Origin of the sequence: Butyricimonas hominis (genome assembly GCF_014287455.1) — a bacterium.
Lineage (GTDB): Bacteria > Bacteroidota > Bacteroidia > Bacteroidales > Marinifilaceae > Butyricimonas > Butyricimonas muris.
In genome coordinates this window covers 634387-692057 of record NZ_JACOOH010000001.1, presented here as the reverse complement: position 1 = coordinate 692057, position 57671 = coordinate 634387, and the positions used below count along the sequence as shown (strand labels likewise).

Here is a 57671-nt window from a genome sequence, read left to right as displayed (position 1 = left end):
TGCGGGCTTATCTCGGAAGCGGGGGCAGGCGGAATTACAAGAATTTGCTGAATTACGTGCGGAAGAATATTGATAGAAAGGTGATGATTGCTGTCGAGGAACCGGGGGAGCCGATCGAGCGGGCATCGGATATCCTGTACCACGCGGATTTGGACAAGCCGGGGGAGGAATTGGACTTTCTGTCTGTCGGGGAGTACGAGAAATATTTGAAAGATAAGAAATTATACAGGGATGGGGCGAAAAAAATCGTGGTGACGGGACAGATGGCCGATGCCACGGGGTTAATCGACACGCTGGAACGGGTAGGGTATAATGTTTACCCGGTGTTGTCGTTGCGGCGTTTGCTTGATTTTATCCGGGAGATAGCCCCGGATGCGATAATCAATATGGCGCACGGCCGTTTGGGCAATGACATGGTACATTATTTGAAAGAACGTAATATTCTGTTGTTTGCGCCGCTGACGGTGAATAATCTGGTGGAGGAATGGGAACGCGATCCCATGGGAATGTCCGGCGGGTTTATGTCCCAGAGTATTGTTACGCCCGAAATAGACGGGGCTATCCGCACGTCGGCTTTGTTCGCCCAGTATAAGGACAAGGAGGGATTACGCCATTCCTACGCGGAGCCTTCCCGTTTGAGAACATACGTGGAGAATATACAGAAAACGCTTGCCTTGAGGGATAAGCCGAATAGCGAGAAACGGGTGGTGATTTATTACTATAAAGGACCGGGACAGAGTGCCATGAGCGCGGCGGGAATGGAAGTGGTTCCCTCGTTGTACAATCTTTTGAAGAAGATGAGAGAGGAGGGCTACCGGGTGGACGGCCTTCCGGCAAATCACAAGGAACTGGAGAAAATGATCATGGCGGAAGGTGCCGTGTTCGGGACTTATGCCGACGGCGTGGTAGATCGTTTCTTGAAAGAGAGTCACCCTTTGTTGATTTCGAGGGAGGAGTACGAGAGTTGGGTGAAACAAGCCCTGCGCCCGGAGAAATATGCCGAGGTGGTTGCCGCTTTCGGGGAATTTCCCGGGGAATACATGAGTCCCGCTGACGGGATACTAGGAATATCCCGGATACAGTTCGGGAACGTGGTGATAATGCCGCAACCCGCTGCCGGGGGCGGGGATAACGCTTTCCAGATCGTGCATGGGACGGATGCGGCTCCCCCTCATTCTTATATCGCGGCTTACTTGTGGATGCAATACGGGTTCAAGGCGGATGCCATGGTACATTTCGGGACGCATGGCAGTCTGGAGTTTACGCCCAAGAAGCAGGCAGCCCTGTGCGATTTGGATTGGCCGGACAGACTCGTGGGCAGTGTGCCTCACTTGTATATTTATTCCATTGGCGACGTGGGCGAGGGGATGATTGCCAAACGTCGGGGATACGGGGTGTTGCAATCCTATCTGACACCCCCGTTTATGGAGAGTAACGTGCGGGGTATTTACCGGAGTCTGACGGAAAAGATAAAGATATACAACCAGAAATTGTACCCGGAGAAGGGTACCGCCAACGCGAAGGACGTGGAGCAGGCTTCCTTGGCGGTGAAAGAGTTGGCGGTTTCCTTGGGTATGCACCGGGAGTTGGGGTTGGATAGCGTGTTGACGGTTCCCTATACCGAGGAAGAGGTTTTGAAGATTGAAAACTTCGCGGATGAACTGGCGGCGGAGAAGGTGACCGGACAGTTGTACTCTATGGGAGTGCCTTACGAGGCTGCCCGGATAGAGTCTTCCGTTTATTCTATGGCGACCGACCCGATTGCTTACGGGTTGTACGCATTGGATAAGTTGCGGGGAAAGGCGGATGCCGGAGTATTGAAGCGGAAGGCTATTTTTACCGAACGTTATCTGGAGCCGGCGAAGAAGTTGGTCGGGAGGTTGTTGAACGGGAGAGAGAACGTGAACGACGACTTTATTTGCCGCGTGGCAGGAATCACGAGCGGGGAGTTGGCTCAAGCCCGGGAGATTGATGCGGACCGGAACGCGCCCAAGGGGATGATGGCGATGATGATGGCGGCGACGGCAAAGCAACCGACCGTGAAAGATGAAAAGAAGGAAGAGGGGATGTCCGGGATGATGAAGGAGATGATGAAACAGATGGGCAAGGACAAGACTCCCGAGGAGCGATTGGCTATGGCGGAGAAGATGGGAGCGCCGAAAGAGGCGATGGAGAAGATGAAGGCGGCAATGACGAAGCCGAAAGAGGATAAGCCCGATATGAGTGCCATGATGAAAGCGATGATGGGCAAGAAAGCGAAAGAGTACTCGAAAGAGGAGGTGAACAAGGCTTTGGCGATCATGGAAGTGGAGCGGACATTGAAGAACGTGAATAATTATAAACGGGCATTGGCGGAAAGTCCGGCAGTCGAATTGCAGTCGTTGATGAACGCTTTGAATGGCGGGTACACGGCTCCTTCGCCCGGCGGGGATCCTATCGTGAACCCGAACACGTTGCCGACGGGGCGCAATCTTTTTGCCATTAACGCGGAGGAAACTCCCACGGAGTCCGCTTGGGAGAAAGGGATGCAGTTGGCAAAGAGTACTATCGAGATGTACCGGAAACGGCATGACGGGGAGTTCCCGAAGAAGGTGAGCTACACGCTTTGGTCCGGCGAGTTTATCGAAACGGGAGGAGCCACGATAGCCCAAGTGTTGTATATGCTCGGCGTGGAGCCCGTGCGGGATGCTTTCGGGCGGGTGAGCGATTTGAAGCTGATTCCTTCTGCCGAGTTGGGACGTCCCCGGGTAGACGTGGTGGTACAGACTTCCGGGCAGTTGCGGGATATTGCGGCTTCCCGTCTTTTCCTCGTGAATAGAGCCGTGGAAATGGCAGCGGCTGCCAAAGATGATAAATACGAGAATCAAGTGGCTGCCGGAGTGCTGGAAGCGGAGAGGACATTGATTGATAAGGGAATTTCCCCGAAGGATGCCCGTGAGATTTCGACATTCCGGGTGTTCGGGGGTGCGAATGGCGGTTACGGAACCGGAATCACGGGGATGGTAGAGGCGGGAGATCGCTGGGAGAGTGAATCGGAAATTGCGGCGACTTACTTGAATAACATGGGGGCTTACTACGGTAGCGAGAAGAATTGGGAGAAATTCAGGCAATTCGCTTTCGAGGCAGCGCTAACCCGCACGGACGTGGTGGTACAACCCCGGCAGAGTAACACGTGGGGAGCGTTGAGCCTTGATCACGTGTACGAGTTCATGGGCGGAATGAATCTTGCCGTGCGTAACGTGACGGGGAAAGACCCGGATGCTTACCTGAGTGATTACCGGAACCGGAATAATAACAAGATGCAGGAGGTGAAGGAGGCGATCGGGGTGGAATCCAGAACGACGATATTCAATCCCTCGTATATTAAAGAAAAAATGAAAGGAGAGGCAACCTCCGCATCCGGTTTTACTGAAATTATCCGTAATACTTACGGGTGGAACGTGATGAAACCTTCGGTGATTGACAACGAGATGTGGGACGAGATTTATAACGTGTACGTGAAGGATAAATTTGACCTCGGGGTGCAGGATTTCTTCGAGAAAGTGAGTCCTGCCGCGTTGCAGGAGATCACTGCCATTATGATGGAAACCGCGCGTAAGGGGATGTGGAAGGCTACCGGGCAGCAGTTGGCGGATTTGTCGGAGTTACACACGGATTTGATTAAGAAGTATAAACCGGCATGTTCCGGATTTGTGTGTGATAATGCCAAATTGCGTGATTTTATCGCTTCCAAAGCGACTCCCGAAGCGGCGAAAGAGTACCGGAACAGTATTCAGCAGGTGAGGGAGGTTGCGGCAGACCGGTCCAAAGGGGTGGTGATGAAGAAAGACGAGATAGCCTCGGAAACACAGAAGCGCACGAATCGGGTGAGTACGCCGTGGATAGCGGCAGGGGTGATTGTGGTGTTGATCGGTTTGGCGGTCTTGATGAGGAAAAGACGTAAAAGCAGTATGTAATCATGGATACGATAGTTTGGATTCTGATTCTATTGACGGCATTTAATTTTTTGTTGAAGCAGACCTTTTGGAAACCGGTAGCGACGCTTGTCGCTACCGGTATTGCCGCGGTTTTCGTGTTGCTGGTATGGCCTTACGCTATCGAGCAATCGAAGACGCAGATCGCGGATTGGTTGTCCGACAATCAGTTGATGCTGGATACATCGGTGATTCTGACACTGGAACTGTCCCTGCAAATGGCTTTTTGCCTGTTGTCGGTTCACGTGGCGAATTTCTCTCCCGTGAAGCGGCGTATGATGTGGGCTTACCGGGTGTTGTACCGGTTCCCGGGGGTGTTGATATTGCCGGTATTGTTTTTCGGGCTCACGCAAACGATATTTACATTCCCGGGTGTGTCGTTTGAATTAATCGCTTGGTTGTTTGCCTTGTTTATCGCAGTAGTTGTTCCCTTGGGACGTTGGTTTATCAAGTGGTTGTTGCCGGAGGCGGAATTGCGGTTGGAATTGTTTTTCCTGACCAATGCTTTGGCGGCCATTCTGGGGATTATCGCTACCGTGAACGGGCGTACTGCCGTGGACGGGACGACGCGAGTCGATTGGTCGGCAATGTCCGGTTGTATCGGACTTTTCGCGGTGGGGGCTGTCGTGGGGTGGATCGTGTATGTAATAAAAAGAAAACTAACTTTTAAATTGAAAAGATAATGAACGCGATTTCTGATATCATGTTTTGGATATCAACAGGATTGTTGGTGCCTGTTATTGTATTGTTGATTTTATTGTTTTTCCGCTCCCTTTTGCTGGTGGGCAGTTTCTTCGGTCAGTATGTTTCTATTCGCAAGACGGACAAGTTGATCCGGGAGCAGATGGAAACGCTGCATGTGGATAATATCGATCATTTCGGTTCCAAGTTGCCGGAGAAGAGTAGTTCATTGGTGGTGATGTTTATGAAACGGATATTGGCGGAACAGGGAAATAAAGCCCAAGTGCAGCGGTTGTTGGCGAATTTCGAGATTGCCGCCGATAAGGATTTGGCAACTTCCAAGACGTTGACGAAACTGGGACCCATTCTCGGGTTGATGGGAACCTTGATTCCCATGGGACCGGCGTTGGTAGGGTTGTCAACGGGTGATATCGCTTCTATGGCTTATAATATGCAGGTGGCTTTTGCCACGACGGTGATCGGTCTGGTGGCGGGAGCTATCGGTTTCCTGACGCAGCAAGTGAAACAACGTTGGTATTTGCAGGATATGACTAATCTGGAATGTTTGGTCGAGGTGTTGAACGAAAAAAATGAACGAAAATGAAACGCAATTTGTTGAAGAAGGAGGAGGATAATGATCCGATTAGCGCGGTATCCAATCTTTTCGACGTGGCAATGGTGTTTGCCGTGGCGTTAATGGTTGCGCTGGTGACTCGCTATAATATGACGGAAATGCTTTCGACAGAGGATTTCACCATGGTGAAGAACCCGGGAAAGGAAAATATGGAGATCATTACCAAGGAAGGTGAGAAGATCAATCGTTACACTCCCTCGGAAAATCAAGACAAATCGGGTAAGCGGGGAAAGAAGGTGGGGATTGCCTATGAACTTGAGAATGGTGAAATTATTTATGTCCCGGAATAGAAAAGGAGCGTAAAGTGACTATATTTGTCGTGGAATTTAAAACAATTGTCTGTGTCCACGAGTGTAGTTTTAGCGATATTGCTGTCTTATTTTCTGTTGTTGATTCTGGTTGGCTTCGTGACAACCAGAAAGGCGAATAGCGAGATGTTTTTTACCGCGAACCGAAATTCGCCTTGGTATCTGGTGGCTTTCGGGATGATCGGGACTACGCTTTCCGGGGTGACTTTTATTTCCATTCCCGGGGAGGTCGGCAATACACATTGGACGTATCTGGCAGTGGTTGCGGGCAATTGCGTGGGGTATATCGTGATTGCCCTCGTGCTTTTGCCCTTGTATTATAAACAGAATCTGGTTTCCATTTACTCGTGGCTGGGTTCCCGATTCGGGGAGAAAGCCCGGTTGACGGGTTCTTTTTTCTTTATCGTGTCGCAGTTGGTGGGGGCTTCCTTCCGCTTGTTCTTGGTCGTGGGGGTGTTACAGTTGGCTTTTTTTGACGCGGTGGGGATTCCGTTTCCCGTGACGGTGTTTGTCACGATTGCTTTCGTGTGGATTTATACCGTGCGGGGAGGTATAAAAACGATCGTGTGGACGGATGCCTTGCAGACGATATGTATTCTGGTGTCGGTCGGTCTGACGATTGCCGTGGTGAATAAAGCGTTGGATCTCGATTTTTCATCGGCAGTGGCGGCGGTGAAAGAGAGTCCTCTCTCGCGAGTGTTCGATTTTGACTGGCGTTCGGGGCAGAACACTGTGAAGCAGTTCTTGGCGGGAATAGCGATCACGGTCAGTTTGAACGGGTTGGATCAGAATATGATGCAGAAGAATCTGACTTGCCGTTCCCTGCGGGATTGTAAGACGAATATGTTCACGTTTTCGTTTCTCTTTCTGGTGACGAATTTGTTGTTTCTTATGCTGGGAGCCTTATTGTACATGTATGCCGAACGGGAGGGGATCGTGTTGCCGGGGAAGTCGGACGATGTATTCCCGTTTTTATCGTTAAATTATTTCGGTACGGCGGCGGGAATATTCTTTTTGTTGGGAATCACGGCAGCGGCTTATTCTTCTGTCGATTCTTCGCTGACCTCGTTGACAACCTCTTTCTGTATTGATTTTTTGAAAATAGATCCTCGGAATAAGCGGGATAAGAGAAAGCGTATGGGGGTGCATGTCGTTTTCTCTTTGTTGATGATTTTTGTCGTGGTACTTTTCCGGGAGTTGAATAATTCGAGCGTGATTTCGGCTCTTTTTAAAGCGGTGGGGTACACGTACGGTCCGTTGCTGGGGCTTTTTGCCTTCGGGTTGACTACCCGCTGCCAAGTGCGGGAAAAGTATATTCCTCTCGTGTGCTTGATTTCCCCGGTGCTGTCTTACGTGGTGAATTGTTACTCGGAAGAACTGCTTTTCGGGTATAAGTTCGGTTTCGAGATTCTTTTGCTCAACGGGTTGCTGTGCTACCTCGGACTATTGCTTATCCGGGAAAAGCGTCATAAGTCTATGCCCGTGACGACTCTTAAAGCGTAACCGATACCGAAGCTGATTGCCGCTATGCCAAGGCTGATCGCCGCCATTTCGAGAAAGCGTTTTCTGAAGCTTTCGTCTTTCACGATGGAATAGTAATAGTTGAATATCGCGATGATCGTGATTGCCCCGGTAAGGCAAACGACCAATGCCCGGTACGGGTTCGACATGACGACGAAAGGCATGATGAGTACGACTACCGTGATGATATAAGCTATCCCGGTGTATATTGCCGCTTTTATCGCGTTCTTCCCGTCATTGTCTGCGCGGGAGGAAAGATATTCGGAAGCCGCCATGGAGAGGGCGGCGGCAATACCCGTGATACTTCCGGTCAAGGCTATCAGTTTGGGATTTTGCAGGGCGAAAGTGTAACCTGCCAAGGCTCCCGTGAATTCTACCAGAGCGTCGTTCAGTCCCAGTACCACTGCTCCCATGTAATTGAGCCCTTCTTCATCAAGCAGTCCGATGAGTTTGCTCTCGTGTACTTCTTCCTCGTCTGCCATGGTCTGCAAATCTTTCTCGTCCGCCCATTTACGATAGGAGTCTTGTGCGTGAACTTCTCCTTTCTCCATGAGCTTTATCCCGAAAGTAAGACCGAAAAAACGGGCAATCAACACGTAGAGTGTGATTTTCCAGTGCTTGGGAGAAGGGCTTTTGCCCGTGTATTTTTTTAGAATATGGTAGTGTTTGAGTTCCTCGGCGGATAACTCCTTCAATACTTCGCTGTTGTGCGTGTCCTTTTGTATGTTTGCCAGTCGGCTGTAAATTTTACTTTCTGTGATTTCATTTACTTGAAAGTCAACAAGTTGTTTTATATCTTCCGGTGTCATTTGTGTTCTTTGTTTGAAAAATGATAATACTGGTTTTTCCTTACGGGATAGATTTGTTTTAGTTTGTAAAAGTACTCTTTTTTTAGAGGAGGTTAACTTGATACAGGGTTGACATGAAAAAAACCGTATCCCCAAAGATACGGTTTTTTCACGTGTGTTATATATTATTGATAGGGTGGAACTTCTATAAATAATACCCGTGATTTTTCTGTGGCTTTGAATTCGACTTCTTCCGTGTCATACACGCCTACACCGTCACGGCGTTTCAATTCCAGCTCCTTTATCGTGATGCCGCCCTCGATGATGAAAATGTAGACGCCAAGGCTGTCTTTTGATTTCATCTTGTAGCTTTGCAGCACGTTTTTGTCCAAATGGCCGATGGAGAACCAAGCCTGTTGATATATCCATAGCCCTTTGGCGTTCCCGGGGTAGGGAGATACAATTTCACTGATTTCGTTGCGTTGTACCAGATCGGAAATAATGGCGTTCTCGTATCGGGGCGGAACGTTTTTCTTGTTCGGGAATACCCATATCTGCAAGAACTCGGTGGGACGGTCGTCGTTCCGGTTGTACTCGCTGTGCATGATACCCGTTCCGGCACTCATTACTTGTATTTCACCCTCTTGAATGGTATCCTTGTGACCGAGGCTGTCCTGATGTTCCAAATCCCCTTTTAACGGGATGGAAATCACTTCCATGTTCTGGTGCGGGTGCAGGTCAAATCCCGTGCCGCCTTCAATCCGGTCGTCGTTGAGAACTCGTAAAGCCCCGAAATTAATGCGTTGCGGGTTGTAGTAATCCGCGAAACTGAATGTATGGTGGGTTTTTAACCACCCGTGGTCGAAAAATCCCCGGCTTTCAGCTCTATGTAATATTGTTTTCATTGTCTTTTATTTTTGGTGTATAGATTGTTGTACGTGAGAATGTGGAAAGGGTTTTCTTGTGTTGTTTTTTGGAGGATTGAGGATTAGAGTTGGTTATCTCTTTTAAAAAGATTATATTTGTACATACTAAAAGTTTGATTATGTCAGAAAAAGAAATGAACTCTTATCGTTTGACGGGTTTGGAAGAACCATCAGATGAAATGCTTGCTACTTTAATGAAGGAGGTAGCAGAAGAAGCTAAGCGTAAGTCAGAAGAAGCTCATAAAAAGTTTTTTCAAGAAATAAGGGATTATATCCGTGGACATCAAGCGGAGTGGAGCAAAGAGTATAATGTGAGTTTTTAATAATGAGTGATTTTCATAAACCGGTACTTATTGTCATTGCGGGGCCTAATGGCTCTGGTAAGACATCTGTTACTTCAAAAATTCTTCATCATGAATGGATGGAAAATTCGATTTATATAAACCCAGATATTGTTGCTCAAGAAAAATTTGGTAACTGGAATTCTAGAGAGGCGGTGATGCAAGCCGTGAAATATTGCGAAGATTTACGAGAGGATTGTTTGATAAAACGACAGAGCCTTATTTTTGAAACGGTTCTTTCTGTTGAAGACAAGGTTAATTATATTTATAGAGCTATTGATGCGGGTTTTTTTGTTCGTTTCTTTTTTGTTTGTACAGAGTCTCCTACGATAAATGCTGCACGAATTGCTGGTAGGGTAATGGAAGGGGGGCATGATGTTCCTATTACCAAGATTATTTCAAGATATCAGAAATCTATTTCTAATTGTTGTTTAGTTTCTAAATTAGTGGATAGAATGTATATTTATGATAATTCAATAGAGGATAAAGAAGCTACATTATTATTTCGCTCGATGAAAGGGCGATTAACAAAACAATACGTAGAAATCCTTCCGGAATGGGCAGTCCCGATTTATGATTGTAATTTATAATCAAATAGAAATGGTGTAAGTTTTAACTTACACCATTTCTATTTGATATTTTGTAACGAAAATTACATAAGGAAATGGTCGCTAATGGACTTGTGCTCGTAAATGTTGCGGATAGTGTCTGCAAACATCGGGGCGATAGGCAATACCTTGATTTTCGAGCATTCTTGTTTTTGCGGAATGGAATCCGTGAAGATCACTTCCGTGAGTTTTGAATTCTCGATGTTCTCGTATGCTTTGCCCGAGAGAACGGCATGAGTAGCCACGGCACGTACACTGGCTGCTCCCGCCTCAACGAGCATATCGGCAGCCTTGCAAATTGTTCCCGCAGTATCAATCATATCATCCACGATGATAATGTTTTTGCCTTCAACATCTCCGATTACTTTCATGTCGGCTACTTCGTTGGCTCTGATACGGGTTTTGTGGCAAATGATTAAGCCCGAATCGAAGTATTTTGCCCACGAATTAGCTCGCTTGGCACCACCGATGTCAGGAGAAGCTATGGCGAAATCTTTTAATCCCAACGATTTGATGTAAGGAATCAATATCGTGGAACCGTACAAGTGATCTACCGGAATATCGAAAAATCCTTGGATTTGATCGGCATGCAAGTCCATCGTCATTACACGGTCTACCCCGGCAGCTTGCAGCATATTGGCTACAAGTTTTGCCCCGATGGCAACACGCGGCTTGTCTTTCCGGTCTTGACGGGCAAACCCGAAGTAGGGAATTACTGCGATTACCTTATAGGCTGACGCTCTTTTAGCCGCGTCAATCATCAAGAGTAACTCCATGAGATTATCACTTGGCGGGAAGGTTGATTGAACGATAAACACATGTTCCCCTCTCACCGTTTCGTCGAAAGAGGTGACGAATTCTCCGTCACTGAATCTTGTAAACGTTTTTTTACCGAGCTCAAGCCCAAGAGAACTAGCGATGCTTTCCGCAATGTATCGACTGTTTTCTCCGGCGAAAACTTTAATTTCGGGCAAATTTGACATATCTAAATCATTAGTTGAAACACTTGGCAAAAATAGAAAATTAATCTTAGATAGCATGTTGAAATGTTGAAAAGTTTCGATAAATACGTTTGTCAAAACAGTTACAAGTTACAACTTAGCAAGTTGCAGGTTCTGGGTATTGAACTTATAACTTGTAAACCTGTAACTTGCAACCGGGTGAAGGAATTAAACGGCAGCGTTTTTTACACGTACCGTTTGATTCCTTCACCCGAATATATTATATTTACACGGCGAAAGCGTGTTTATTATTTATTAATCAATATATATTCAAGTAAATGGAAGAAATCAAAAAGTACGTGGAAGAGAACAAGGAGCGTTTCCTGAACGAGTTGTTCGAGTTAATCCGGATTCCTTCAATCTCTTCATTGTCCGAGCATAAGCCGGATATGTACCGTTGTGCCGAGCAATGGACCAAGATCATGTTAGCCGCCGGGGCTGACCGGGCAGAAGTGTATGAAACAGACGGAAATCCCGTGGCGTACGGGGAAAAGATCGTAGATCCCGCTCTCCCGACCGTGTTGGTTTACGGGCACATGGACGTGATGCCGGTTGATCCGATCGACTTGTGGAACACGAAGCCTTTCGAACCCGTTATCAAGGACGGTAGGATTTGGGCTCGTGGGGCTGACGATGACAAGGGACAGGCTTTCATGCATGCCAAGGCTTTCGAGTATCTCGTGAAGTCCGGCAAGTTGAATTGCAACGTGAAATTCATGATCGAGGGAGAGGAAGAGATTGGTTCTCCTAACCTGCCGAAGTTCTGCAAAGAGCATAAAGATATGCTGAAAGCTGACGTGATTCTGGTTTCCGACACGAGTATGATCGCTCCCGATGTACCTTCTATCACGACCGGGTTGAGAGGTTTGGCGTACTGGCAGGTAGAAGTGACCGGACCGAACGCTGACTTGCATTCCGGTATTTTCGGTGGTGCGGTGGCAAACCCGATCAACGTGCTGTGCAAGATGATTGCCGAGATGCAGGACGAGAAAGGACATATCACGATACCCGGTTTTTACGACGATGTGCTGGAAGTAAGTGCCGAGGAACGTGCTAAAATGGCAAAGGCTCCGTTTAATTTGGAAGATTACAAGAAATCTCTCGATATCAAGGAGGTAAAAGGCGAAGAAGGATTCTCCACTAACGAGCGCACGGGTATTCGCCCGACGTTTGACGTTTGCGGTATCTGGGGCGGTTACACTGGAGAAGGTGCAAAAACCGTTTTGCCGTCAAAAGCTTATGCCAAGATTAGCTGCCGCTTGGTTCCGAACCAGAAGCACGAGAAAATTGCGAAATTATTCAAGGAATATTTCGAGTCTATCGCTCCCGATTACGTGAAGGTAAAAGTGGAATACCTGCATGGGGGACCTTCTTACGTGTGCCCGATTGACCTTCCGGCTTACGCGGCTGCCGAAAAAGCATACGAGGAAGTGTACGGAAAGCAACCCGTTCCGGTACGTTCCGGCGGAAGTATCCCAATCATCGCCACTTTCGAAGAAGTGTTAGGCATCAAGTCTGTGCTGATGGGCTTCGGTTTAGGTTCTGACGCTATCCACTCGCCGAACGAGAACTACCCGTTGGAGCAGTTCTACAACGGAATCACGACCATCCCGTTATTCTACAAGTATTTCGGGGAGATTATGAAGAAGTAAGGCACTTTAATTTAACAAGAAAATCGCCAAATCCGTTACTTGGGTTTGGCGATTTTTTGTCTCTTATATTTAATGTATTTGTGATGTATGGTTGTTTGGTGATTCCAATAATCCAAGGTAAAAGGTCGTGAATTTCTAGGGGCTTTCAGGAATTGCGTAGTAAGGCTTGCCGATAGATTTCGTTGATTCTTGCCTTGAGATTTAATGGTTGAATAACTCGCAGGGAGCGGCTTCTAGAAAGGAGTTCCATGACAAAATCGTTCGTGACGCGCAAGCGAAGGGTGATGGTGAACTCGTCGGGAGTGTCTTTTATGATTTGTTGCGAGTGGTGGAAGGGTTTCGTTTTTATGTATTGCCCGTCAAGGGCGTCAAACGATAGGGTGATGTCCTCGACGGGGAATTTCTCGTCGTTTATAATCCCGAAAGAATCCCGGAAGGAGCGATTGATGTCGATAGCGTTATTTCTCTTGAAAGCGCACGGGGTGATATTTAAGTTCGTGATGTAGTTTAAGCTGAATGTTTTAAATATGTTCGAACCGGATTCTTTCCCGATTAGGTACCAGCGTCCCCTGCATTCTTTCACGGCGTATGGTTCTACTTCGCGGGAGGTCATTAATTGTTCTCGGAATTTGTAGTAATTGAAAGTGATAAGCCGATTTTCTTTCATCGCTTGAACAAGGGGGTAGAGGTGTTGTGTACCGGAAGGGTGATGGTGTTCCGGGAAAACAAAGCGGGATAGCCCGTTGTCCGCGTTCAGGGAGTTTAGAATCTCGAAAGATTCCAGGAAGCGGGCGATTCCCTCCGGGTCGTTTGCCTCGTCATTGTCGGGGATGTAGTATCCTTTTCTTCGGTTGTCCCATTCTATGGCAAAACCGAGTTTGTCGCGTATTTCTTGTAAATCCCGTTTCAGGGTGCGGGTAGAGAAGGAGGTGGCTTCCGAGTCGTGTAGAACGAGTTGCCGTGACACGTGTTCGATTAATTCTTTACTGGAGATGTAAGGGTGTTCCTGTACGTCGCGGATGATGTATAAATATCGCTTGGTGTAGTCGCTTTTTGCCATAATATGTCGTGTAAAACGGTTTAAAGATAATATTTTTTTCGAGTGCGTGCCATACTCTGTCCCTGTTCCCGTTTTTCTTTGTCATAAATTAAAGTTCTTGCAACAACCCACGGACGTTGTTTATTTCGTGATAAAATTGTAAATTTGTTGCATCACGGGCATGGAGATGTCACGTGGTGGATATATTTTATATTGAAGCGTTTTGTTTGATTCTTGGTAAAGAAAGTCTGGTAAATTTTCAAGGTACAGGAACACAAACGAATGACGTTCATGCTTGCCGTATATGTATTTCATATATACCGGTTAAGCGTGGGTTGTTGTTTATTTGTACCAATGGTTTACCAGAGCCACTTTACCGGATAAGCATACAGTACCCACGCTTTTTTCGTGTATATATTTTTCCGCATCGGGGACTGGCGGAAGGAATAAAAATGAGAAAAAAATGATGAAGTTACATGAAGCTATCGAGAAAGTCTTGAAAGACTAAAAAAACTAATAACAGCGGCAGAAATTATGTTTGAGAAGAAAGGCGAGTATATTAAGTTATCTTGTTGTTAATTGCGGGATTATGATTATTGCGATTTGTATTGTAGGTTTAGCGTTGTTGGTATTAGGTGCAGCAGCGGCTAAAAAGCCGGAGCCCATGACTCATGAGGAGATGGTAAAAAAGAATGAAGAAAGGGCTAATCGGGTAACGGGATGTGTATTTTCTATTATAGCCCTTCTAATGTTAGTAGGGATTATAATATCTTTATTCGAGTAGTAGAGAATATTTTGTAAGGAATTCATCAAATAGTAAATAACTAAAAAATGTTGTATGGCAATTACAGTTTACAATTTATTGAAAGAGGTAGGATTGAATCCTACGAATTTGAAACGAGTGAGATGGGGTGAACGATTTACTTGTCAAGAGATAGGAATTTATATCATTTCAACTTCTTGCGATGCATCAGAAGATAGAAAACTTTATTCGTTAGCTCCGATTGATGAAAAAATATTAGCTTTTTGGTTGAATAAAGTTTCCTGTTTGCAATTGGATAATAAACGTCCGAGTATACAGGAATTAAAGAAACGACTTACTGATTTTGGGTTACCAGATGAGAATATTCTTTATATTGGTCAGACTGAAAATACATTGGCTAAACGAGTAAGTCAATATTATACGACAGAATTAGGTGATGCAAAGCCTCATGCCGGAGGACATTGGATTAAAACATTAAAAATATTGCATGATTTGTGGGTGTATTATATACCTTGTTCTTCCCCGAAAGAGAAAGAAGAACAACTTTTAGCGTGTTTTGGGAAACAAGTATCAAAAGATTCATTGCAAGGTTTGCCAGATAAAAATCTTGTTCTTCCTTTTGCTAATTTAGAGTTAAGTAGAGGAAGAAGAAAAATGCATGGTATACGCAGTTCAACATTGAAGAAATAACAACAAGATGATGCAAGCATGATTACAGAATATTTTACCGGTAAGGAGATATTAGAAGAGTTAAAAAAAGAAGACAAAGAGATTGGGGCTTATTTATCTCGGGAACAGAAAAAGATTGTCCGATTTTTTTGTCATCGGACAGTCTTTCCCGTGATGACTTCCTTGGATTATCGTTCCAAGGGAGGTAATCAGTATATAGTCTTTTTGGAGTGTAAAGAGAGGCGATGGAGGAATGATTTTGGCCATTTGCTTTATCATGCTGTTTGTATTTATAATAATGGTGGTGCTTGTGCGGCTATTTTGAATACGGATTTTGACGAAGTGAACGGACAAGCTGGTTTGGATATTTTTTCGGCTCACGTGTTTTCACGTTACCGGAAACGTCTTTTGAAAGACGATAATATCTCGAATAAAGAGTTGATAAGAAGTTTCTTTATGCGCAATATCGGTGTTGCGTGGAAAGAGGGGATAGCCGAAAATCACATGGAAGGAAGTACCCAAGATGGAGTGCTGTTCGCTATACAACAAGAGAATGTTTGTATGATTAAAACCTTCGTGACATTTGATATGTTATTCGAGAGTCAAAAAGAATTGAAAGAAGAGTTGCAAGAAAATTATCTTGATATGAAGAACACGATGACAGATAGTTTGCTGCAAGAACTAGAAATAACAGCTCCGGATGCGTTGGAAAAATATATCGAGCGCTTAAAACGGACGGTAAAATGAATATCACGTTATGGGAACAGTCGAAGTTATGGTTATTTTGTAAATGAAGTTTTTGTACTAATCTGTATATATTGTTTGTTTCATGATAAAATTATAAGTTTGTATGTCATAGAATTTACTTGTTGTTAAAATGTTGCGTGAACAATAAAAATTTGATGTGTTTAATTATTAAATAAAAATTGTATGGGGAGCAAGCTACATAATCGCATAAAAACTTGGAAAAAACTTTTGTTAGATTTTGGTAAAAGAAATAGGCTTATAAATTTCAAAGATGGTAAGCGCTCTAATGTTGAGATTGTGATGCCTTCGTACAAGCCCCTATACGACTTGATTGCTGTGCATGAAAAGGAGGTAATTTTTCCATATGCAGGTAAAATTCGTGTCAATGAAAATGGAGAAGAAGTGTACAATGCTGTAATAGAAGGTAATGTAGAAACGACAAAAACAGTAGGTGAATTACAAAAAACACTTAAAATGTTGAGATATAGAGCTAATACTTCTATTGAAGAACAGGGAATTAATACTTTATACCTTGCTTTTGGTTTGTTAAAATGGACAGAGAGAGAAGATTCTTCCCAAACTTTTGCATCACCGTTGATACTTGTTCCTGTAAAACTTACGATTGATTCATTGACATCTCCCTATAAATTGCTTTTGCATGAAGATGAAATTGTCGTGAATCCGACATTAACATACAAGTTAGATAATGATTTTTCGATTAAAATTCCCGGATTTGATAATACCCAAGATGATATAGAGAGCTATTTCGAGCACGTGGAGAAAATGATAGCAAAGAGGGGATGGTCTGTTGATCGTTGTGTAAACTTAACAAACTTGTCATTTCTTAAGATAAATATGTATAAGGATCTTGAGAACAACAAAGAGAAGTTGCAAGCCAATCCGATAATTTCAGCGATAGCGGGGGAGCATGAGCCTATTAGTTTTCCTGCAGAATTGAATAATTATGACCATGATACGAATACACGCCCTATAGATATTTTTCAAGTTGTGGATGCAGATTCTAGTCAGCAAGATGCGATTTTACTATCAAAGGCTGGGAAAAGTTTTGTGTTGCAAGGTCCCCCGGGAACAGGTAAAAGTCAAACTATTACTAATATTATTTCAGAAGCATTGGCTGATGGGAAAAAAGTATTGTTTGTATCTGAAAAAATGGCAGCATTGCAAGTCGTGTATAAGCGACTTGCAAATGTTGGATTAGCGGATTTTTGTTTTACTCTTCATAGTCATAAAGTTAGTAAAAAAGAAATACTTAATGAACTTGCGAACGCTATAGCAATAGACCGAAAGAGAGTGCGTGAAGAAGCATTAGTGCGATTGGATATGCTTGAACGCAAACGTTCTATACTTAATGATTATCAAAAAGAATTACATACACCTTGTTCAGCTTTGAACAATACGATATTCAATATTAATGGTAGGTTGGCTAAGTTAGATGATGTTCCAGAATACATTTTTGAGATAACGGATGTAGAGAATACCACAGAATTACAATTGGGTGAAAAAATATATTTACTTTCAGAATTGGCAAAAACTATTGATAACAATAATGTATGGAAAGATGCCACGATACCTTATTTATCCAATGAATTGCGACATGATATAGATGCTAAGATTAATTCTATTGTGGCAATTCTGCCTGATATTGAAAAAGATTTGCTAGTTTGTAGTCAAGAGTTAGGAATTTCTATCACACCGTCTTTATCTGGGTTAGATTTTGCAATGGAATTGCTTAGAATTGCGGCAAAATCACCTCTGACATTGAAAAAATGGGTGTATCAGGATGATTTTGAAGAATTGGAAAGTAAACTCGCAGAACATAGGGAATTGTGTGAGTCATATGTTGTTCAAAAAACAACTATCTTAAAAGAATTTGATAGAGAAATTCTTGGGCTGGATTACTATCCTATTTTGCAAAGATTTCGAAGTGACTATAACACTTTTATGAGAAAACTGAAAAGTGGATATCGTAAAGATATTCAACTGCTTAATCGTTTTTCAAGTACGGGTGCGAAACTTGATTACAATGAAGCCATAGAATTGTTGAATAATATCAAATCGTATCATGAAAAACTTGATTGCGTGTTAAGTCAAGAGGGTATAATGAAAACTTTGTATGAGGGATATTATTGTGATGAAAATACAGACTGGGGTGAGATAAATGATTCTGTTGAATTCGCAAAAGAGTTAAGAGGCTTTATAAGTAGGTTTTCTATGCCGGAAATTCTTGTTGAGAAAATTTGTGGAGATAATTCAACTATTGCATATTGTAAGAATAGTTTATTGTCATTGACTGCTCTTTATGATTCTATTCATTCACAATTAGAATGGTTTTTTTCCTTGTTTGATAATGTGGAGTCATTCAAGGACTGTGGAATTGGTGAGTTGACAACTCGATTGTCTGAATGTAAAGATAAAAAACATCTTTTAGAAAAATGGGTTGATTATAGAGCTAATAAAGAAAAATGTAATGCTGCAGGATTAACGTCATACTTACAACAAATAGAGGAGAATGTAATAGATGCGAATCTTATTGTAAATGTTTATTTGAAACGTTTTTATAGATTGTGGCTCGATTCTGTTTTGTTGAAATTTCCTGCAGTACAGAATTTTCGAGGAAGAATTCAAGAACAAGTGATTGGAGAGTTTTGTCAATTAGATAAAGAACAATTTGTGATTGCTCAGGCAAGGGTACGGGAGCGTGTTGTTGCACGGATGCCGGATTTTAACACTATTACTTCGACGAGAGATGAAATAGGAATATTGAAACGAGAATTGAATAAGAGGCGAAGGTTAATGCCGCTTCGTAAATTGTTTATGGCTATTCCTAATCTTGTAACGGCATTAAAACCTTGTTTTATGATGTCACCATTATCGGTTAGTGTGTTCCTTGAAGCAAAGAGTTATGATTTTGATTTGGTGATTTTTGATGAGGCTTCACAAGTTCATACAGAGGATGCTATAGGGGCTATAATGAGAGGTAAGCAGGTTATAATAGTTGGAGATGCAAAGCAACTTCCACCGACAAATTTCTTTGCGGTGTCTTTGAATGATGAGGAATACGATATTGATACTAATGATGAAGAACAGGATAATGATGCTGGTGCATTTGATTCAATCCTTGATGAAGCTTTAGCCGTGTTGCCTGAGAGAAGTTTGCGTTGGCACTATCGTAGTCGTCATGAGCACCTTATTGCATTCTCAAATGCCAAGATTTATAATCATAGTTTAATTACGTTTCCGTCAATAATAGATAAAAGTCCCAACTTTGGCGTTGAATATATTTATGTTGCGGATGGAGTGTATGATAGAGGGGGTAAAAAAAATAACCTTGCGGAAGCTAAGCGTGTTGCCGATTTAGTGTTCGAACATTTTCAAAATTTTCCAGAAAGGTCATTAGGTGTTGTAACTTTTAGTGAGGCGCAACAAGCCGCAGTGGATATGGCAATAAGGCAGAAACGTCATGAAAATGATGCATTCGAGAGTTTCTTTGTTGAAGATAAAGAGGAAGCTTTTTTTATCAAGAATTTGGAAAATGTACAAGGGGATGAACGCGACACAATTATTTTTAGTATTGGCTATGCAAAAGACAATAGAGGTATAATGTATATGAATTTTGGACCGCTTAGTAGAGATGGTGGTTATCGTCGTTTGAATGTAGCAATTACTCGAGCTAAGTATAATGTTAAATTGGTCGGTTCTATTATGCCCATTGATATAGATGTAGCTAAGGTTGAGTCAGAGGGAGTCAAGATGTTGCGTTCTTATATAGAGTTTGCTCAGCAAGGTGTTGTTGCTTTACAAAAAGAATTATCTTATAGTGATTTACCTGTATTTGACTCTCCTTTTGAAGAATCAGTATATGATTTTTTAACTTCAAAAAAATATGAAATTGTTACACAAGTAGGATGTTCTGGTTTTAGGATAGATATGGCAATAAAAAATCCTCAGCGTAGAGGTGAATTTGCAATTGGTATAGAGTGTGATGGTGCAACCTACCATAGTTCAAGAACTGCTCGTGAAAGAGATAGGTTACGTCAAACCATATTGGAAGATATGGGTTGGGTAATTTATCGAATATGGTCTACTGATTGGATAAAAAATCCAGAAATCGAGAAAGAAAAATTGATTCAAGTAGTTGAGAAAGCTTTATGCAAAATTAATATCGATAAGTTAAGCGATAGTAATGTGTTGGAAGCGGTTTCGTGTTTGGATGTAGAAGAGGAGGTCGAAGAAAAGGAGATGGTTAATAGCGATAGTAAAGGTTTTTCCAACTATGTATATGCAGATATAAATGTGTTAGAAGAATTGCCAGTTACACGTGCAATAAAAAGAGTAGTGGAAATAGAACAACCGATACATCTTGAGGAGTTATGTCGTAGAGTTGCACCATTATACGGGAGGCAAAAAGTTACTTCTAGTGTCGTCGATGAGGTTACATATCAAATAAAGAAGCAATTGACTAATGATGTACAAATAGGTAAAGATTTATTTGTGACAATTAGGAATTTTAATACGCCTGTCGCTAGAAAAACTTTGGATGCTCCTCGTAAAATTGAATATATATCACAAAGTGAACTTGTTGAAGCCTTGCGAATTGTAATTGGACATAGTTTTGGTATAACTCCCAATGATTTATTTTTAGTTACTGCAAGGAATTTAGGATATAAGCGTACATCTGTTAATATCATATCTAGTATCGAAAAGGCATACAAGACTATGTTAAGAAAAGGTATGGTAAAAGAGATTGAAGGTAAGGTTTCTTTAATAAATGATTAAAATTAAGAGAATTCCTGTTATTTAGTAGTAATTTTGAGTTATTAAAGAAGTTGTGTGTGTTATTCTGTAAGGATTCCTGCCGAATTCGGCTTGCGAACGTTGAATAAAGCCGACTTATAGTCGAGTCAAAGTTGAGTTAAAGCCGATAGGTATCGGGTTTGTGCGTGGTGGGAAACGAGAATAAACTTCGTGTGTTGGAGGAATGCGGGAGGATTTCAACCTTAAAAGGGGTAAAATATGTCTTTTGCTAGAATGGTATTTGCTCGGGTATATTACGCGGGTGGGTTAAAATTGGCGGGAATCCATGGTTTGGAATACATGGAAGCGGGTTTTCTTGCCGCTGCCATCGATGGTGATTTGGTCCGTGGTGTGGGAGCCGTTGCGGGTGGTGAGTTGCAGGGAGATGTTGTTTGTTCCGGCGTCGAGGGGGATACGCGTGTAAGAGATGGAATAGGGGAGAGTCTGCCAGTTGCGGGTATCCGCTTTTTCTGTCAGAGAGTTGGCGATGCCGACGGCGAATCCGAGCCATTCGTTTTGCTTTCGAGCCGTGTATTCGAGTCCCTTTTTTGCCGCGACACGTAGGAGTGACGTGGAAAACTCGCGTACCATACGGTCACGCAGGGTTTTGAATGCAATCTCGTTGATGTTTTCGGCAATTTCGAGGGGGTAGGTTTTGGCATCAAGCACAAGGGAGCCTTTGGCGTACAAGGGCGGGCGTTCCATGTATTTGGGGAAGGCGACTCTTAACATTTGCAGGTTGGCAATGCTTTGGCGGTCGGAATCCGAGTAGCGGGAGTCGAAAAAGAAAGGAAAGGCGAATCCGAATTCGTCGTTGTGGAACACGATAGCCCCGTCACCTCTTTTCTGTTTGGCGAAATTGATACTCCACTCCGCTTTCACGGGTCCCACCCCGTTCAGCCAGAAAAAGACGAGTTGCCCATTCGCAGAGGTAGGGGTATGTTTGTAAGTGGTGTTGAACTCTTTTTCGTATTGCTTCAATTCTGCCGTGAAGCCACAATTGTACGCGGAACGCATCAAGTCTTGTTTTAATTGTTCCGGGGCTTGTACGCCGAAGTTCTTCACGTAGTCGGATTGATATACCTCGTAAGCGTTACGGTAGGCGATGAAAGCGTTGTTGGCGTCGCCCGATGCATCGTAAATCAATCCCATAAGCAAGTGGGCGAAAGCGTCCCGCTGATAACGATTTTTGTGGTCGGGATACTTGTCGTTCAGTTGATTTAGTTTGATGTTTATTTTCCTGACTTCGACTAACGCACCTTCCATGTCATTCAGGTCAAGATAATTCAATGCCTTGTAGAAATTAATCATGATTACCTCGAAGTCTTCCGGTTGGTAGGGACGCATTTCGGGATTCGTTACCAAGGCTGCCGCTTCTGCCCCGAGATTGCGGTGTTGCTCGTCAATCAAGTTTTCGGCGGTTTCAAAGTACTTGTTACTATTCTCGGGTTGCCCGAGCATGAACTCCACGTATCCCTTGTTCAAGTAATAAAGAATCCGGTTTTTCCCGGTGGCTTGTTTTTTATCTTTATCCAGTAGCTTGTTTGCCTTTTCGAAGTTTCCGGCAGTCACGGCCGATTGGAATTCAGCCGTGCGTTGGTACCATGTGGCACACCCGGAAAAGAGGAAGAGGATGATAATGAGTCCAAAGAGTTTGTAAGGTTTATAAAGTTTATAAGGTTCATAAGGTTTATGAATCCTTATTGTATTTCTACTGAAGCATGAATGATGAATGTGTATCATTATGGGACTACTTTATAAACTTTATGAACCTTATAAACTTTGCGAACTAATTAGAATACTCTATCCGTGATATGTTTCTTTATCTTCTTGTCGCCCATCCATACCACTTCATTGGTTTCGATGTTGGTGAGTTGCAAGTCGATTTGATAGGTTACCACTTTTTGCTTTTTGTACGAGTCCACGATGCTGTTGATGGTGCCTTGCAGGATAAAGTCGGCGCCCAATTCTTTACCCCATTTCTTGGTGGTTTCGGGGGAGGCGTAGTCTTGTTGTTCGGCACGTTCTTTCCGTAGCTCGTTTCGTTTCTCTCCTGCCACGACCAGACGGATATTTCCGTCACGAATAATGGCTTTCTCGACATCCTTGATAAAGGTTTCCGAGTTGATGTGTTCGTGGCTCTTGTTCTCGACTAATCCGACCACGACTACCGGGCGTTTGTCATTTGCTTTCAGGTATTTGGGTATCCACGCGGATGTCAGTAGATCGCCGATCATCTCATCCGATACCATACGGGAATCACTATCATTCCAACGTCCGCTGAGGTCTATTGTTTCGCTTGGGTCTACCCGGGCTATTTTCCGGCTACCGCATCCGTTTAATATCGCTATGGTTAACACGACAAGTGTTCCGATAAATACTTTTCTCATATTCTTTTGATTTTAGGTTTATATTCAAATTCCACGATTTATATCAAATGTTATTACAATTATTTGACCAAATATACGTGTTAGATGTCTTTTAGGATGTTAATTACATTTAAAATTGATAGGGACGGGCAATTATTATTCCGGAATGAGAGCGAATACCTTGCAAATATTCCGGGAGAGGTACTTCTGAAATGACTACTTTCTTGGCGGAAAGTGACGCGTGGAGCAGGTAAATCTGCCCGTTTTGTTCTATGGCTATTCCCACGTGGGCGGTGTCGAGCCCTTTCTTGTCTGTCGTGATGAGCAGGATATCCCCCGGTTGGATTTGTCCGGTTGCGGCGGATACCTTGTCCTTGGGGATATAATGGTATTTCCGGAGGTTTATATTGTTCTCTATCCGGAGCATTTTTCTCGCGAGGAGAGAATCTTGCGCGAGGGCGGGATATTTCTGCCAGTTTCGGGAGATGAAACCCACTTTGTTGGGGAAGGGGATGCCTCCGTTTTCCAAGGTGACGTCTTTTACAATGCTGTCTAGGCTCATCTCGTACAACCAATCGGTGGAGTAATGAAGCCGGGCAGTGTAGTCGGTGATTTCGCCGTCCCGGTAGCGAATCTTTTGTAAATTCTTCAAGTAGACCTCTGTTTGTCGGGGGGTATATTCTTTCAATAGAGCCAAGGCAAGCACGTTATCCGTGAATGTTACACAGTCGAATTCCCGCAGGTTCACGACGAGTTGTTCTTTCGGGTTGATTTCGAGAGTGCCGCTTTTGTAGGGGGTATTGATAAAGAATTGACCGATAGCAACGATTCGTTCGTTCACGGGAAGCCGGTGTAATTCTTTTCCCGAGGCATACTCGAAAAACCGGGAGAGGATTGCTTTATCTTCTTCCGATACGGGAGATTGTGCTTTACATCCCGAGATGACAGGGAAAAGGGCGACGAGTAGCAAAAGAATCGTTTTTTTCATATAAAGCGTTTTGGGTGAATAAAAAATGAGGAGCCGCGTGAACGGCATCCTCATCTCTCTTGTGTTGTGTTTATATATTATTTGCCTGCGGCCGAAAATTGTTCAAGGAAGCGGATGTCGTTCTCGAAGAAAAGACGTATGTCTTTGATGCCGTATTTCAACATCGTGATACGTTCAATTCCCATTCCCAACGCGAATCCGGTATATTTTTCTTTGTCGATACCGTTTAGTTCGAGTACGTTGGGGTCAACCATTCCACAACCTAAGATTTCTAACCAACCCGTGCCTTTGCACACGTTACAGCCTTTCCCGTGGCACAATGTACAGGATACGTCCATTTCTGCCGACGGTTCGGTGAACGGGAAGAACGAGGGACGCAGACGGATTCGTGTGTCCGCACCGAACAGTTCTTTTGCAAAGTAGGTGAGGGTTTGCTTCAAGTCGGCGAAAGAAACGTTTTCGTCGATATAAAGTGCCTCAATCTGGTGGAAAATACAGTGTGCCCGCGCCGAAATCGCCTCGTTGCGGAACACCCGTCCCGGGGTAACCAAACGAATGGGCGGTTGATGTGCTTCCATGTCGCGTACCTGCACGGATGAGGTATGCGTGTGAAGCACGATATCGGGATTCTTCTGAATAAAGAACGTGTCTTGCATATCGCGTGCCGGATGTTCTTCCGGGAAATTCAACGCGGAGAAATTATGCCAGTCGTCTTCAATTTCAGGTCCCTCGGACACGGTAAAACCAAGTCTGTTGAAGATAGATAAAATTTCGTTTCTAACGATAGACAGAGGATGGCGAGTTCCGAGTTTCATGGGATCGCCCGGCATGGTTAAATCCATCCCGCTGAGTCCCTCTTCGGCGTTACTCAACAATTCTTTCAGTTCGTTTACTTTCGCTAAAGCCGTATTCTTCAACACGTTCAACTCCTGTCCGACAGCCTTTTTCTGGTCCACGGGAACGCTTTTGAAATCGTCAAAAAGAGCGGCGATAGAACCTTTCTTGCTTAAATGCTTGATTCTAAATTGCTCTACTTCTTCCAAGCTACCGGCTTGGAAGTTTGCTATTTCATCACGGAGTTGTTTAATCTTATCTAACATCTTCTCAAAAATTTGAAATCCTTGGTTTGCAAATGTAATAAAAAAGTCTGATACATTTCAATTATTCGAGAACTTCAATTTTTATCTCGAGTATTTTTGCAGAAACGGGCTACAAGTTTGTCCATTATTTTTTTTGCCGTGGGATATAATAAACATCCCGCGATTCCGCCGAGTACATCGGCGAGCAAATCCCACCAGTCACCCCCTCGATGGAAATATTTGTATTGAAGTATCTCTATCAAGCCGCCATATGCGAAACTGAACCCGATGGCAATCAAGTAGCAGGCACGCGAGGATAGTTTATGGCGTAAGGCATCGCACAGGAATACGGACATGATGAAGAACATGCCGAAATGGACGACCTTGTCCAAATGCGGGATATTCAATTTGGGGTCCGGTATGGAACTCGAGGGAATGGCGCATAAGAAAAAGATAACGCCTGCCCATAGAAGATTACACCATAGTAATACGTGTTTGTGTGCTATCATTATTCAATTATTTTTACTCGGATTATTCTCACGTCTTTTAACGGACGGTTCTTTTTATCTGTTTGCAAAGCGGCGATTTTGTCAAGAATGTCAAAACCTTCAATCAATTCCCCGAACACCGTGTATTCGCCGTCCAGGCTGTGTGCGCCGCCCTCTGTCGTGTATGCTTGTTTTTTAGCCTCGTCCATGAAAAGTTTTTCCGTGTTGTTTTCCCAGTCACGGGCGATGTCCGCCTTGATTTTGTTGGCTATTTTCCGGAATTCCGGTACATTCTTTTGTGCTTTTAAAGAATCCAGAATCGCTTTTTTCTCCGGGGTATAGTATTTATTCTGGATAGCCCTTTTGATGGGCACGTTTACCGATTTTTCGATATGCTCCAGTTCTTCCGGCGGGTATTTTCTTCCAACGGTGAAATAGAATTGTGAGATATCCGACTTCTTGAGCGGGTTTGTTTCGTCCGGTTGCCGGGGGGCAGCCAAAGCTCCTTTTTTATGGTAGTGGTGCGGTTTGATTTCGGCGTCTATCGTGATTTCTCTACCGTATCCCAGTTCCTGTCCGGCAACCGCGTTACGGCTGTCCGCGGAACCGCCTTGTATGATGAAGTCTTTGATTACCCGGTAAAATAGTGTCCCGTCATACTGACCGGATTTCGCCAATTCGATAAAGTTATCCCGGTGAATCGGGGTATCGTTGTATAATTTGGCTTTGAGATTGCCCATGCTGGTTTCTATCAACACGATACGCTCTTTTTCCTGTCCCGTGGATGGAAGCGTGAAAAGGGCAAGCGTGAACGAGAGTATCAGAAGTTTATACATATATATATCATTTACGATTTGACAATTTTATTCACGAGGTATCGTACCGGGAAATGCGAGGCGATGTACCCGATGGCAATGACCGTGAGCATGATAATCAATATATCCGAGGCAACGACTTTCACGGGGTAAGCGTTGATGATGTAACTGCCGTTGCCGAGGGTGATGAAACCGTAATATTCTTGCAGCAGGCAAAGTCCGGTTCCGATGATAAGTCCGGCGAAAGCCCCGACACCCGTGATTAGGTTCCCCTCCAGTTTAAAGATTGAAACGAGTTTCTCTTTTGTCATTCCCAGGGCTTGATAGACGCCAATATCTTCTTTCTTGTCTATAATCAACATTGAAACAGAGCCCACGATATTGAATGAGGCAATCAGTAGGATAAACAACAAGATTAGGAATACCGCGAGTTTCTCGGATTTCATCATGGCATAGAACGAACGGTTGAGGTCATACTTGTCGAGTACCTTGTATTTTGTTCCCACTTCCGTCGCGAGTGATGTTTTAAAAGACGCGAGGTTGTCAGGATTTTTCAGTTTAATCTCTATTTTGGATATTTCACCCGGAACCCCGAATAATTTTCTCGCGGTTTCTATTCCGGTAATCACGTATTTCCCGTCGATATCCTGTTGCGCGGAGAATATTCCAATCGGGTATATCCTTTGACTGTTCAATGCCGACATGGATGCCGACGATGCGGTTTTGTCCGGGTAATAGAATGTTACCGGTGATTGCATGCCAAGGCGGGTTCGCAAGGCGGCAGCAATACCGTACCCGAGTACCACGGTCGGTTTGTCTTCTTCTTCAAGACTGAATTTCCCGCTAATGATGGTGGGGGCAATTCCCGCGTGGCTGGCGTAATCTTCCTCGACTCCTTTCACTATCACGGGGACAAGTTTATCACCGAATTTTACCAGTGAATTTTCTTCCACGACGGCATCGAAAGATGCGATGCCGGGCATCTTTTCCAACTGTTCCAGCAGCATGGAGTCGGTGGCGACGAATTTTCCTTGTGCGGGAGTAACCGTCAAGTCGGGAGTGAAGCTATCTGTTACCGTGGTGAGTAACGTGTCGATGCCATTGAACACGGAAAGTACGACAATCAATGCGGTCGTGCCTATCATAACTCCTATCATGCTGATGATAGAAATAATGTTTATGGCGTTCTGTTTCTTTTTAGAGAACAGGTACCTCCGGGCAATGAATATCGACAGTTTCATCGTGGCGGTCTTCTATTGCTTCAATAGATTGTCTATTTTGTCTATGTAGTCCAGACTATCATCCACGAAGAAACGTAATTCCGGGATGATACGCGTTTGCTTTCCGATTTTTTTCCCGAGGATAAAACGGATGTTTTTATTTTTCTCGTCCAGAATACCTAATACTTTCTCCGCGAGTTCCGACGGGAAAATACTCAAGTATACCCGGGCATACGACATGTCAGGGCTAACTCGCACGGCAGTAACGGATAACATTGCACCTCCGGTGTATTCTTTACACTCTTTCTGAAACATTTCGCTTAAATCTCGTTGTATTAAACGCCCTACTTTATTTTGTCTTATAGTATCCATATCAAGAAAAAAATTGTTTGCTAAAAAAATTTCCACAAATATAGTGATTATAATTGATACTTTTATTATCTTTGCCCTCGCAAAACGGAAACGAGATGTAGCGCAGTTGGTAGCGCGCCACGTTCGGGACGTGGAGGCCGCTGGTTCAAGTCCAGTCATCTCGACCAAATAGGAAAGAACGCTTGTGAAGGCGTTCTTTCTTGTTTTTTATATTCTCGAAAATAATACGTACATTGCATAACGATTTTAGGATGTAGATTCGTTATGATTGATATTCAAGTAAAGCTGCATGACAGATACTCCGTGGAGTTTAAGGTGGGTTACGTGGTAGATCGTGACCGGGAGGAGAACGAGTTCAGAATGGACACGTGGTTTTTCGTGCCTCATAGTCTTGGTATCAGTGCATCAACTTACTCGAAAGATGATTTTTACAAGGACGTGCGTTCTAACGTGAGGCTAATTACCCCGATTTATTCGTTGGAGGAAATCGCGGAGGGAGAGTGGACCCCTTTCGTGTTTCTGGAGGACGCGTTTCAACATCTGGTAGAGGAATGCACGAGGGAGTCTATCGAAACTTACGAATACCAAATCAAGATGTTCACCTCGATATTCAAAAGTGCCTTGCGGGGGAACGTAAATAAGGCGATTCATCACGAGGTGGAAGGGAATGAACGGGAATTGATGGTAGGGCACTATGTGGCTTGTGTTCGGATTATTGCTCGTCGTTATCGGGAGTTGAAAAAGATTGTTCATGTACCGGGATTGCCGAAAGAAGCGTTGAATTATTTTTCTTTCGGGGACGAGTATCTCTCCAATCTGATTGAATTTCACACGTTTCGCTTATTGGACGGGTTGAAAGAGGTTGACGTGGAATGTTACGAGCAAGAGAAGGAGAAATTGCTGGAACTGGTGCATGAAGAGATAGCCTACAAGAAGAAGCATGGTTATCCGGTAGCGGAGAAAGATAGTCGGGATCAGAATCGGACGGTGATTTATCGGCGGGGGATATTGAAGAAATACGCGGAAAGTGATCTTTTCTTGAAGGCATCGAAAAAACGGGACGGGGTATTGGTCGAGCAGATATATTATAGTTTGGCAGCCGGACTCTCGATGATATTTGCCACGGTAATCGCGTTCTCGTTTCAAAAGAAGTACGGCAATTTTACCATGCCCTTGTTCGTGGCTTTGGTCGTGAGTTATATGTTGAAAGACAGGATCAAGGAATTGATGCGATTCTATTTTGCCCACCGCTTGGGAAAGAATTATTTTGACCGGAAAACGAAGATCAGTATGGGGGATAAGGTGGTCGGTCAAATCAAAGACGGGGTGGATTTTATATCGGAAAACAAGGTGCCGGAAGAAATTATTAACCGACGGGCACGTACTGATCTCTTGGCTGCCGACAACCGGTACGCGGGTGAGAAGATTATTCTCTACCGCAAGTGGATACAGTTGGACGCGGAAATTTTAGGTGAATATAGTCAATATGACATTTCGGGAGTAAACGAGATTATCCGCTTTGATTTGGGAAATTTTGCCCGGAAGATGGATGAGCACGCTTATGAACTTTATGTTCCGGAGGGGGATTCGGGTTACACGGCAATCAAGGGAGAGAAAATTTACTACGTCAATTTCCTGATTCAATTGCGACACGAGGGAAACGTCGATTACAGGCGTTTCCGTCTGATGATTACCCGTGACGGGATACGGGAAATTCAAAACTTGTAGGAATCAATCAGTTTATAAAGTTTATTATCCACGGCAGCATGGCTGCCGATAGATATAATCCGAAGGACACCCGTTACTTTATAAACCTTATAAACTTTATGAACTTTATAAACTCATATATAAAAATATATTGTAGCTTTGCGGGACAATCAACCTTAAAGATCTTTAGAATAGAAATGAGAAAATGGAGCATTGACGATTCAGCAGAACTGTACAATATCAACGGTTGGGGGCTGAACTATTTTTCGATTAACGAGAAAGGACACGTGACGGTAACACCGAAAGTAGGAGGACCAAGGATTGACATCAAAGAATTGATGGAGGAACTTCAGGTGAGAGATGTGTCCGCTCCCGTGTTATTACGGTTCCCGGATATTCTGGATAACCGGATCGAAAAAATCTCAAGTTGTTTCCAGGCGGCTGCCACGGAATATGGTTACACGGGGAAAAATTTTATAATTTACCCGATCAAGGTAAACCAGATGCGTCCGGTCGTGGAGGAGATTGTAAGTCATGGGACGAAATATAATATCGGTCTTGAGGCTGGTTCCAAACCGGAGCTGCACGCCGTGCTATCCATCGATATTGACGATGATGCCATGATTATCTGTAACGGGTACAAGGACGAGAACTACATCGAGCTGGCCTTGTTGGCACAGAAGATGGGGCGGAATATTTACCTCGTGGTCGAGAAGTTGAACGAGTTGAGGAATATAGCCGCAATATCCAAGCGCCTGAAAATTCGTCCGAATATCGGCATCCGGATTAAATTGGCAAGTTCCGGTAGCGGAAAGTGGGAAGAGTCCGGGGGTGACGTCAGCAAGTTCGGTTTGAACTCCAGTGAATTGTTGGAAGCGCTCGACGTCCTGCAAAAGAACAAGATGACCGATTGCCTGAAACTGATTCATTTCCATATCGGAAGTCAGGTAACGAACATCCGCCGTATCAAAACGGCATTGAAAGAGGCATCCCAATTCTACGTGCAATTAAAAAACATGGGATACAATATACATTTCGTGGACATCGGGGGCGGACTGGGTGTTGATTATGACGGGACCCGTTCCGCTACAAGTGGCAATAGCATGAACTACTCGATTCAAGAGTACGTGAACGATGCCGTTTCCGCTCTGGTAGATGCTTGCGAGAAGAATGAATTGGAACAGCCGAATATCATTACCGAGTCGGGACGCTCCTTGACGGCGCATCACTCCGTGTTGATTTTCGAGGCATTGGCAAGCACGAGCCTGCCGGCTTTTGACGAGAACGAGGAGATTGCCGAGGATGCCCATGAACTTGTGAAAGAATTGTATGACCTTTGGGAGAACTTGAACCAGCCCCGCTTAATCGAAACGTGGCATGATGCCATGCAGATACGTGAGGATGGCTTGGGATTGTTCAATCTCGGGTTGATTGATTTGCATACCCGTGCCCAGATCGAACGTTTGTTCTGGTCGGTAGCCCGTGATGTATATGATATGGCGGTGAACACGAAACATTCACCGGACGAATTAAAGAAAATCTCCAAGTTATTGCCGGATAAATATTTCTGTAATTTCTCGTTGTTCCAGTCGTTGCCTGATTCATGGGCGATAGACCAGATTTTCCCGATCATTCCGATTTCCCGTTTAAATGAACAGCCGACGAAATCGGCAACTTTACAGGATATCACTTGCGACTCCGACGGGAAGATAGATAATTTTATCTCTACGCGTAATTTCTCGTACCACCTTCCGGTACATGACTTGAACGGGAAGGAACCTTATTATTTCGGGGTATTCCTCGTTGGGGCTTACCAGGAGATTCTGGGAGATTTGCACAACTTGTTCGGGGACACGAATGCCGTTCATATTAAGGTGAAAGGTGACGAGTACGTGATTGATAAGGTCATCGAGGGGGAAACTGTCGCGGATGTATTGGAATACGTGCAGTTTATGCCGAAGAAAATGGCTCGTACCGTCGAGGTATGGGTAACGAGTTCCGTGAAGAAAGGAATTATCTCGGCAGAAGAAGGACGTGAGTTCTTGTCAAATTACCGTTCCGGATTGTACGGGTATACCTATTTGGAATAAGCAGAATATAATTTTCGAAATATAGAAGGTCGTGTTAGTTATCTCATTGTAGATGTTGACACGATCTTTTTTTTTGTGAAAACGCAATTCTGGAAGTGTTAAAGCGAAAAACAACACTATTGATAACTAGAGTGTTGTGGTTGTTTCTGATATTTAACACTATTAAAAGTGGTGCAAACGTTTGTAGGTAAAAAAAGATTTTATAGTTTAGCAACGGTGAAAGAAAAAAAGCCTCGTGCTGTCACAGCAGGAGGCAACCAATAACAAATTTATGAAAAAAAATCGAAGTCTCTTTTGAAATCCGATACAAAGGTATCGGCTTTTCTTTATATATGAAAATTCTTATAGTTAAATTTCCATTATATAGATTAATCATTGAAATCTATAGTAGTAAACGTATTTCTCGACGAAAGGTTTCACTATGTACTGAAATAATCCCTTAAAAAAATCAATTGTATTCTCGGGAAGAACCTGCTATTCTGCCGTAGCCGAACTGTTGCTTCGCCGTGGCACAGCTATCCCGGAGTATGGTTGGTCTGTTTGAGTTCTGGGCGGGCTCTGGAAAAGGGGAATTATTACCTTATTAATAGAGTTTGAATACGGTTGGAATTAGGTGTTAATACAGTCCCGGTTTGCCTAGGAAAAAAAACGCTCCCGTGTACTTTGGATGTGTACAGGGTAAAATAAAAATGGTCCGCGCTGTCTCAGCGGGGACCCAAAATACCAATAACAAATTTATGAAAAAAAATCGAAGTCTCTCTTTGAATACTGATACAAAGGTATCAGGTTTTCATCGTAACCGAGTGACGTTTCCGTTAAGTTTCGGTTACATGATAATGTATTCAAATTGTATGCCTATATACGTCAATTAAACGTAAAGGTTTCATAATTAATCAAAATCAAACCTTAATTGTAATGGTCCTTCAATAGATGTCGCCTCGAAAGGATTTGATACAGAGAGTCCTATGAGTCTAATCCTAAATTGAGTAAGTTCTAATTCCCGGAGTAATTTTTTTGCTAGAGGGAGAATTTCTTTTAAAGTTTTCAGTTCATATGCCACGCTGGCACTACGTGTTTTTTGAGAAAAGTCGTGGAATTTTATTTTTAGCGTGAGGGTATGTCCCTTGAAACCGGATGTTTCTAGCCTGTGTATAAGTTCAACTGCCACGTGGTACAACTCGATGATAACGGCGATATAGTTTGTCAAGTCGTTGTCGAAGGTACTTTCGCAACCCACTGATTTGCGGATACGTTCGGGGGAAACAATTCGAGGGTCTATTCCATGTGCGAAATCGTGGTATAGAGCCCCGTTTTTCCCGAAATTGCGAGCGAGAAAAGCCGCAGAACATTTGCGAAGGTCTGCCCCCGTGTGTATTCCTAGCGAATGCATTTTTCGGGCGGTAACTTTCCCGATACCCCAAAAAGCTTCTATGGGTAATTTCGCTATAAAATCGGCAGCCCGTTCGGGATGTATCGTGTATAACCCGTCTGGCTTACGGTAATCGGAGGCGATCTTGGCAAGGAATTTATTGTAGGATACTCCCGCGGAGGCTATCAAACCGAGCTTTTCTTTTATTTCCCGCTTTATTTCCCGGGCGACATCCACGGCAAGGGTGATGCCTTTTTTGTTCTCCGTGACATCGAGAAATGCCTCGTCAAGCGCCAGCGGTTCGATGATATCGGTATATTCCCGGAATATTTCATGTATTTGGTGGGAAACGGATTTATAATGTTCCATGCCGGAAGAGACAAAGATCAAATCCGGGCAAAGTTGTTTGGCTTTCATGGACGACATGGCAGAGCGTACGCCATAACGTCGAGCCTCATAACTGGCAGCTGCCACGACTCCCCTTTTCTCCGCTCTTCCCACGGCAAGAGGCTTTCCCCGGTATTCCGGGTGATCCCGTTGCTCTATGGAAGCATAGAACGCGTCCATATCAATATGAATGATTTTCTTGTTTTCCATCTCCCGTTTTCGAAAAGTAAATATAGGCAATTTCTTGGATAGTTGAAAGAATATACCCGGAAGAATGGGTGGGGAATTTTACCCCTTGACGGTGTAGAGATTTTCCGCAAAAATGCGTTATAAATGAAGAGGCTGTCTAAAAAGTAAATAGACAGCCTTTTCTTTCTTCATTATTTCAGGAATAATTTATTCCAATTTTTATATTCTCTTTCTTTCCAAGGTCCGTTGTGATAAACGTAACTTGCGATAGCGGGAATAACGGTTGTACCTTCGGCGTAAACCATTTGCTCGTAGGTAACGTCGACTTTACCCCAAGAGCAGGCTTCTTTTAAGGTTGAAGAAGAGCATGCTCCGTCCCGAACGTCAGCCACGGTGATTTGGATGGCGTATTTGTGCATAGGTACGTCGAAACCTAAGATTTCAGCACAGACTACGGTGTCTTGTGCGAAGTTCTTCGGGGTTCCGCCACCGACCATGAACAGTCCGGTAGTACCAGCCTTGATCTTGATTTGGGTCAGTTCAACGAAGTCCTTTACCGAGTCAATCGACAGGTGTTTGTCGGGGTGTTCCCATTGGTGTTTACCGATACCGAATCCTGCGCTACAGTCTGAGAATGCCGGGCAGAAGATGGGTACACCACATTCATAGCAAGTTTGGATCAAGCTGTCTTTTTTCACGGCGTGTCCCTCGTGTAACCATTTTCCGATTTCCCAGATAAATTCACGTGATGAATAAGGACGGGGTTCCAAGTTGTTGGCGATCTCGTAAGTCGTGTGGTCGCAAGCTTGTAATTCCTCCTCGTCGATGAACGTATCGTAAATACGGTCAATGTAAAGTTCTCTCAATTGCATGTCAGGCACGTCCTGGTGTCCCTTGTAGTGTTTGAAACCCAGAGCCTCGAACAAGTCCATGTCGATGATAGATGCTCCGGTAGAAACTACCACGTCAACCATTTTGTTGCGAACCATATCCACGTATACCTGCATACATCCGGCAGCACTTGTACTTCCGGCAATGGTAAGAATATTAGTACACTCTTTCTCTCCAACCATCATCATCAGGATATCAGTTGCTCTGGCAGTATCGCGAGAGGTGAAGGACATATCGCGCATCGCGTCGATCAATTGGGTTGAGTCATACGATTTGATGTCGATGTGTTTGATAGTGTCTTTTAATAAATCTTTCTTTTCCATTTTATTTATTTAAAAATATAAGGTACAATTATGAGGACCTTATTGACTCAATTTCTTTATTTGTGATTTATGATTTTAGATTTTGGATTCCAACCGCACAAGGCTTACGCTTTTTTGAATCATAAATCGTAAATCATAAATCGTAAATTGTTTCATTGGTTTTGAAACCTCATGCTCAATATCTGGTAGATCAGTTTGCTTGCAAGGAAATCGGATGATCTATTGATTTCGTTGGGGCAAAGTTCTACCACGTCCAAACCGATGATGTTGTGGCGCTCGTTGATCAGTTTCAGGAAATTCAATACTTCCCGGTAATACAATCCGTCTGGTTCCGGGGTTCCCGTGGCCGGAAGAATAGCGGGATCGAAAACGTCCAAGTCGATCGTGATATAAACGTTGTCATGCAATTTCTGGGATACCATGTACATCCAGTTGTTACCCTCTTTGGCATCATGCAGGTCGTGAGCGTAAAAAATACGGTCGGGCATGATGTTTTCCTTTTCCTCGATAGCGGAACTTCTGATGCCTACTTGTGCAACGGTAGCCACTTCTTTGGCACGGGCCATCACGCAGGCGTGGTTGTGGGTGGAACCCTCGTATTCGCTGCGCATATCGGAGTGTGCATCCAATTGCAGGACAGAAAATTTGTCATAGTGTTTGGCAAAAGCCCGGAATGCCCCGATACTCACGGAGTGCTCCCCTCCCAGTATCACGGGGAATTTTTTATCTGTCAGAATTTTATCAACTTGTTTTTCCACTTCTTGAGACATGGCTTCGGGAGAAGAGGCTTCCGTTACCGGGTCTAATGTCGCGATGCCGCGGGTGTAAACTTCGGAATCCGTTTCGATATCGTAGAGTTCCATGTTTGCCGATGCTTCAAGAATCGCGTCGGGACCTTTGTCCGCTCCCTTCAACCACGTGCTTGTCCCGTCGTAAGGTACTGGTAATACTACAATCTCGGCTGTTTCGTATGCCGTAAACTCGCTGTCGAGTCCTCCATAATTTTTATTCTCCATATCTATTTGGGTTTATAGTGTTTATAAACTCCTTTCTTTATAAAAAGGTCTGCAAAACTAACGTATTTAATTGAAAATTGAAAGTTGAAGATTGAAAATTATTGATTACATTTTCTTGATTCATTCACAAGGTGTTGCATGGCGTGCATGGTGGCTTCCTTGTCGATGTTCAGAACTTCCCGGTTTTGCATGATCCATTTGCCGTTGACCATGGAGGAACGGATGTTCTTGCTGTTCGCCGCGTACACGATGGCAGAGTACTCGTCGTACACGGGAATCATGTTGCTGGCGTCGGCGTGAATCACGATGAGGTCTGCCCGTTTACCTGTTTCGAGGCTTCCGGTCAAATGACCTACTCCCAAGGCTCTAGCCCCGTTGATGGTTGCCATGCGAAGGGCGGTGCGGGCGCTGACAGCTTCCGGGTTGTAACGTGTTCCCTTGGGGAGAAGGGCGGCGAAGCGTGTTTCTTCGACCATGTCCAGCGTGTTGTTGCTTGCCGTGCCGTCGGTTCCGATACTCACGTTTACCCCCGCTTTCAGGTAGGCGTCCGTGTCGGCGATTCCGCTGGCGAGTTTTAGATTGCTTTTCGGGCAATGCGCCACGGAGGTGTGTGTCCGGGCATATAATTCGATGTCTTTCGGGTTGAGCCAAACGGAATGGGCGGCAATCACGTTTCGGTCAAGCAAGCCGATCGAGTAGAGATACTCGGCAGGGGAGGCACCTGTTTGTGCCGTGACGTCCTCTACTTCTTTGCGGGTTTCGGCCACGTGAATGTGAAGGGGAATATTGTATTTTTCCGTTATATCTTTTGCTTTTCTCAGGGTTTGTTTTGAACAGGTATATGGCGAGTGGGCGCAGACTGTCGGGTGGATCAGGTCGTTCCCGTACCATTGCTGCACGAGGGATTCACAGCGGGCAATTCCCTCGTCGAGCGTGTGAAAACTGGGAGTCGGGAAGTCTATGAGCGATTCGCCGATAACGGCACGGATTCCGGCTTTCTTGGCTTCCGCGGCGATAATATCCTCGAAGAAGTACATGTCGTTGAAACAGGTCGTACCCGATTTGATCATTTCAATAAAGGCCAGTCGGGTAGCCACGGTAACATTCTCCGGTGTCACCATACGGGCCTCTGCCGGGAAGATATGGTCGTTTAGCCACGTGTGAAGGGGAAGGTCGTCGGCGTACCCGCGTAACATGGTCATCGGCACGTGCGTGTGCGTGTTCACGAATCCGGGCATCACGATCATGCCTTCCGCGTCGAAATATTCGGCATCGGGCATCTCGATTCTACCGTCACGAATTTCTTTGATACAATTTTTTTCTATCAGAATAGAGCCGTTTTTAATTACCTCCATGTTCTCGTTCATGGTGAGGATGCGGGCGTTGAATATGATGGTGTTTTTCATGGTGTTTATTTTTGTGAAAGAGATTCTTTTTCAATGATATTTGGTAATTGTCCCACGAGGTAAATTAATGAGGTTGTTATTTTAAAGTGATAATTGCTTTGGTGTTGATTATCAGTTGCAAATATACGAAAATGTTTCAAATCGGAGGCAAGTTGACCCTAATTTTGTTTCAAAACGGAGGCAAGTCTAATAATTGAACCTGAAATGCCAGAGCGGTATGATATTGCCGGATGCAAATTCTATATCGTCTTTTGTGAAAAATTGCTCAATAAATGAGCAATTTTAGATGAATTTTGCTCAACTTATGAGCAATTTGCGAGAATTCCTTCGTTTAACAAACATACCTTTTTTACACAAGATGTTAAACTATATTAAATACGACTCTCCTCAGGTAAAAATGAGCGGAGAAAACTGTTTTATAATAAAAGCATGGCAAAAATATATGAAGAAATTGGATAATAAAGAGAGAAAAGATTTGGAAATTGCCGGGAAGGCGATCGAGCGGGCGGAGTCGATGAAAAAGGAGATTCTCTTGCGTGAGATGGAGTTTACCGAAGAAGAGGAAGGGATGCAGACGGGGACGGATGTCGTGGAACGGATGGTAGAGGAGATACATCAGATAGCACGGATGGATAAGGAGAAGATGGGGGAAAAATTGCAGGCAAGATTGCGGGGATTGGAGCGGAAGAAAAGAGCATCCCGTCGTTGGTTGTACGCGGGGAGTTCCGTGGCGGCGGCGGTCGTGTTGTTTTTCATGGTAACAACGATGTTGCCTGAAGAGGAGCGAGTGGTGGAGAAGACTCCCTTGATCAACATGGCGGAGATAAAGGTACCGACGTTAATCACGACTGAAGAGAATGATGCGATCCTCTCGTTAGATACTTTGGAAGTGAAAGAGGAGGGAAACGTGTATATAGTGGGTGACAAGAAACAGGAGGAATTGTCCGGAGAGAATCCTGACCCCGTGGAAAAGCCTGTCCGAATTGTTCGAATGGTAATTCCTGCCGGGTATACCTATAACGTGCAATTGGCAGACGGTTCCACGGTCATGCTGAATGCGGGGAGTGAATTGCGATTCCCGGAGGAGTTCCGTGATTCAGTCCGACAGGTGGAGTTGAAAGGAGAAGGTTATTTTGACGTGCGGAAATCTGATACCCCTTTTGTCGTGAGAGCCGGGGGGACACGAGTGAAGGTCTATGGCACGCGATTCAATCTGTTTTATAGTGAAAAACTTGCTCTTTCTGAGGCTGTTCTGGTAGAGGGAAGCATTGGTATGATAGCCGGGGGAACGGAAACGATGATCGTGCCGAACCAACGTGCCGTGTTCACGATGCGGGATAGTGTCACTAGGGTTGAAAAAGTAGAGCCCGCGGATTACATCGCTTGGCTAGGGAATAGTTTCAAGTACAACGGGACGAGGTTGGATAAAATAGTTTTCGATATATCCAGATGGTACGGGGTGGAAATTCGGCTTGCCCCGGAACTGGAAGGACAATCATGTAGTCTTGAGTTTGACAAGTCTTCCACGATCGATTGGGTGATGAAAGCCCTTGGGTTGATCTTGGATAAAAACGTTAAAAAAGAAGGAGGTGCTTACTATATAGATTGATTGAAATCAAATAAAGAAGAGAATCCGCTGAGAGTGGATTCCCTTTTGAGCCACTGCCGTAAGGATTGATTTTGCAGGTCAGATGCCTTCGGTCGTGACGAGTAATAAACGTTAGTCAAAACGTTTACATCTAATATTCTTACAAATATATGGAAAAAAAAAGAAGTAATGAACAAAATTAGGGGTAATAAAGTTATCATCGGTGTGTTTATCATGTTTATGCCGATGTTATGGAGTCCTGTGCGATTAGCTGCTTCCGTGTCGTCGAGTAGCGTGGGCGTGCAACAAAAGGACGAAAAGAAAGTCACATTGAATATTATAGACAGGAATTTAACTTACATCTTGTCAGAGATAAAGCAACAAACGGGGCTTGCTTATGGATTCAGGGATAGCCGAAATGCAGTTCAAAACGAGCGTTTTACAATTAACGTGCGTAACGTAAGTGTCGATTCGGCTCTAACCGTATTGTTGAAAAATACTCGATACACTTACCAGATCGAGGGGGATTTGATTCTAATCATGGCAAGACAGGAGAAAGCCCAAGTGGCGGATAAGAAGGACATGATCACCGTGAAAGGTCGTATTGTGGATGAAAAGGGAAATCCTGTTGCGGGAGCAACTGTCGTGATTCACGGGACAACCAGAGGAGTGGCCTCTGATGCAGAGGGACAATATTCCATTGATGCGAAACCGGAAGATATTTTACGGGTTTCCTTTATTGGTTTTGAAACAAAGACTGTTGAAATCAAGGGGAAAGAAAAATTGAATGTTCGTTTGGTTCCCACGGAGGAGAACCTCGAAGAAGTTCAAGTTGTTGCTTTCGGTACACAGAAGAAAGAGAGTGTAACAAGTTCCATTACCACTATTCGCCCCATGGATTTGAAATCGTCCAGCAGTGACTTGACGGCGAGTCTTACCGGAAAAATAGCCGGTATTGTCGGTTGGCAAACAGGTGGAGCCCCCGGTGCCTTGACCGAGGAGGAAATGAACACGAAGTTTTACATCCGGGGTATCAGTTCGTCCAATGGGGCTTCCGAGCCTTTGGTGTTAATTGACGGGGTAGAATCCTCTCGTTTGGATTTGTCGCGTATGGCACCGGAAGACATCGAGAGTTTTTCCGTGTTGAAAGATGCCGCTGCCACGGCGATGTACGGAGCTCGTGGGGCGAATGGGGTGATTATTGTGACCTCGAAGAAGGGAGAAGCAGGAAGTGTTTACACTTCTGTGCGCTACGAGGCGGTAGCTTCCATGCCAACGGATAAAATCGACGTGGTGGATCCTCAAACCTATATGCGCATGTACAACGAGGCGTTACTGGCACGTAACCCGGGAGCCACGCCACAGTACTCCTTAACCCGCATCGAGCGCACGGGTAGTAAGGATTATCCCTCTTGGGTGTACCCGGCGAACGATTGGTTCAAAACCTTGTTCAAAGATTGTTCCGTGAACCACCGCGTGGGCGTGAACGTGCGGGGAGGTTCCGAGGCGGTGCAATATTACGCGTCCGTCAACTACGTGAACGACCAAGGGATGTTAAAAACTGACCGGTTGAACCAGTTCGACGTGAACGTCAAGAACTCCACCCTTTCATCACGTATCAACTTGAACGTGAATTTGAGTACCGGTCTTCGTATGTTGGTCAATGCCAGCATGAATTACGATAAATACCATGGACCTTTCTTTGGCTCGGGGCAATCGGACGTGCAATCGGTCTACTATTACGCGTTCAACGCTTCGCCGGTGGATTTTGCTCCAACTTATCCCGGTGATTTCGAACACGGGTGGCCACACTTACGTTTCGGGGGTAAACGGGTAGATAACACCGTATCCCTCAATCCATACGCGAAAATCCAGAGTGCCTATCAAGACCGGAGTCGTTATAGCGCGACGACCAGAATAGAGTGTATTTATAATTTAGGTTCTCTGTTAAAGGGGTTGGAATTGAGGGCAAGTGCTTCTATGTCAAAGACCGGGTACGAGATGAATGCTTTTGAAGTCACGCCGTTTTATTATGCTTTGGATGCGGAAAATGGTGGTTATGATTTCGAGACAGGTGAGCACAAGTTGACATTGTTATCTAATGGACGCCGGACGTTGGAACAGCCTTTTGGAGGTTCCGCATCAACGTCTTCCACGCAGTTGGTGTACGAGGGTAGTTTGCTTCACACCGCGGCATGGGGCGGAGATGATGCTTCCTTGCATCAAACTTCATTGACCGCGGTATTCCAAGCGTTACAGGCAAATTCCGCTCCCGTAGGTAATTTGTTCGGTAGTTTTGAACAACGAAACTTGAGTTTTTCCATGCGCGGTAGCTATGGGTTCATGGATCGTTACTTCATCGAGGCAACTTTTGGATATAATGGTTCCGAGCGTTTTACCAAAAACAACCGGATGGGTTTTTTCCCGGCTCTTAGTGGGGCGTGGATCGCTTCCAAGGAACGCTTTATGCAAGGAGGTGTCAGCCAATGGGTGTCTTTCTTGAAAATCCGAGGCTCTTGGGGTAAAGTGGGTAACGATGGTATTATCAAAGATCCTCGTTTCGTGTATATGCCGGAAATTATATATGGCCCGGAATATGCAAACACTGAACCGGGAAACCCGGAAAGAATAAGTCGTAAAGAAATCAAGAACTATGGGGATCCGGATGTGAAATGGGAAATTTCCGAGCAGGTGAACCTCGGTATTGAAACCCGTTTCTTCAAGGATATCTTGGAGGTTAATCTCGATATTTACCAAGAGGTGCGCCACAACATCATCGAACGACGCCTCTCTATCCCCGCGCACGTGGGCGTGGAGGTGAATCCATTGGACAACTTGGGTAAAGTTCGGGCTCGCGGTATAGATCTTGCCGCTAAAGTGCAACACGCTTTCACGAAAGATTTTTGGGTTATATTGAATGGAACCTTTACTTACAATAAAGCGATTTACAAGGAATTGGATGAAGCAAAGGATAAGCCATACTGGCAGTTGAAAACAGGTCACGAGATTTCTCAACGGGTGGGATACATTGCCGACGGGCTGTTCTGCGATCAAGCGGAAATTGATAATTCTCCGCAAGCGAAAACCGGAATCTTGCCGGGTGACATCCGTTACCGGGACGTGGATGGGAATGGCGTGATTGACGTGAACGATGCCGTGCATATAGGTTTCCCTGAAACACCGCGTATGGTGTATGGCTTTAGCGGATTCGTCAATTACAAGAACTGGGAGTTTAGTTTCGCATTCCAAGGTTCCGGCAAACGGAGTTTCTTTATTAACCCGAAATCTTTATCCCCGTTCGAGAATGATCGAGCCATGCTAAAAGAGATATACAAGAGTCACTGGACGGAAAAAAACGCAAGCAATCACCCGTTTTGGCCTCGCCTTTCCGTGGGAAATATTACCGATTATAACAAGCAGGAGGATTGGGACGCTAACCTCACGGATGCGCGCCGTTCTACCTACTTCATGCGGGAGTGCCGATTCTTGCGTTGTACCGCCTTGGAATTGGCGTACAATTTGCCACAGGCGCTTCGTCAAAAAATGCGTATGCAGAATGTGAAGTTTTTTGTCCGTGCCAACAATCCCTTCTTGATTTCAAACTTCAAGTTGTGGGACGTGGAATTGGGAGGAAACGCGTTCAATTATCCCATTCAAAAGACTTACGCTTTGGGTGTTAATATCAGTTTCTAACTTAAAATCAGAAATAAAATGAAGCGTCTATTTGCTTATTTGTTTATTCCTTTCTTGATGCTCGCCTCTTGTGACAGTTGGCTGGACGTGGTGCCGGAAGAGGATATCGCCACGATTGATTCGGAATTTGAAACCTATGACCAGGCTTACGTTTGGTTGCAAAGTGCTTATACCTACATGCAAAAAATATATGAGCGGTATAACGATGTGGCTTACTCGGGAACAGACGAATTGGTTGCCGACAATTATTTGAGGAATTCGCGTGCGTCCAGTCATCCCGTGGGGTTGGATATTATTGGCGGAAGACAGAACGTGTTTGCTCCTTACGCCGACACGTGGTTGAATGTAGTTACACTTCAGTCAGGACCAGCCCGGAATGATTTTTACACGCAAATCTCGATATGTAACCATTTTATTACCCGTATAGATAACGTGTATAATTTGCCCGCTAAAGATAAGAGCGAGTGGAAAGCGGAGGTGATTGCCTTGAAGGCTTATTATTATTTGGAATTGGTGCGTCGCTACGGGCCGGTGATGATTGTTCCTGATTCGTTTGACCCGAATCAGGATGTGGAATCATTGAAATTGCCTCGTAGCCATGTGGATACTTGCTTCAATTACATCGTACGTTTGTGTGATGAGGTTGTTGATTTACTTCCATCGCGTCTGGCAAAAAAGACAGATCGAAGAGGGTATTTTAACAAGGAAGCGGTGATGGCATTGAAAGCACGGGCATTGTGTTATCAAGCATCCGATCTTTTCAACGGTAATTCCGATTATACCAATTTCGTGAATAAAAATGGAGAACCGTTGTTTAGCAGTACTCCCGACCCCCAAAAATGGGAACGGGCAGCTCAAGCGGCTATTGATGTCATAGACTTTTGTCATGATGCGGGTTCCGCCGCTTTAATTGAAGGTAATATCGCGAATACGCCTTTGCAATCGTGCATGCTTGATATTGAAAAATCTACCCAGACATATGGCTGGAGGAGTGATGAAGCGTTGTATATGATCAGGTTGATGGATGGTAGTGATATGGATTGGTTTAAACTCATATTGCCTAAATTCTCAGACGGTTCGAACCACACGTTGCCGGGAGCTTGTTTCGCACCAAGCATGAAAATGGTGGAGATGTTCTACACGGAGAACGGTTTACCTATCAATCAGGATTTGAAGTGGGTTGGGGCCGGTAATCCGTATGCTCTTAGCGTGGAAACGGATCCGAAATATGTCGATGTGGTGGCGTTGAATGAGCCGGTATTGAACCTGCATCGTCGTCGCGAACCCCGTTTTTATGCAGACATAGTGGCAGATCGTTGTTATTGGCGTTTGGGAACCGAAACCAATAACGTGTATTTGATAGAAATGTATCAAGGAGAGGATTTTGGACTGGTTGAAAGACGTTTGTCCGCAAGTACCCCACAAAATATCACCGGGTATTACTTGAAAAAAGGAACTGCATCTACTGCGACTCTTAACGCGCATCAGGGAGGTTTGACCAGTTTGGGTGAACGACCTGCTGCTATATTCCGGTTAGCGGAGATGTACCTTATTGCCGCCGAGGCGTTAAACGAGTGCAAGACGGCTCCCGATGCGGAGGTGTACAAATATTTGAACGAGGTGCGTCGTCGTGCCGGGATTCCGGATGTGGAGGAAGCTTGGAAAGGTGCCCGTGATCCGGGCAAGGTGAAATCCAAAACGGGTATGCGCGAAATTATCCGTCAGGAGTGGAACATCGAGTTTGCTTTCGAGGGATTCAGATTTTGGAATTTGCGTCGTTGGAAAGCCGCAAATGTGGAACTGAACGAGAAATCCTTGGGGTGGAACGTGATAGCCAATAATGCCAACGATTTCTATAACAACGGGCGTGGTCCGGTAGAAGTTTATTCCGGTAACACGTTTGTTGCTCCGCGTGATTATTTCTGGCCTATCCGAAGCGAGGAGGTGCAGACTGCCGGTTGTGTGCAAAACCCGGGATGGTAGATGGATTTGCGATTGTAGATTTACGATTTTAGATTGTAAACTCAATTAAAATTTTAAATTTGAAATTATGATACAAAGAATATTATTTTTATTGCCGGTACTTTTCCTTTTCTTTGCTTGTAGCGATGACGATGAAGTCGGGTTCGACGTGCCGGTGGAATTTCGGAAAATCTCCTTTGACCCGATACCCGGGGGTGCGGTAATGCGTTACCGATTGTCCGACAATATGGATATTTTCAGGATACGAGCCCGTTACAAGGATGCTTACGGGCGACACTTGGTGAAAGAGGGTAGTTACTTGACGGATACCTTGTTGCTAAACGGTTTCACGGAAGCGCGTGCTGACGTGCCGGTGCAACTGACTTTCCTCAATAATGCTCTGGAGGAATCAGCCCCGTTGGAAATGACTTTCAACACGGGAACTGCCGCCACGGTAGCTCTGTTCGAGAATTTGAGCGTGAACCCGTTCTGGGGTGGAGGATTCAATATTATTTATTCTTCACCGACTACCGTGGAAGGAACCGTGCATATTTTTTACGTCGGGATAAATCCCGCCACGCAACGGGAGGATAATATCTTACTGGGAAGTTATCCTATCGCTGAAGGTGGTGATACGCTGAATTTTGAAATAAAACAGAACGTGGCGAATTTGAAAGTGATTGTACGCACGGATGATTTCGAGGGCAACACGGTGAAAGTGCAAACTTATGAAGGTATTGAGTATTTGACCATGGAGCCGTTGGCACCGGAATACTTTACATTCTCTTTCCCGGAGTCGTTGAAAATCGAGGATGAGGCTCATCAGATCGGCGTGAAATATCTTTTCGACGGGCAAAAGAAAGGGGCGAATTACAGGAAAAATTATCAGAAAAGGGATTTCTACAAATTTGGTACTTTTGTGGCTGGTCCCTACGCGTTCAATGAGCGTTTTATCATAGATTTCGGGACCCCGAAGGTGCCTGCCATGTTGCGTGGTGATGCTTTCTTGTACCATGGAAACTATTATCCTAATCCCACGAATCCTAATCCGAATATGGATATGTTTGTGGCTAACTTGTGGCATGGAGTTTACACCTCCCGCTTGCCGGCAAAAATCAAAGTGTACGGGACGAATGCGGCAGATCCAACCAAAGTGCCTCTTAACGAGTGTACGATGCTTTACAAGTTGGAAGAGGATCCGAGATGGTCTAATTTCTATGACAATGCCTGGTGCCGTTACTCGGATTTCCAATCCGGTCCGATGGATTATATGAAAGATGCATACAGGAATAGAACTGATCAGGAATTCGAGGAAGCGGAACCTATTTCATTGGATATGAAATGCAACTTTTTCGGAGAGGCTTTCCGTTATGTATTCTTCGTCGTGGAGGACACGTGGACGAGTAACAACCAGGGTTGGATGTATCCAAATGGATGTGAAGAGAATCTCATGGAGTACATCACGTTCGACGAGTTGGAAGTATTTGTAAAGAAGGAATATTAAAAAGACAGTTATGATAAGAAAACTATATTATGCGATTGGATTGTTCTCCGCGTTCTTGATTGCGAGTTGCAGCGAGAGCTTGGAGGATACATACAGCGAGTTTACCAAAGATGGGATTGTCCGCTACGTGGGTAAATGTGACAGCGTGAGCGTGAACCCGGGTTGGGAACGATTGCAGGTGGTGTGGAAACACAACATCGATGCCGGGGTGAAAAAAGTGAAAATCAGTTGGAAATCGGATAAAGGTGCAGGTGAGATGTTCGCGGACCCGTGCGACCCGGATAGTGATGATTTGATGGATACCGTTTACATTGAAAATTTGGTAGATGCCATGTACACGGTGCGGATAAACAACGTGACAGACGATGGCAGGGAGTCACTGGTGGAGGAGAAATACGGTCGGCCGTACTCCTACGAGCACGAGAATTTGCGTTCGTTCTCGCGGGGTGTTACCGCTTTTAGTCGTATGGGCGATAGATTGGTATTGCTACTTGATCAAAGTAACGAGGATGTCAAGGAGATGTTGTTATGTTTCAAGGATAAGGCGGGGAATGAACACGAGTGGGACATGAAAGCACATTCGAATGATACACTTTCTTACAAGTATTGGGGTATGACTGAGGTAAAATTGGGACGCGACTATCTTTTTTTGTTGCCGGACGAGGAAGGGGTGGATATTGATTTCAATCAACCGATTACCGTGAAAAGAAAGGGTAAATTGCCGGAATGTGTGGATGAAATAGATTTCAAGGACGAAACGTTGGATTTGAACGAGAGATTGTGGTCTTCGGCCTTCATGCAACTGATGCGGGGTTTGTATGGTTCGAGTTGGGAAAGTCGGGTAGATGAGTTGGAAACCTTGGAAATAGATTACGATATGCCTTCCATGCAGGATTTGATGTATCTCCCGAATTTGAAGAAAGTCGTTCTTGGTAAGAATCGCTACATGAATACAAAGTACGTTGAAACGAATCACAGCACCACGGATGAATACGTGGGGTTGGTGATGTTGCAATTCTTGAAAGATACCCGACCTGATTTCACGGTGGAACGGTATAATACGCACTATTTTTTCGGGAAAGATAGGTTTGCAACTCCTTTGCTCAAAGCGTATAAAGAGTCCGGTAAATTAACTAATTTGGAGTTGGAGGAGAAAGGAAGTAGCAATTTATCGAGCAAACCGATATTCACGCCGTTGGATACCACGGGTTGGGTGATGACTTGTTCCGATACTTTGCATAACGGTTACAAGAACAACGGGGTGGCCAATTTGCTTTTCGACGGTCCGCGGGTAGTGTTCGGGAGTGAGGAAGAGGTGTATTTCGAGCCGGGAGAAACGTTAGGTGCGGGTATCGTTACCGTGACTTTTGACATGAAAACTTCGCGGGTTGTGGAAGGTTTCAAGGTGGGGCAGCCTACTCGTAACGAGAATGGTGATGAGGCTTACTTGTTGTCGAACGTGAAAATAGAATTTTCAAGTGACAGTTATACTTGGACAAATGCCAATTACACGGACGGGAACGCTACTATCGGGAATACTCCCGGGGAGGAAACGTATGTTCTGGTGCCGGAAGAGATGCGTACTCCTGTGCGGTATATCCGTTTGAGTATGTCGAATCTCCCGGTTGGTAAAATTGCTTCTCAAATGAAATACTGTTTGCGTTTGGGTAAGTTTATCCCGTGTACAGTCGAATAATCTAAATTTCGGGTGCTTGCATTTCCTGCCCCGTGCGGGGCAGGAAATGCTTTTTCTTGAGTGTGGAGGTGATTGCTATACAGAAATAATAACTATTAACAATGTTATATGAAAAATATAAAATATGTAATAATAGCTTGCTTCACGTGTTTGTGGTGTGGCTGTTACCAGGGAATGTTGTTTGAGGATACTTTTCTTGATGATGAAGATATAATGCTGTATGATGAAAAACCTTTTAAATTTGATACTCTTTGTGAAAAAACCAATGGCGCAACTATTTTGGGGAAAAGGAGATATTTGGATAAACGAGAAATAGCATTGATGAGCATGTTGGGACAGGAGTTAATAGTAAAGGAATCTGTTTTATACAATATGTCGTATAATTTGTTTATTAAACTGGAAAAACAGGGGTTATTCAAATTAAGATTTGGTATAGATGCAACTGATTATGATAAAACGGATTATAGATGGGGTAAAGATGGATATTATGACTCACGTGAAAGAATGATTTTTTTCTGTCATGAATCGTTGATAATGAGTGAAAGAGTTTTGCTACATGAATTATTGCATGTTTTTCAATGTGAATTGGCTACTGTGAGACCTACAGTAAATAACGAGCTTTTTATGGAATATGAAGTTTTGATGATTTATGATATTATTCAACAACGGATGCGAGGGGATGTCCGAATACATTTAGAAGGAGGAAACGATAACAAGGTATATGCAGATTTCATTCGAGAGGCAGCTTTGGGAAATTATACTTTTAACAAAGAACTTTTGCGGAAACTGTTTAATGATTTTTTTATGAAAAAGTATTCAGGAGTAAAACCAAATTATGAGCCCAGTTTTTTGTTTTATTTTTTGGGCGGACGAGTAGTTAATTAGTTTCACTAATCTTAAAGAATATATCATGAAAATAATAGTATTGTGTTTGACGTTAATATCAGTTGTGTTTGATGTATGTGCACAAAAACAGTCATTTAAGAATTTCAAAAGGTACGGTAATTGGATTGTTCCGACAGAAAATTTTGAGCAAACGTTTGATTCGATAAGACAAGAGGTACTCTCGAAAGACATATACGTGGACTATCGTGTTATGCAACCGACAGATAGTCTTATTGATTGGTTGATTCACATGAAGTTAGATGTCCCGGAAAAACGAGATTTCATGTTGTATAAAGAGTCTGTGGAATATGAAAAACGCATGAGAGCTTTGGGTAAAGAGATGAACTCGTATTATTTGTTTGAAGAATGGTGGTCATTGATTCCTGAAACGTTAGTGAAACGTTTAAAAGAAAATGAAAAGAATTGGAATAAGTTGTACGAGAACTACTTTGAAGCCCATGCGTTTGTGAACAACCAGGGGAAAATACTTTCCGTCTATTTTAAAGTACCTTCGGTTATGCTTGATGTGGTGAAAGAGGAAGAGTTGCAGATGATTTACGATCGTGTAATGGAAAAGAGATTAGATATTAAAAATTTCGTTTTTCGTCGTCCAACGAATAAGCAAGTGAAAGAGACTTTGGCAGAAATTGTGGGAAAAGGTAGAAGCGGAGAAGAAAACTGGGATCTTTTCGTTAACATGAGACGCCAAGGTGTTCCGTGTGTTTATGGTAATGTGAATTTTTTTTATATGCAAAAACAGGATACTACCCGAATACCGGAAGAGGGAACCGTTTTCTTGTAGAAAAAGATAGAATTGGCAGAGAATAATGTAATAAAGATGATGAAAAAAATAGGATTGTCTATACTGTTGACCGTTTGTGCGTACGTGACAAGCGTGGCGCAAGAGGGCTTTAAAATTACTGGACACTTGGGAGGTACTCTCGGGGGCGACCTCGTGTTAGCGACAACCGGAGCGGAAGGTTTGGTTAAACTGGACGAGGCTGTGATGATAAATGGTGAGTTTGAGTTTGCCGGGCGTGTCGATGGAGTGATTCACGCTTATATATTGACGGCGGAGCAACAACCGGTAGCCACGTTGATGCTCGAGAATTTGGAATACACGGTAGTGGCGGGAGAAAAGGGTATTGAAGTGCAGGGAGGCGGAGAGTCTCAAAAGATATTGAATCAATATAATGAGATACAGCAAATTATTGCCCGAGAGAAAATGCGCATGGAACAAGAAACCCGTGCCGCTTACAGTCAGCAGAACCAAATGAAGTTACAAGCATTGCAACAGCAGTTCCAGAAAGTGATGGAAGAAATGAAAGTGAAACAAGCGGAGTTATTCCGGGTTTACAAGGATTCGCCTGTGACCGCCTTTATGCTTGTTTCCAGCATGGGAGAAATGGATTATTCCTCGTTGAAAAACGTTTATGATAAATTGGGCGAACCGGCGAAAAATAGTCTTTACGGTCAGGCGATCGTCCAACAATTGGCCCTGTTCAAGCAAGTGGAACTGGGTTCCGTGGCACCGGATTTCACGGGTACCATGTCGGGAGGGGAAAGTGTATCCTTGCATGGTATCAAGGCAAAGTTGAAATTAGTGGACTTTTGGGCATCATGGTGCGCCCCCTGTCGTCAAGAAATGCCTAACGTGGTGAAAATCTACAAAAAATACCGTGAAGCAGGTTTGGAGATCATCGGTGTATCGCTAGACACGAAAGTTCCGGACTGGCTGAAAGCCATGCAGGACGAGAAAATGACTTGGCCTAATATCATGGACGAGCAAAAGGGAATTTCCGCCCGTTACCTTGTGCGGGGTATTCCTCACACCGTGTTACTGGACGAAAATAATCGTATTGTCGCCAAGAATCTCCGGGGAAAGACGCTGGAAAAAAAGATCGCGGAATTGTTGGGGAAATAGGGATAATGGTAGAAGTGTGATTGATATAACAACTTTAGAATTATGAGGAAAATTTTATTACTATTCGTTTTAGTGATAGGTATCACTATCGCTTGTAAAGCCCAAGAGGGCTATCAAATCAGCGGTAAAGTGAACGGGATCGCGGATGGAAAAATGTTATTGGTAAGCGAGGAAAGCGGTAAACCCGAAACATTGGCAGCAACGATGATTAACAACGGGGTATTCACTTTCACGGGTAAGGTAAATCAACCCGTGGCGGCTTACCTTATGCTGGAGAATGGGGACGGGATGCTTCCCTTGATTCTCGAGAACGCTAACTTCATGGTGAACGTGAGTGGTGCCGGGGCATTAATTCAAGGTGGTAAGCAACAGGAATTATTGACCCGCTTCACCCGGATCAGCCAGTCTTTCATGGCAGAACAAGCCAAGGTGGCGGCGGAGGCACAGCAGCCCGGGGCGAACGTCCCTGTCTTACAAGACAGGGTGAACAAGGCCTACGAGGCATCAATGAAGGCTACATTGGAATTGATCAAGGCGAATCCCGACGAGTACGCCACGGCGCACGTGATCGCCCTCGGCATCAGCGGTGAAACGGAAGAGGGCTTGCGCTCGAAGTATGACCTTCTCGGGGAGGCTGCCCGTGCCACCGTTCCCGGCAAGCGGATCGCCGCCGCCCTCGAGCAGTACGAGAAACTAGCCATTGGCGAGGTGGCTCCTAACTTCACCACGGAGAAGCCCGACGGGAACACCTTCTCGTTGCACGACCTTCCCGCCAAGTTGAAGCTGGTGTACTTTTGGGTTTCAACGAACCCTCTTTGTCGTCAGGACAACATCGACCTCGTGAAACTTTACCTGCAATACCGCCCGCTGGGTTTGGAAATCGTCAGCATCTCGCTTGACGAGAACCGTGGTGAGTGGCGCAACGCCATCGGTATGGACGGCATGGTGTGGACGAACGGCTCGGATTTGCAAGGCTTCGCCTCCCCGATCGCCCGTCTTTACATGGTACACGAACTCCCGGCAACATTCCTCGTTGATACGGAGAACCGTATCGTGGCGAAAGGCCTCCGCGGGGATGCCCTTCGTGACACGGTGGCAAAATTGTTGAAAAAGAGCAAGAGGAAGTAATCGTGTTTTCATAATTGGTGCGTGCTAGGGGGGAGTCGAGAAAATGGACTTCCCCCTTATTTTTGGTTTTGGGTTAACGAGGAAGATTGACCTAGTATCAAGTAGATGGAATAAAAGATAGTCGGGTGTACCCGCCGGTGCTTCTTTCCGAGGGCATAAAATCTATAAATTTATGGAGAAGAATGCACGAGGTGGATCGGCACCTGTAAGACCGACCCGTAGAATCAATAACGGGCTTTTTATATTGAATGGCGAGTGTCGCCAGAGATACCTTTATGTCGACATCCTTTTGGTGGAGGCATCGAGGAGTTATTGTCATGTTTATTTGAAAGACGGTACCCGGCTCACGGTAACAAGTCCCTTGTTAGCGTTGGAACGTAAATTACCGTGGCAATTTTTCGCCCGGGTACACCAGAGCTATCTTGTAAACTTGCTTCACGTTGACGCTTTTTTCGGCACTTCGGTAGTCCGTGTCGGTGGAAAACTGATACCCGTCAGTAAACCCTATCGGAAAGAGTTGACTGAAGTGTTTAATATTTTGGAGGACACGTCCAAACGATTGGATAAAAAAGAGGATAAAGAGTAATTTTTAATTATTAGTATAAACCCGCCCGGGGAATGAGTCCACTGGCGGGGAACCCCGGTCGTGGATTACAACCAAAGATTAAAATATTTGTACTATCTTTGTGATAACAACCTTAAAAGTAGTTTGGCTATGAAGTACCCGATAGGAATGCAGAGTTTTGACCAGATCATAGAGGACGGTTATGTCTACGTGGATAAAACTGCCTTGATTTACTCGTTAGTGAAAGAAGGAAAAATTTATTTCTTAAGTCGTCCCCGTCGTTTCGGTAAGAGCCTTTTGGTATCCACGTTGAAGAATTACTTTTTGGGGCGGAAAGAACTTTTCAAGGGATTGGCGATCGACAGGTTGGAGAAAGATTGGTTGGAGTACCCGGTATTTCATATCGATTTCAACGGTCGTGATTTTACCCGAGAGGGAACGTTAGAGCACGTGCTTGACGATTACGTTTCAAGATGGGAGGAAGATTGGCAAGTAGAGAAGGGGAAAAGCCCGGTAGTTGGTGATCGTTTTATTCGATTGCTGGAGCAAGTACATGAGCGCACAGGGTGTCGTGTCGTGGTATTGATAGATGAGTATGATAAGCCCATTTTGGACGTGCTAGACACGGGCTTGGAGACGGTGGTGGGGGCAAACCGGATGTTGCTAGAAGAGCGTAACCGTAACGTGCTGAAAGGTTTTTACTCGGTGTTCAAGGCGGCTGACGAGCACTTGCAATTCGTTTTCTTGACGGGGGTGACGAAATTTTCCCAAGTAAGCGTGTTCAGTGGCTTTAATCAGCCGAAAGATATTAGTATGGATAGTCGCTACGAGTCGCTTTGCGGGATCACGAGGGAGGAGATCGAGCGTTATTTCACGGGCTCTATCGCAGAGATGGCGGAAGAATTGCAGTTGACTCACGGGGAGGTGGAACAGCGATTGAAAAATCAGTATGACGGCTATCATTTTGGTACTCGATTAGTGGATATCTATAACCCATTTAGTCTGTTGAATGCTTTGGATTCGAAAGCGATTCGGGATTATTGGTTCCGGAGTGGAACACCGACTTATCTCATCCGTCTGTTGGAGCACGCCCGTGAGAATCTTGACGAGTTGACGGGTCGATATTATGATCCCCGGGAATTCGAGGATTACAAGGCAGACGTGGAGAAGCCGTTGCCGATGATCTACCAAAGTGGTTACCTGACAGTGAAGAAGTATGACAGTGAAGATGGAACCTATTTGCTTGATTTCCCAAACAACGAGGTGAAGGAGGGGTTCGTGAGTCTAGTGCTGGCGGATTACTTGAAACCGGGAATCGCTGCCGACTCGTGGATACGGACAGGTGTTCGTGCTTTGAAAAGAGGCGATACGGAACAATTCCGTCGTTTGCTAACCTCTTTTTTGAGTAGTATTCCTTACACGATGCGCCGCAAGGAGAACGAACGGGAACGGGAGCGTTATTTCCATTATACTTTCTATTTATTGTTGCGTTTGATTAGTGTTTACACGGTTTACACGGAAAAGCAACAGAGTGAAGGACGTGTGGATTGTGTTATCGAGACAAACGATTATATTTACATCTTTGAATTTAAACTGGATGGCACTGCGGATGCGGCCTTGCAGCAGATCGAGGAAAAGGGGTATGCCCTGCCTTACTTGGAGGATCACCGTCGACTTTATTGTGTAGGAGTTAGCTTCTCTTCCGAAATGGGGACCGTGGATGATTGGAAGGTGATAGAGTAAATATTCATTATAGGGAATCCCGTTGTAAATGGGGAAAAATCCCGTGGAGAAAAGGGAATATTGACGCTTTAAAGCCGGTACAAAGTCGGTGCAAAGCCGCTCACGGGCGTCTTTGTACCGGGAGTGAAGCGGGCGTGAAAGGGGATTGCGGTGTTAGTTGGAGGGTATTTCATGAGAATGTGTTATTTTATTCGTGTGGTGGTGGGCACGAGGTAATCAAAAGGGAAGAAGTTTCGTGACAAGGGGAAGAACGTTTCGTTCAAAGGGAAAATAGAGTTGTTGACGCTTGTATGGCGAGTTATTTTTGTATCGTTAAATGAAAAATAAACGAATATGGCAATAACGAACAGTACAATTCAAGGGAAAGTGGGAAACGCTATTTTTTATCGGGTTGGGCGGACGAGCCGGGTGAGAAGTATGCCCGCGGGGTATCTTGACGCGAACACTTCGCATCAGCAGGAAAATCGTTCTCGTCTGAGAGTGGCGACCCGTTTTTATCAATGTTTGGTGGAAACTGTCCTCCGGGATGCGTGGAAAGTGGCGGTGGGAGAATCGGGAGCGAACGGTTTCAATTTTTTTATGAAGGTGAACATGATGGTTTTCCGTCCGGATGGCAAGATTGGCGATTTCTCCCGCTTGCAATTGGCCGTGGGTATGATGCAAAAGGTGGATCATTTGTCGGCGATGGTCGGGGATGATGATTCCGTGACGTTGACGTGGGAGAATGGGCCTAACTTGCCCTCGGCACGGGTGGATGATAGTCTGGTGGTGGTCGTGCTGTACGGGAATCGTTCTTTCACGCCCGTGTTTGTTGAAATCAACGGAGCAACGAGAGGTGACGGGAAAGCAACATTCCGGCTGGAAAGGAAACGGGGTACGGCAGCACACGTGTATTGCTTTTTCCGGGAGAAAGAGGGGAAGGCGTATTCGACGAGCCAATACATTCGAATTTAAGATTTATGATTTATTGATTCAGTAATTTCTGATTTAGTGATTTACATTTTCAACTTTCAATTTTCAATTAACATGGCAAGAGTAGTTAACAAAAATGAAAAAGGGGGAGAAATGTCCCTATTGTTGCTGCGGCAACTGAAAGAGTACCGGCAGGAGGTTCGGTTGGCGATAGAAACGGCGGCGAACGTGTCGCACAGGTTGATGACCGCAGCGGAAGTTTGCAAGGCGATGGGTATCTCTGCTAATACTTTGCGCCGTTACGAGAAATTGTTTGCTATCCCCGTGCGGAGAATGGGAAACAAGAAGTTTTACTTCGAGGCAGAGGTAAAGAATAGTATTCTTGCGGGATTCAGGTGGTGGAAGGAGTAAAGGGTGTGGTCAGTGCGGTTGGCGAGGTGGTCGACCGCCTAACACTCCCGGCAAGGGAGAAGAAACAACTGGAAACGGATTTGATGCGTGTTTTCGTGGAGTGGGAACAACGGGTGATGGAAGCCCGGTCGGCAGTTCTGGTAGAGGAAGCTCGGGGTACGTGGTTGCAACGATCGTGGCGCCCGATGGTGATGTTAACGTTTGCGGTGATCGTGCTGGTGGGAACATTCGTGAGTTTGCCGATTCTTGATGACACTTCCCGATTCTGGGATTTGTTGGAGATCGGGTTAGGCGGCTACGTGGTGGGGAGAAGCGGGGAGAAAATCGTGCAAGCCTTCACGGGAAAAAAACGCTTCTAATTTTTGATTTTAGATTTACGATTTATGAGTTCATTTTCAATTTTCAATTCTCCATTTTCAATTGTCAACCACCGTTTGGTGGGAGACGGGGTGAGTCATCTGGTGTGCGCCAAAAACACGCGTAAACTTGTAGGGCCGGATATGATTGTATTGCATTACACGGCTGTGGCGGGTAGCGAGGCTGCCGCAATCTATCTGACAAGGCCTGACGTGAACGCTTCGGCACATCTGGTGATCGGGCGGGAGGGTAAGATTATTCAACTGGTGCCGTTTGACACGGAGGCGTGGCATGCCGGACGGAGTTGGTACGCGGGGCGTTCGGGACTGAATCGTTATTCCATAGGGATCGAACTGGATAATCTCGGGTTATTACGCTGGCGTGAAGGCTTGTTTATTGCCGAGTGTGGACGAATCGTTCCGGCAGAGGAGGTTTATACTCATGACTCGGACGGGAAATTGACTTACTGGCATCGTTACACGAGGGTACAAGTACAGACATTGATGAAGGTATGCGAGGTGTTGGAAGAATATTACCCGATCAAAGACGTGGTGGGACATTCGGCTATCACAACGAGAAAGGTGGACCCGGGACCGGCACTGGAATCGGCGCTGAGGGAATGATTTATGATTTTAGATTTTAAATTTTAGATTGAACTCCCTCCCGGCTTCGCCGTACTCCCTCTATAAACAGAGGGAGAGCTGAATTACCTTATATTATTTGGTTCGTGAAGTTGAGGGAGGAGTTCATTTTCAATTTTCAACTTTCAATTTTCAATTATTTTATGGCAGAATTTAATTCTTATTTGTTAGGTAAAGCGAGAAAATCAGTAGGTAACATCACGTTGTGTTACACGAGGAAGAAGAACATCGCGAAGGCGAAGATATTCTCCCGGAAGGATAACCCGACGCCAGAGGCTTTGGCACAGCGGGCGAGGATGAAAACGTTAGTACAGCTATCCCAGAGTCTATTGCCGATCGTGCAGAAAGGCTTCGTGGGGATCGGGAAGGGGACGACGTCGAACGCGTTCGTGGCGTCGAATCAGAAAGCCGTAACGGTGGACGAGAAGAACGTGGCGACAGTAGATTTTGAGAAATTGCTGGTAGCTACCGGGTTGGTGAATCCGCCGAAGGTAACGGTAACGTACGACGAGGAGAGTAAGAAGTACCAGTTCACGCAGGAAGTACAGGAAGAGGAGGACGGGTACGCTTCCGCGGAGGACAAGGTGTATGGTGTATTGTACGAGACGACACGGGGAAGGGCGAGACTGGTGGCGTTGAGAGAGCGTGGCGAGAGTGGCAGCACGAGTTGTGCGCTCCCGGAAGAGTGGGACAACACGAACGTGAAGGTGTATTGTTTTGCCACGTTGAAAAACGGGAAAAGGGCGTCGGACAGCTTACTGATTTCTTGATTTCTGATTTTAGATTGGGTGATTCCAGCCGCACGGGGCTTCGCTTTTGGGCGGCTGGAGCCCTTTTGTTTTTAACTTTCAATTTTCAATTGTATGGATTATTTTGTGATAGGAATGTTTACAACGTTGAGTTTTAACTCGGTGTTGTCGCAGGTGGCAGATCACTTGTTTGCCGGCATGGTTAGTATCGTGGGAGGAATCGTGAGTTCGATAGCAGTGGCTTGGGTGAAGCGACGATGGAAGAAACGAGAATAGTATAATTTTGGAATAACTTGTATAGATACTATGAGATTTGTAATTTTTTTCTAACTTTGAGGAGGAAAATATCAAAGTGTCGTGTATGGATCCTTGCAGGAATGATGATGAGCTTACGGTTTTGTTAACACGTTTTAATCGACGTGATACTTCGGCTTTTACTTCCGTGTATATGAAATATTTCACGGAACTTCATACTTACGCTAGGCGTCTTTACGCGACTACTTCAATGGAGCCGGATGATGTGGTGCAGGATGTGTTCTGTAATCTCTGGGAGCGGACGGATATTACTTTTGACAGTTTTTTGAAAATAAAGGCTTTCCTGTTTGTCGCGATCAAAAATGGTTACAGGAATTACGTGAATCATTTGGAAGTGGAGCGGAAATATAAAAGTGTGGCAGAATTGAATAGCGGTTTTGAGAATGATATCGTGGAAAGTGAACTGGGGGCTTCATTGTTGG

Annotated in this window: 48 protein-coding genes and 1 tRNA gene (2 of these 49 only partly in view); 33 read left to right on the top strand and 16 right to left on the bottom strand. The window is 44.6% G+C overall.

Annotation, left to right across the window (positions count from 1 at the left end; all coding sequences use genetic code 11):
- The 5 genes in view from H8S64_RS02690 to H8S64_RS02670 are tightly spaced (at most 24 nt apart) and all read left to right on the top strand, a layout consistent with a single transcriptional unit that may run on beyond the window.
- Positions 1-3956, top strand: the 3' portion of a protein-coding gene (locus H8S64_RS02690; protein ID WP_186974842.1) for a cobaltochelatase subunit CobN. The gene continues 364 nt to the left of window position 1, outside the view; 3956 of the gene's 4320 nt are visible here — the last part of the coding sequence; its start codon lies off the left edge, out of view; its stop codon occupies positions 3954-3956.
- A gap of 2 nt (positions 3957-3958) precedes the next feature.
- Positions 3959-4657 (top strand): HmuT family protein, encoded by a 699-nt coding sequence (gene hmuT, locus H8S64_RS02685; protein WP_186974841.1) that lies wholly within the window; start codon positions 3959-3961, stop codon positions 4655-4657.
- Entirely contained in the window at positions 4657-5259 is a 603-nt protein-coding gene (locus H8S64_RS02680) for a MotA/TolQ/ExbB proton channel family protein (RefSeq protein ID WP_186974840.1), read from the top strand. Before hmuT ends, H8S64_RS02680 begins: the two co-directional genes overlap by 1 nt.
- Positions 5256-5579, top strand: coding sequence for a DUF2149 domain-containing protein (locus H8S64_RS02675; protein ID WP_099291273.1), 324 nt, complete (start codon positions 5256-5258; stop codon positions 5577-5579). The genes H8S64_RS02680 and H8S64_RS02675 overlap by 4 nt, the downstream gene beginning before the upstream one ends.
- Before the next feature lie 24 nt (positions 5580-5603).
- Positions 5604-7100, top strand: coding sequence for a sodium:solute symporter (locus H8S64_RS02670; RefSeq protein WP_255469398.1), 1497 nt, complete (start codon positions 5604-5606; stop codon positions 7098-7100).
- Here the strand turns inward: H8S64_RS02670 and H8S64_RS02665 are convergent.
- Positions 7064-7927 carry a VIT1/CCC1 transporter family protein gene (locus H8S64_RS02665; protein WP_186974839.1) on the bottom strand — a complete coding sequence of 288 codons (864 nt, stop codon included), beginning with the start codon at positions 7925-7927 and terminating at the stop codon, positions 7064-7066. The genes H8S64_RS02670 and H8S64_RS02665 overlap by 37 nt on opposite strands.
- 164 nt (positions 7928-8091) lie before the next feature.
- Entirely contained in the window at positions 8092-8811 is a 720-nt protein-coding gene (locus tag H8S64_RS02660; RefSeq protein ID WP_186974838.1) for a pirin family protein, read from the bottom strand.
- Between the two features lie 140 nt (positions 8812-8951).
- Here H8S64_RS02660 and H8S64_RS02655 point away from each other — a divergent pair, with 140 nt between their 5' ends.
- Together H8S64_RS02655 and H8S64_RS02650 are read left to right on the top strand one after the other, a co-directional pair.
- The gene (locus H8S64_RS02655; protein ID WP_186974837.1) at positions 8952-9155 is read left to right on the top strand and encodes a hypothetical protein; all 204 of its coding nucleotides are present in this window, start codon (positions 8952-8954) and stop codon (positions 9153-9155) included.
- A 2-nt stretch (positions 9156-9157) separates the two neighbouring features.
- On the top strand, positions 9158-9763 hold the full coding sequence (locus tag H8S64_RS02650; protein WP_186974836.1) for an ATPase: 606 nt from the start codon (positions 9158-9160) through the stop codon (positions 9761-9763).
- 62 nt (positions 9764-9825) lie between these two features.
- Here the strand turns inward: H8S64_RS02650 and H8S64_RS02645 are convergent, their stop codons facing one another.
- Positions 9826-10764, bottom strand: a complete 939-nt coding sequence (locus H8S64_RS02645; protein WP_099291269.1) for a ribose-phosphate pyrophosphokinase — start codon at positions 10762-10764, stop codon at positions 9826-9828.
- Positions 10765-11060: 296 nt separating this feature from the next.
- Between H8S64_RS02645 and H8S64_RS02640 the strand changes: the two genes are divergently transcribed.
- Positions 11061-12434 (top strand): dipeptidase, encoded by a 1374-nt coding sequence (locus tag H8S64_RS02640; protein ID WP_186974835.1) that lies wholly within the window; start codon positions 11061-11063, stop codon positions 12432-12434.
- A 145-nt stretch (positions 12435-12579) separates the two neighbouring features.
- Here H8S64_RS02640 and H8S64_RS02635 read toward each other — a convergent pair whose 3' ends face one another.
- Positions 12580-13494 (bottom strand): helix-turn-helix transcriptional regulator, encoded by a 915-nt coding sequence (locus H8S64_RS02635; RefSeq protein ID WP_186974834.1) that lies wholly within the window; start codon positions 13492-13494, stop codon positions 12580-12582.
- Positions 13495-14062: 568 nt separating this feature from the next.
- Here H8S64_RS02635 and H8S64_RS02630 point away from each other — a divergent pair.
- The 4 genes from H8S64_RS02630 to H8S64_RS02615 all read left to right on the top strand — a co-directional run bounded on the left by H8S64_RS02630 (position 14063) and on the right by H8S64_RS02615 (position 20449).
- Positions 14063-14257, top strand: a complete 195-nt coding sequence (locus H8S64_RS02630) for a hypothetical protein (RefSeq protein WP_186974833.1) — start codon at positions 14063-14065, stop codon at positions 14255-14257.
- Positions 14258-14311: 54 nt separating this feature from the next.
- Positions 14312-14926, top strand: coding sequence for a hypothetical protein (locus tag H8S64_RS02625; protein WP_186974832.1), 615 nt, complete (start codon positions 14312-14314; stop codon positions 14924-14926).
- Between the two features lie 18 nt (positions 14927-14944).
- On the top strand, positions 14945-15652 hold the full coding sequence (locus H8S64_RS02620) for a hypothetical protein (protein WP_186974831.1): 708 nt from the start codon (positions 14945-14947) through the stop codon (positions 15650-15652).
- A 183-nt stretch (positions 15653-15835) separates the two neighbouring features.
- Positions 15836-20449, top strand: coding sequence for a DUF3320 domain-containing protein (locus H8S64_RS02615; RefSeq protein WP_186974830.1), 4614 nt, complete (start codon positions 15836-15838; stop codon positions 20447-20449).
- 285 nt (positions 20450-20734) lie between these two features.
- Here the strand turns inward: H8S64_RS02615 and H8S64_RS02610 are convergent, their stop codons facing one another.
- The 8 genes from H8S64_RS02610 to rbfA all read right to left on the bottom strand — a co-directional run bounded on the left by H8S64_RS02610 (position 20735) and on the right by rbfA (position 27798).
- Entirely contained in the window at positions 20735-22210 is a 1476-nt protein-coding gene (locus tag H8S64_RS02610; RefSeq protein WP_186974829.1) for a COG3014 family protein, read from the bottom strand.
- Positions 22211-22260: 50 nt separating this feature from the next.
- Complete coding sequence (locus H8S64_RS02605; protein WP_186974828.1) at positions 22261-22857, bottom strand: penicillin-binding protein activator LpoB; 597 nt, start codon at positions 22855-22857, stop codon at positions 22261-22263.
- A 109-nt stretch (positions 22858-22966) separates the two neighbouring features.
- Positions 22967-23824 carry an N-acetylmuramoyl-L-alanine amidase-like domain-containing protein gene (locus tag H8S64_RS02600; RefSeq protein WP_186974827.1) on the bottom strand — a complete coding sequence of 286 codons (858 nt, stop codon included), beginning with the start codon at positions 23822-23824 and terminating at the stop codon, positions 22967-22969.
- 77 nt (positions 23825-23901) lie between these two features.
- Positions 23902-24924, bottom strand: a complete 1023-nt coding sequence (gene pheS, locus H8S64_RS02595) for a phenylalanine--tRNA ligase subunit alpha (protein WP_186974826.1) — start codon at positions 24922-24924, stop codon at positions 23902-23904.
- Between the two features lie 74 nt (positions 24925-24998).
- Positions 24999-25412 carry a VanZ family protein gene (locus H8S64_RS02590; protein WP_099291257.1) on the bottom strand — a complete coding sequence of 138 codons (414 nt, stop codon included), beginning with the start codon at positions 25410-25412 and terminating at the stop codon, positions 24999-25001.
- Positions 25412-26227, bottom strand: a complete 816-nt coding sequence (locus H8S64_RS02585; RefSeq protein WP_186974825.1) for a peptidylprolyl isomerase — start codon at positions 26225-26227, stop codon at positions 25412-25414. Before H8S64_RS02585 ends, H8S64_RS02590 begins: the two co-directional genes overlap by 1 nt.
- A gap of 11 nt (positions 26228-26238) precedes the next feature.
- Complete coding sequence (locus H8S64_RS02580; protein WP_186974824.1) at positions 26239-27447, bottom strand: ABC transporter permease; 1209 nt, start codon at positions 27445-27447, stop codon at positions 26239-26241.
- Between the two features lie 12 nt (positions 27448-27459).
- Positions 27460-27798 carry a 30S ribosome-binding factor RbfA gene (rbfA, locus tag H8S64_RS02575; protein WP_099291857.1) on the bottom strand — a complete coding sequence of 113 codons (339 nt, stop codon included), beginning with the start codon at positions 27796-27798 and terminating at the stop codon, positions 27460-27462.
- Between the two features lie 91 nt (positions 27799-27889).
- Here rbfA and H8S64_RS02570 point away from each other — a divergent pair.
- The 3 genes from H8S64_RS02570 to speA all read left to right on the top strand — a co-directional run bounded on the left by H8S64_RS02570 (position 27890) and on the right by speA (position 31595).
- A tRNA-Pro gene (locus H8S64_RS02570) sits at positions 27890-27965 on the top strand.
- A 97-nt stretch (positions 27966-28062) separates the two neighbouring features.
- Complete coding sequence (locus H8S64_RS02565) at positions 28063-29526, top strand: hypothetical protein (RefSeq protein ID WP_186974823.1); 1464 nt, start codon at positions 28063-28065, stop codon at positions 29524-29526.
- Between the two features lie 176 nt (positions 29527-29702).
- Positions 29703-31595 (top strand): biosynthetic arginine decarboxylase, encoded by a 1893-nt coding sequence (speA, locus tag H8S64_RS02560; protein WP_186974822.1) that lies wholly within the window; start codon positions 29703-29705, stop codon positions 31593-31595.
- An 889-nt stretch (positions 31596-32484) separates the two neighbouring features.
- On the opposite strand, the gene dinB is transcribed toward speA, so the two are convergent.
- From dinB to H8S64_RS02540, 4 genes are all read right to left on the bottom strand, one after another.
- Positions 32485-33561 (bottom strand): DNA polymerase IV, encoded by a 1077-nt coding sequence (gene dinB / locus H8S64_RS02555; protein WP_099291252.1) that lies wholly within the window; start codon positions 33559-33561, stop codon positions 32485-32487.
- 170 nt (positions 33562-33731) lie between these two features.
- Positions 33732-34754 carry a 1,9-bis(guanidino)-5-aza-nonane synthase gene (locus H8S64_RS02550; RefSeq protein WP_099291251.1) on the bottom strand — a complete coding sequence of 341 codons (1023 nt, stop codon included), beginning with the start codon at positions 34752-34754 and terminating at the stop codon, positions 33732-33734.
- A 152-nt stretch (positions 34755-34906) separates the two neighbouring features.
- Positions 34907-35770, bottom strand: coding sequence for an agmatinase (gene speB / locus H8S64_RS02545; RefSeq protein WP_186974821.1), 864 nt, complete (start codon positions 35768-35770; stop codon positions 34907-34909).
- 98 nt (positions 35771-35868) lie between these two features.
- Positions 35869-37176 (bottom strand): amidohydrolase family protein, encoded by a 1308-nt coding sequence (locus tag H8S64_RS02540; RefSeq protein WP_255469395.1) that lies wholly within the window; start codon positions 37174-37176, stop codon positions 35869-35871.
- A 442-nt stretch (positions 37177-37618) separates the two neighbouring features.
- On the opposite strand from H8S64_RS02540, the gene H8S64_RS02535 reads away from it, so the two are divergent.
- The 18 genes from H8S64_RS02535 to H8S64_RS02450 form a co-directional block, all read left to right on the top strand.
- Complete coding sequence (locus tag H8S64_RS02535; protein ID WP_186974820.1) at positions 37619-38785, top strand: FecR family protein; 1167 nt, start codon at positions 37619-37621, stop codon at positions 38783-38785.
- Positions 38786-38953: 168 nt separating this feature from the next.
- On the top strand, positions 38954-42457 hold the full coding sequence (locus tag H8S64_RS02530; RefSeq protein ID WP_186974819.1) for a TonB-dependent receptor: 3504 nt from the start codon (positions 38954-38956) through the stop codon (positions 42455-42457).
- A gap of 18 nt (positions 42458-42475) precedes the next feature.
- The gene (locus tag H8S64_RS02525; protein WP_186974818.1) at positions 42476-44440 is read left to right on the top strand and encodes a RagB/SusD family nutrient uptake outer membrane protein; all 1965 of its coding nucleotides are present in this window, start codon (positions 42476-42478) and stop codon (positions 44438-44440) included.
- A gap of 67 nt (positions 44441-44507) precedes the next feature.
- Entirely contained in the window at positions 44508-45923 is a 1416-nt protein-coding gene (locus H8S64_RS02520) for a DUF4959 domain-containing protein (protein ID WP_222621126.1), read from the top strand.
- A 10-nt stretch (positions 45924-45933) separates the two neighbouring features.
- Positions 45934-47619 (top strand): DUF4998 domain-containing protein, encoded by a 1686-nt coding sequence (locus H8S64_RS02515; protein WP_186974817.1) that lies wholly within the window; start codon positions 45934-45936, stop codon positions 47617-47619.
- 108 nt (positions 47620-47727) lie between these two features.
- Positions 47728-48504 carry a hypothetical protein gene (locus H8S64_RS02510; RefSeq protein ID WP_186974816.1) on the top strand — a complete coding sequence of 259 codons (777 nt, stop codon included), beginning with the start codon at positions 47728-47730 and terminating at the stop codon, positions 48502-48504.
- Positions 48505-48529: 25 nt separating this feature from the next.
- Positions 48530-49306, top strand: a complete 777-nt coding sequence (locus H8S64_RS02505) for a hypothetical protein (protein WP_186974815.1) — start codon at positions 48530-48532, stop codon at positions 49304-49306.
- A gap of 36 nt (positions 49307-49342) precedes the next feature.
- Entirely contained in the window at positions 49343-50428 is a 1086-nt protein-coding gene (locus tag H8S64_RS02500; protein ID WP_255469394.1) for a TlpA disulfide reductase family protein, read from the top strand.
- 42 nt (positions 50429-50470) lie between these two features.
- The gene (locus H8S64_RS02495; protein ID WP_186974814.1) at positions 50471-51556 is read left to right on the top strand and encodes a TlpA disulfide reductase family protein; all 1086 of its coding nucleotides are present in this window, start codon (positions 50471-50473) and stop codon (positions 51554-51556) included.
- Positions 51557-51728: 172 nt separating this feature from the next.
- Positions 51729-52142 (top strand): LytR/AlgR family response regulator transcription factor, encoded by a 414-nt coding sequence (locus H8S64_RS02490; RefSeq protein WP_186974813.1) that lies wholly within the window; start codon positions 51729-51731, stop codon positions 52140-52142.
- A gap of 129 nt (positions 52143-52271) precedes the next feature.
- Complete coding sequence (locus H8S64_RS02485) at positions 52272-53864, top strand: ATP-binding protein (protein WP_186974812.1); 1593 nt, start codon at positions 52272-52274, stop codon at positions 53862-53864.
- Between the two features lie 333 nt (positions 53865-54197).
- Entirely contained in the window at positions 54198-54818 is a 621-nt protein-coding gene (locus tag H8S64_RS02480; RefSeq protein WP_186974811.1) for a DUF6266 family protein, read from the top strand.
- Positions 54819-54890: 72 nt separating this feature from the next.
- Positions 54891-55187, top strand: coding sequence for a MerR family transcriptional regulator (locus H8S64_RS22695; protein WP_141560910.1), 297 nt, complete (start codon positions 54891-54893; stop codon positions 55185-55187).
- Complete coding sequence (locus H8S64_RS02470) at positions 55172-55546, top strand: 3TM-type holin (protein WP_186974810.1); 375 nt, start codon at positions 55172-55174, stop codon at positions 55544-55546. Before H8S64_RS22695 ends, H8S64_RS02470 begins: the two co-directional genes overlap by 16 nt.
- Positions 55547-55570: 24 nt before the next feature.
- Entirely contained in the window at positions 55571-56167 is a 597-nt protein-coding gene (locus tag H8S64_RS02465) for an N-acetylmuramoyl-L-alanine amidase (protein WP_186974809.1), read from the top strand.
- A 161-nt stretch (positions 56168-56328) separates the two neighbouring features.
- The gene (locus H8S64_RS02460; RefSeq protein ID WP_186974808.1) at positions 56329-56955 is read left to right on the top strand and encodes a DUF6266 family protein; all 627 of its coding nucleotides are present in this window, start codon (positions 56329-56331) and stop codon (positions 56953-56955) included.
- A 93-nt stretch (positions 56956-57048) separates the two neighbouring features.
- Complete coding sequence (locus H8S64_RS02455) at positions 57049-57210, top strand: hypothetical protein (protein ID WP_176554979.1); 162 nt, start codon at positions 57049-57051, stop codon at positions 57208-57210.
- A gap of 85 nt (positions 57211-57295) precedes the next feature.
- On the top strand, positions 57296-57671 hold the 5' portion of the coding sequence (locus H8S64_RS02450) for an RNA polymerase sigma factor (protein ID WP_186974807.1). 164 nt of this gene lie beyond the right edge of the window; 376 of the gene's 540 nt are visible here — the first part of the coding sequence; its start codon is at positions 57296-57298; the stop codon falls past the right edge of the window.

Excerpts from the sequence above, each read along its gene's own strand:
- H8S64_RS02600 (WP_186974827.1), bottom strand. The coding sequence starts at position 23,824 with ATGAAAAAAACGATTCTTTTGCTACTCGTCGCCCTTTTCCCTGTCATC.
- H8S64_RS02540 (WP_255469395.1), bottom strand. The coding sequence starts at position 37,176 with ATGAAAAACACCATCATATTCAACGCCCGCATCCTCACCATGAACGAG.
- H8S64_RS02645 (WP_099291269.1), bottom strand. The coding sequence starts at position 10,764 with ATGTCAAATTTGCCCGAAATTAAAGTTTTCGCCGGAGAAAACAGTCGA.
- speB (WP_186974821.1), bottom strand. The coding sequence starts at position 35,770 with ATGGAGAATAAAAATTATGGAGGACTCGACAGCGAGTTTACGGCATAC.
- H8S64_RS02460 (WP_186974808.1), top strand. The coding sequence starts at position 56,329 with ATGGCAGAATTTAATTCTTATTTGTTAGGTAAAGCGAGAAAATCAGTA.
- rbfA (WP_099291857.1), bottom strand. The coding sequence starts at position 27,798 with ATGGATACTATAAGACAAAATAAAGTAGGGCGTTTAATACAACGAGAT.
- H8S64_RS02605 (WP_186974828.1), bottom strand. The coding sequence starts at position 22,857 with ATGAGAAAAGTATTTATCGGAACACTTGTCGTGTTAACCATAGCGATA.
- H8S64_RS02615 (WP_186974830.1), top strand. The coding sequence starts at position 15,836 with ATGGGGAGCAAGCTACATAATCGCATAAAAACTTGGAAAAAACTTTTG.
- speA (WP_186974822.1), top strand. The coding sequence starts at position 29,703 with ATGAGAAAATGGAGCATTGACGATTCAGCAGAACTGTACAATATCAAC.
- dinB (WP_099291252.1), bottom strand. The coding sequence starts at position 33,561 with ATGGAAAACAAGAAAATCATTCATATTGATATGGACGCGTTCTATGCT.
- H8S64_RS02630 (WP_186974833.1), top strand. The coding sequence starts at position 14,063 with ATGATTATTGCGATTTGTATTGTAGGTTTAGCGTTGTTGGTATTAGGT.
- H8S64_RS02655 (WP_186974837.1), top strand. The coding sequence starts at position 8,952 with ATGTCAGAAAAAGAAATGAACTCTTATCGTTTGACGGGTTTGGAAGAA.
- H8S64_RS02495 (WP_186974814.1), top strand. The coding sequence starts at position 50,471 with ATGAGGAAAATTTTATTACTATTCGTTTTAGTGATAGGTATCACTATC.
- pheS (WP_186974826.1), bottom strand. The coding sequence starts at position 24,924 with ATGTTAGATAAGATTAAACAACTCCGTGATGAAATAGCAAACTTCCAA.
- hmuT (WP_186974841.1), top strand. The coding sequence starts at position 3,959 with ATGGATACGATAGTTTGGATTCTGATTCTATTGACGGCATTTAATTTT.
- H8S64_RS02515 (WP_186974817.1), top strand. The coding sequence starts at position 45,934 with ATGATAAGAAAACTATATTATGCGATTGGATTGTTCTCCGCGTTCTTG.
- H8S64_RS02620 (WP_186974831.1), top strand. The coding sequence starts at position 14,945 with ATGATTACAGAATATTTTACCGGTAAGGAGATATTAGAAGAGTTAAAA.
- H8S64_RS02565 (WP_186974823.1), top strand. The coding sequence starts at position 28,063 with ATGATTGATATTCAAGTAAAGCTGCATGACAGATACTCCGTGGAGTTT.
- H8S64_RS02480 (WP_186974811.1), top strand. The coding sequence starts at position 54,198 with ATGGCAATAACGAACAGTACAATTCAAGGGAAAGTGGGAAACGCTATT.
- H8S64_RS02455 (WP_176554979.1), top strand. The coding sequence starts at position 57,049 with ATGGATTATTTTGTGATAGGAATGTTTACAACGTTGAGTTTTAACTCG.
- H8S64_RS02675 (WP_099291273.1), top strand. The coding sequence starts at position 5,256 with ATGAAACGCAATTTGTTGAAGAAGGAGGAGGATAATGATCCGATTAGC.
- H8S64_RS02490 (WP_186974813.1), top strand. The coding sequence starts at position 51,729 with ATGGAGAAGAATGCACGAGGTGGATCGGCACCTGTAAGACCGACCCGT.
- H8S64_RS02625 (WP_186974832.1), top strand. The coding sequence starts at position 14,312 with ATGGCAATTACAGTTTACAATTTATTGAAAGAGGTAGGATTGAATCCT.
- H8S64_RS02530 (WP_186974819.1), top strand. The coding sequence starts at position 38,954 with ATGAACAAAATTAGGGGTAATAAAGTTATCATCGGTGTGTTTATCATG.
- H8S64_RS02585 (WP_186974825.1), bottom strand. The coding sequence starts at position 26,227 with ATGTATAAACTTCTGATACTCTCGTTCACGCTTGCCCTTTTCACGCTT.
- H8S64_RS02680 (WP_186974840.1), top strand. The coding sequence starts at position 4,657 with ATGAACGCGATTTCTGATATCATGTTTTGGATATCAACAGGATTGTTG.
- H8S64_RS02510 (WP_186974816.1), top strand. The coding sequence starts at position 47,728 with ATGAAAAATATAAAATATGTAATAATAGCTTGCTTCACGTGTTTGTGG.
- H8S64_RS02500 (WP_255469394.1), top strand. The coding sequence starts at position 49,343 with ATGATGAAAAAAATAGGATTGTCTATACTGTTGACCGTTTGTGCGTAC.
- H8S64_RS02535 (WP_186974820.1), top strand. The coding sequence starts at position 37,619 with ATGAAGAAATTGGATAATAAAGAGAGAAAAGATTTGGAAATTGCCGGG.
- H8S64_RS02610 (WP_186974829.1), bottom strand. The coding sequence starts at position 22,210 with ATGATACACATTCATCATTCATGCTTCAGTAGAAATACAATAAGGATT.
- H8S64_RS02665 (WP_186974839.1), bottom strand. The coding sequence starts at position 7,927 with ATGACACCGGAAGATATAAAACAACTTGTTGACTTTCAAGTAAATGAA.
- H8S64_RS02550 (WP_099291251.1), bottom strand. The coding sequence starts at position 34,754 with ATGGAAAAGAAAGATTTATTAAAAGACACTATCAAACACATCGACATC.
- H8S64_RS02525 (WP_186974818.1), top strand. The coding sequence starts at position 42,476 with ATGAAGCGTCTATTTGCTTATTTGTTTATTCCTTTCTTGATGCTCGCC.
- H8S64_RS02635 (WP_186974834.1), bottom strand. The coding sequence starts at position 13,494 with ATGGCAAAAAGCGACTACACCAAGCGATATTTATACATCATCCGCGAC.
- H8S64_RS02590 (WP_099291257.1), bottom strand. The coding sequence starts at position 25,412 with ATGATAGCACACAAACACGTATTACTATGGTGTAATCTTCTATGGGCA.
- H8S64_RS02640 (WP_186974835.1), top strand. The coding sequence starts at position 11,061 with ATGGAAGAAATCAAAAAGTACGTGGAAGAGAACAAGGAGCGTTTCCTG.
- H8S64_RS02465 (WP_186974809.1), top strand. The coding sequence starts at position 55,571 with ATGAGTTCATTTTCAATTTTCAATTCTCCATTTTCAATTGTCAACCAC.
- H8S64_RS02650 (WP_186974836.1), top strand. The coding sequence starts at position 9,158 with ATGAGTGATTTTCATAAACCGGTACTTATTGTCATTGCGGGGCCTAAT.
- H8S64_RS02660 (WP_186974838.1), bottom strand. The coding sequence starts at position 8,811 with ATGAAAACAATATTACATAGAGCTGAAAGCCGGGGATTTTTCGACCAC.
- H8S64_RS02505 (WP_186974815.1), top strand. The coding sequence starts at position 48,530 with ATGAAAATAATAGTATTGTGTTTGACGTTAATATCAGTTGTGTTTGAT.
- H8S64_RS02580 (WP_186974824.1), bottom strand. The coding sequence starts at position 27,447 with ATGAAACTGTCGATATTCATTGCCCGGAGGTACCTGTTCTCTAAAAAG.
- H8S64_RS02520 (WP_222621126.1), top strand. The coding sequence starts at position 44,508 with ATGATACAAAGAATATTATTTTTATTGCCGGTACTTTTCCTTTTCTTT.
- H8S64_RS02485 (WP_186974812.1), top strand. The coding sequence starts at position 52,272 with ATGAAGTACCCGATAGGAATGCAGAGTTTTGACCAGATCATAGAGGAC.
- H8S64_RS22695 (WP_141560910.1), top strand. The coding sequence starts at position 54,891 with ATGGCAAGAGTAGTTAACAAAAATGAAAAAGGGGGAGAAATGTCCCTA.